This window comes from Nostoc paludosum FACHB-159, assembly GCF_014698835.1.
Taxonomy (GTDB): Bacteria; Cyanobacteriota; Cyanobacteriia; order Cyanobacteriales; family Nostocaceae; genus Nostoc; species Nostoc paludosum.
In genome coordinates, this window is record NZ_JACJTU010000014.1 from 57,672 (window position 1) to 115,342 (window position 57,671).

General features: G+C 41.1%; 55 protein-coding genes and 2 pseudogenes (1 of these 57 only partly in view). 24 read left to right on the plus strand and 33 right to left on the minus strand.

Annotated features, from left to right (window positions below; all coding sequences use genetic code 11):
• Nucleotides 1-29 precede the first annotated feature (29 nt).
• Nucleotides 30-752, plus strand: coding sequence for a class I SAM-dependent methyltransferase (locus H6H03_RS16160; protein ID WP_190956099.1), 723 nt, complete (start codon nt 30-32; stop codon nt 750-752).
• Between the two features lie 83 nt (nt 753-835).
• On the opposite strand, the gene H6H03_RS16165 is transcribed toward H6H03_RS16160, so the two are convergent.
• The 3 genes from H6H03_RS16165 to H6H03_RS16175 all read right to left on the minus strand — a co-directional run bounded on the left by H6H03_RS16165 (nt 836) and on the right by H6H03_RS16175 (nt 3,082).
• Nucleotides 836-1,264 carry a YidH family protein gene (locus tag H6H03_RS16165; protein ID WP_190956100.1) on the minus strand — a complete coding sequence of 143 codons (429 nt, stop codon included), beginning with the start codon at nt 1,262-1,264 and terminating at the stop codon, nt 836-838.
• 408 nt (nt 1,265-1,672) lie between these two features.
• Nucleotides 1,673-2,329, minus strand: a complete 657-nt coding sequence (locus H6H03_RS16170; RefSeq protein WP_190956101.1) for a hypothetical protein — start codon at nt 2,327-2,329, stop codon at nt 1,673-1,675.
• 54 nt (nt 2,330-2,383) lie between these two features.
• On the minus strand, nt 2,384-3,082 hold the full coding sequence (locus H6H03_RS16175) for a cadmium resistance transporter (protein ID WP_190956102.1): 699 nt from the start codon (nt 3,080-3,082) through the stop codon (nt 2,384-2,386).
• A 292-nt stretch (nt 3,083-3,374) separates the two neighbouring features.
• On the opposite strand from H6H03_RS16175, the gene H6H03_RS16180 reads away from it, so the two are divergent.
• The 4 genes from H6H03_RS16180 to H6H03_RS16195 all read left to right on the plus strand — a co-directional run bounded on the left by H6H03_RS16180 (nt 3,375) and on the right by H6H03_RS16195 (nt 8,534).
• The gene (locus H6H03_RS16180; protein ID WP_190956103.1) at nt 3,375-4,382 is read left to right on the plus strand and encodes a LysR substrate-binding domain-containing protein; all 1,008 of its coding nucleotides are present in this window, start codon (nt 3,375-3,377) and stop codon (nt 4,380-4,382) included.
• A 276-nt stretch (nt 4,383-4,658) separates the two neighbouring features.
• Entirely contained in the window at nt 4,659-5,969 is a 1,311-nt protein-coding gene (locus H6H03_RS16185) for an efflux RND transporter periplasmic adaptor subunit (protein ID WP_190956104.1), read from the plus strand.
• 352 nt (nt 5,970-6,321) lie between these two features.
• Complete coding sequence (locus H6H03_RS16190) at nt 6,322-7,056, plus strand: rubrerythrin family protein (protein WP_190956105.1); 735 nt, start codon at nt 6,322-6,324, stop codon at nt 7,054-7,056.
• Between the two features lie 284 nt (nt 7,057-7,340).
• Nucleotides 7,341-8,534 carry an MFS transporter gene (locus H6H03_RS16195; RefSeq protein WP_190956106.1) on the plus strand — a complete coding sequence of 398 codons (1,194 nt, stop codon included), beginning with the start codon at nt 7,341-7,343 and terminating at the stop codon, nt 8,532-8,534.
• 351 nt (nt 8,535-8,885) lie between these two features.
• Here H6H03_RS16195 and H6H03_RS16200 read toward each other — a convergent pair whose 3' ends face one another.
• The 3 genes from H6H03_RS16200 to H6H03_RS16210 form a co-directional block, all read right to left on the minus strand.
• On the minus strand, nt 8,886-9,461 hold the full coding sequence (locus tag H6H03_RS16200; protein ID WP_190956107.1) for a TMEM175 family protein: 576 nt from the start codon (nt 9,459-9,461) through the stop codon (nt 8,886-8,888).
• Between the two features lie 19 nt (nt 9,462-9,480).
• Nucleotides 9,481-9,663 (minus strand): hypothetical protein, encoded by a 183-nt coding sequence (locus tag H6H03_RS16205; protein ID WP_190956108.1) that lies wholly within the window; start codon nt 9,661-9,663, stop codon nt 9,481-9,483.
• 126 nt (nt 9,664-9,789) lie between these two features.
• The gene (locus tag H6H03_RS16210; protein WP_190956109.1) at nt 9,790-10,008 is read right to left on the minus strand and encodes a hypothetical protein; all 219 of its coding nucleotides are present in this window, start codon (nt 10,006-10,008) and stop codon (nt 9,790-9,792) included.
• Between the two features lie 84 nt (nt 10,009-10,092).
• Between H6H03_RS16210 and H6H03_RS16215 the strand changes: the two genes are divergently transcribed.
• Nucleotides 10,093-10,257 carry a hypothetical protein gene (locus tag H6H03_RS16215; protein ID WP_190956110.1) on the plus strand — a complete coding sequence of 55 codons (165 nt, stop codon included), beginning with the start codon at nt 10,093-10,095 and terminating at the stop codon, nt 10,255-10,257.
• On the opposite strand, the pseudogene nrdJ reads toward H6H03_RS16215, so the two are convergent.
• From nrdJ to H6H03_RS16240, 5 genes and pseudogenes are all read right to left on the minus strand, one after another.
• Nucleotides 10,239-11,312: pseudogene (gene nrdJ, locus H6H03_RS16220) on the minus strand (ribonucleoside-triphosphate reductase, adenosylcobalamin-dependent); the annotation flags it as partial. The gene H6H03_RS16215 and the pseudogene nrdJ overlap by 19 nt on opposite strands.
• Before the next feature lie 281 nt (nt 11,313-11,593).
• Complete coding sequence (locus H6H03_RS16225) at nt 11,594-14,047, minus strand: LAGLIDADG family homing endonuclease (protein ID WP_242057861.1); 2,454 nt, start codon at nt 14,045-14,047, stop codon at nt 11,594-11,596.
• A gap of 291 nt (nt 14,048-14,338) precedes the next feature.
• Nucleotides 14,339-14,512 (minus strand): hypothetical protein, encoded by a 174-nt coding sequence (locus tag H6H03_RS16230; RefSeq protein WP_190956111.1) that lies wholly within the window; start codon nt 14,510-14,512, stop codon nt 14,339-14,341.
• A gap of 168 nt (nt 14,513-14,680) precedes the next feature.
• On the minus strand, nt 14,681-19,108 hold the full coding sequence (locus tag H6H03_RS16235; RefSeq protein ID WP_190956112.1) for a tetratricopeptide repeat protein: 4,428 nt from the start codon (nt 19,106-19,108) through the stop codon (nt 14,681-14,683).
• A gap of 1 nt (nt 19,109) precedes the next feature.
• On the minus strand, nt 19,110-19,436 hold the full coding sequence (locus tag H6H03_RS16240; protein ID WP_190956113.1) for a hypothetical protein: 327 nt from the start codon (nt 19,434-19,436) through the stop codon (nt 19,110-19,112).
• Between the two features lie 195 nt (nt 19,437-19,631).
• Here H6H03_RS16240 and H6H03_RS16245 point away from each other — a divergent pair, with 195 nt between their 5' ends.
• The gene (locus tag H6H03_RS16245; RefSeq protein ID WP_190956114.1) at nt 19,632-20,216 is read left to right on the plus strand and encodes an Npun_F5749 family FMN-dependent PPOX-type flavoprotein; all 585 of its coding nucleotides are present in this window, start codon (nt 19,632-19,634) and stop codon (nt 20,214-20,216) included.
• 11 nt (nt 20,217-20,227) lie between these two features.
• Here the strand turns inward: H6H03_RS16245 and H6H03_RS40355 are convergent.
• From H6H03_RS40355 to H6H03_RS16260, 4 genes and pseudogenes are all read right to left on the minus strand, one after another.
• Nucleotides 20,228-20,323: pseudogene (locus H6H03_RS40355) on the minus strand (L,D-transpeptidase family protein); the annotation flags it as partial.
• Nucleotides 20,324-20,459: 136 nt separating this feature from the next.
• The gene (cysE, locus tag H6H03_RS16250) at nt 20,460-21,227 is read right to left on the minus strand and encodes a serine O-acetyltransferase (protein WP_190956115.1); all 768 of its coding nucleotides are present in this window, start codon (nt 21,225-21,227) and stop codon (nt 20,460-20,462) included.
• Nucleotides 21,228-21,401: 174 nt separating this feature from the next.
• Nucleotides 21,402-21,893 carry a hypothetical protein gene (locus H6H03_RS16255; protein ID WP_190956116.1) on the minus strand — a complete coding sequence of 164 codons (492 nt, stop codon included), beginning with the start codon at nt 21,891-21,893 and terminating at the stop codon, nt 21,402-21,404.
• A gap of 243 nt (nt 21,894-22,136) precedes the next feature.
• Nucleotides 22,137-23,825: a DUF3352 domain-containing protein gene (locus H6H03_RS16260; protein WP_190956117.1), complete on the minus strand. Its 1,689-nt coding sequence runs from the start codon at nt 23,823-23,825 to the stop codon at nt 22,137-22,139.
• A 291-nt stretch (nt 23,826-24,116) separates the two neighbouring features.
• Here H6H03_RS16260 and H6H03_RS16265 point away from each other — a divergent pair, with 291 nt between their 5' ends.
• The 5 genes from H6H03_RS16265 to psbQ all read left to right on the plus strand — a co-directional run bounded on the left by H6H03_RS16265 (nt 24,117) and on the right by psbQ (nt 29,097).
• On the plus strand, nt 24,117-24,476 hold the full coding sequence (locus H6H03_RS16265; RefSeq protein WP_190956118.1) for a rhodanese-like domain-containing protein: 360 nt from the start codon (nt 24,117-24,119) through the stop codon (nt 24,474-24,476).
• A 446-nt stretch (nt 24,477-24,922) separates the two neighbouring features.
• Complete coding sequence (hrcA, locus tag H6H03_RS16270) at nt 24,923-26,062, plus strand: heat-inducible transcriptional repressor HrcA (RefSeq protein WP_190956119.1); 1,140 nt, start codon at nt 24,923-24,925, stop codon at nt 26,060-26,062.
• A gap of 12 nt (nt 26,063-26,074) precedes the next feature.
• A complete protein-coding gene (locus tag H6H03_RS16275; RefSeq protein WP_190956120.1) occupies nt 26,075-26,773 on the plus strand; it encodes a DUF2834 domain-containing protein in 699 nt (232 codons plus the stop codon).
• Nucleotides 26,774-27,362: 589 nt separating this feature from the next.
• Complete coding sequence (gene psbA / locus H6H03_RS16280; RefSeq protein WP_096535943.1) at nt 27,363-28,445, plus strand: photosystem II q(b) protein; 1,083 nt, start codon at nt 27,363-27,365, stop codon at nt 28,443-28,445.
• A 196-nt stretch (nt 28,446-28,641) separates the two neighbouring features.
• Complete coding sequence (gene psbQ / locus H6H03_RS16285) at nt 28,642-29,097, plus strand: photosystem II protein PsbQ (protein WP_190956121.1); 456 nt, start codon at nt 28,642-28,644, stop codon at nt 29,095-29,097.
• 7 nt (nt 29,098-29,104) lie between these two features.
• On the opposite strand, the gene H6H03_RS41320 is transcribed toward psbQ, so the two are convergent.
• A complete protein-coding gene (locus H6H03_RS41320) occupies nt 29,105-29,227 on the minus strand; it encodes a hypothetical protein (RefSeq protein WP_277926154.1) in 123 nt (40 codons plus the stop codon).
• Here H6H03_RS41320 and H6H03_RS16290 point away from each other — a divergent pair.
• From H6H03_RS16290 to hemJ, 3 genes are all read left to right on the plus strand, one after another.
• Nucleotides 29,219-30,340 carry an NAD(P)/FAD-dependent oxidoreductase gene (locus H6H03_RS16290; RefSeq protein WP_190956122.1) on the plus strand — a complete coding sequence of 374 codons (1,122 nt, stop codon included), beginning with the start codon at nt 29,219-29,221 and terminating at the stop codon, nt 30,338-30,340. The genes H6H03_RS41320 and H6H03_RS16290 overlap by 9 nt on opposite strands.
• Before the next feature lie 119 nt (nt 30,341-30,459).
• The gene (locus H6H03_RS16295) at nt 30,460-31,311 is read left to right on the plus strand and encodes an alpha/beta fold hydrolase (protein WP_190956123.1); all 852 of its coding nucleotides are present in this window, start codon (nt 30,460-30,462) and stop codon (nt 31,309-31,311) included.
• 252 nt (nt 31,312-31,563) lie between these two features.
• Nucleotides 31,564-32,148, plus strand: coding sequence for a protoporphyrinogen oxidase HemJ (gene hemJ / locus H6H03_RS16300; protein WP_190956124.1), 585 nt, complete (start codon nt 31,564-31,566; stop codon nt 32,146-32,148).
• Nucleotides 32,149-32,337: 189 nt separating this feature from the next.
• Here hemJ and H6H03_RS16305 read toward each other — a convergent pair whose 3' ends face one another.
• Nucleotides 32,338-33,231, minus strand: coding sequence for a peptidoglycan-binding domain-containing protein (locus tag H6H03_RS16305; protein ID WP_190956125.1), 894 nt, complete (start codon nt 33,229-33,231; stop codon nt 32,338-32,340).
• Nucleotides 33,232-33,598: 367 nt separating this feature from the next.
• Here H6H03_RS16305 and H6H03_RS16310 point away from each other — a divergent pair, with 367 nt between their 5' ends.
• Nucleotides 33,599-34,225: a hypothetical protein gene (locus H6H03_RS16310; protein ID WP_190956126.1), complete on the plus strand. Its 627-nt coding sequence runs from the start codon at nt 33,599-33,601 to the stop codon at nt 34,223-34,225.
• Between the two features lie 138 nt (nt 34,226-34,363).
• Here the strand turns inward: H6H03_RS16310 and H6H03_RS16315 are convergent, their stop codons facing one another.
• The 4 genes from H6H03_RS16315 to H6H03_RS16330 form a co-directional block, all read right to left on the minus strand.
• On the minus strand, nt 34,364-36,103 hold the full coding sequence (locus tag H6H03_RS16315; RefSeq protein WP_190956127.1) for an NAD+ synthase: 1,740 nt from the start codon (nt 36,101-36,103) through the stop codon (nt 34,364-34,366).
• Between the two features lie 95 nt (nt 36,104-36,198).
• The gene (locus tag H6H03_RS16320) at nt 36,199-36,945 is read right to left on the minus strand and encodes an NUDIX hydrolase (protein ID WP_190956128.1); all 747 of its coding nucleotides are present in this window, start codon (nt 36,943-36,945) and stop codon (nt 36,199-36,201) included.
• Complete coding sequence (locus H6H03_RS16325) at nt 36,906-37,505, minus strand: nicotinate-nucleotide adenylyltransferase (RefSeq protein WP_190956129.1); 600 nt, start codon at nt 37,503-37,505, stop codon at nt 36,906-36,908. The genes H6H03_RS16320 and H6H03_RS16325 overlap by 40 nt, the downstream gene beginning before the upstream one ends.
• 102 nt (nt 37,506-37,607) lie before the next feature.
• Complete coding sequence (locus tag H6H03_RS16330) at nt 37,608-39,032, minus strand: nicotinate phosphoribosyltransferase (RefSeq protein ID WP_190956130.1); 1,425 nt, start codon at nt 39,030-39,032, stop codon at nt 37,608-37,610.
• A gap of 460 nt (nt 39,033-39,492) precedes the next feature.
• On the opposite strand from H6H03_RS16330, the gene H6H03_RS16335 reads away from it, so the two are divergent.
• Nucleotides 39,493-39,654 (plus strand): hypothetical protein, encoded by a 162-nt coding sequence (locus H6H03_RS16335; RefSeq protein ID WP_190956131.1) that lies wholly within the window; start codon nt 39,493-39,495, stop codon nt 39,652-39,654.
• A 507-nt stretch (nt 39,655-40,161) separates the two neighbouring features.
• On the opposite strand, the gene H6H03_RS16340 is transcribed toward H6H03_RS16335, so the two are convergent.
• Nucleotides 40,162-40,779 (minus strand): TetR/AcrR family transcriptional regulator, encoded by a 618-nt coding sequence (locus H6H03_RS16340; protein ID WP_190956132.1) that lies wholly within the window; start codon nt 40,777-40,779, stop codon nt 40,162-40,164.
• A 376-nt stretch (nt 40,780-41,155) separates the two neighbouring features.
• Here H6H03_RS16340 and H6H03_RS16345 point away from each other — a divergent pair, with 376 nt between their 5' ends.
• On the plus strand, nt 41,156-42,463 hold the full coding sequence (locus H6H03_RS16345) for a biotin/lipoyl-binding protein (RefSeq protein WP_190956133.1): 1,308 nt from the start codon (nt 41,156-41,158) through the stop codon (nt 42,461-42,463).
• On the opposite strand, the gene H6H03_RS16350 is transcribed toward H6H03_RS16345, so the two are convergent.
• Nucleotides 42,441-42,641, minus strand: coding sequence for a hypothetical protein (locus H6H03_RS16350; protein WP_190956134.1), 201 nt, complete (start codon nt 42,639-42,641; stop codon nt 42,441-42,443). The genes H6H03_RS16345 and H6H03_RS16350 overlap by 23 nt on opposite strands.
• A gap of 39 nt (nt 42,642-42,680) precedes the next feature.
• Here H6H03_RS16350 and devC point away from each other — a divergent pair, with 39 nt between their 5' ends.
• Both devC and H6H03_RS16360 read left to right on the plus strand, forming a co-directional pair.
• Entirely contained in the window at nt 42,681-43,853 is a 1,173-nt protein-coding gene (devC, locus tag H6H03_RS16355; RefSeq protein WP_199338965.1) for an ABC transporter permease DevC, read from the plus strand.
• Nucleotides 43,854-44,001: 148 nt separating this feature from the next.
• Complete coding sequence (locus tag H6H03_RS16360; protein WP_190956135.1) at nt 44,002-44,700, plus strand: DevA family ABC transporter ATP-binding protein; 699 nt, start codon at nt 44,002-44,004, stop codon at nt 44,698-44,700.
• Between the two features lie 95 nt (nt 44,701-44,795).
• Here H6H03_RS16360 and H6H03_RS16365 read toward each other — a convergent pair whose 3' ends face one another.
• Nucleotides 44,796-46,640 carry a bifunctional serine/threonine-protein kinase/formylglycine-generating enzyme family protein gene (locus H6H03_RS16365; RefSeq protein WP_190956136.1) on the minus strand — a complete coding sequence of 615 codons (1,845 nt, stop codon included), beginning with the start codon at nt 46,638-46,640 and terminating at the stop codon, nt 44,796-44,798.
• A gap of 428 nt (nt 46,641-47,068) precedes the next feature.
• Nucleotides 47,069-47,875, minus strand: a complete 807-nt coding sequence (locus tag H6H03_RS16370) for an ABC transporter permease (RefSeq protein WP_190956137.1) — start codon at nt 47,873-47,875, stop codon at nt 47,069-47,071.
• 866 nt (nt 47,876-48,741) lie between these two features.
• Here H6H03_RS16370 and H6H03_RS16375 point away from each other — a divergent pair.
• Nucleotides 48,742-49,827, plus strand: a complete 1,086-nt coding sequence (locus tag H6H03_RS16375; protein ID WP_190956138.1) for a glycosyltransferase family 4 protein — start codon at nt 48,742-48,744, stop codon at nt 49,825-49,827.
• A 78-nt stretch (nt 49,828-49,905) separates the two neighbouring features.
• Here the strand turns inward: H6H03_RS16375 and H6H03_RS16380 are convergent, their stop codons facing one another.
• The 8 genes from H6H03_RS16380 to H6H03_RS16415 form a co-directional block, all read right to left on the minus strand.
• Nucleotides 49,906-50,523, minus strand: a complete 618-nt coding sequence (locus H6H03_RS16380; RefSeq protein ID WP_190956139.1) for a 2OG-Fe(II) oxygenase — start codon at nt 50,521-50,523, stop codon at nt 49,906-49,908.
• 242 nt (nt 50,524-50,765) lie between these two features.
• Nucleotides 50,766-51,014 (minus strand): DUF433 domain-containing protein, encoded by a 249-nt coding sequence (locus H6H03_RS16385; protein WP_190956140.1) that lies wholly within the window; start codon nt 51,012-51,014, stop codon nt 50,766-50,768.
• 34 nt (nt 51,015-51,048) lie between these two features.
• Nucleotides 51,049-51,912 (minus strand): fructosamine kinase family protein, encoded by an 864-nt coding sequence (locus tag H6H03_RS16390; RefSeq protein WP_190956141.1) that lies wholly within the window; start codon nt 51,910-51,912, stop codon nt 51,049-51,051.
• A 78-nt stretch (nt 51,913-51,990) separates the two neighbouring features.
• Nucleotides 51,991-52,359 (minus strand): pentapeptide repeat-containing protein, encoded by a 369-nt coding sequence (locus tag H6H03_RS16395; RefSeq protein WP_190956142.1) that lies wholly within the window; start codon nt 52,357-52,359, stop codon nt 51,991-51,993.
• The gene (locus H6H03_RS16400) at nt 52,349-52,663 is read right to left on the minus strand and encodes a hypothetical protein (protein ID WP_190956198.1); all 315 of its coding nucleotides are present in this window, start codon (nt 52,661-52,663) and stop codon (nt 52,349-52,351) included. Before H6H03_RS16400 ends, H6H03_RS16395 begins: the two co-directional genes overlap by 11 nt.
• Before the next feature lie 202 nt (nt 52,664-52,865).
• Nucleotides 52,866-53,402 carry a hypothetical protein gene (locus tag H6H03_RS16405; RefSeq protein WP_190956143.1) on the minus strand — a complete coding sequence of 179 codons (537 nt, stop codon included), beginning with the start codon at nt 53,400-53,402 and terminating at the stop codon, nt 52,866-52,868.
• Between the two features lie 263 nt (nt 53,403-53,665).
• Nucleotides 53,666-54,232 (minus strand): hypothetical protein, encoded by a 567-nt coding sequence (locus H6H03_RS16410; protein WP_190956144.1) that lies wholly within the window; start codon nt 54,230-54,232, stop codon nt 53,666-53,668.
• A 201-nt stretch (nt 54,233-54,433) separates the two neighbouring features.
• Nucleotides 54,434-55,786: a helix-hairpin-helix domain-containing protein gene (locus H6H03_RS16415; protein ID WP_190956145.1), complete on the minus strand. Its 1,353-nt coding sequence runs from the start codon at nt 55,784-55,786 to the stop codon at nt 54,434-54,436.
• Nucleotides 55,787-56,692: 906 nt separating this feature from the next.
• On the opposite strand from H6H03_RS16415, the gene H6H03_RS40360 reads away from it, so the two are divergent.
• The 3 genes from H6H03_RS40360 to gntT form a co-directional block, all read left to right on the plus strand.
• Complete coding sequence (locus tag H6H03_RS40360) at nt 56,693-56,830, plus strand: AMP-binding enzyme (RefSeq protein ID WP_313931858.1); 138 nt, start codon at nt 56,693-56,695, stop codon at nt 56,828-56,830.
• Between the two features lie 63 nt (nt 56,831-56,893).
• Nucleotides 56,894-57,478 (plus strand): hypothetical protein, encoded by a 585-nt coding sequence (locus H6H03_RS16425; RefSeq protein ID WP_190956146.1) that lies wholly within the window; start codon nt 56,894-56,896, stop codon nt 57,476-57,478.
• A gap of 71 nt (nt 57,479-57,549) precedes the next feature.
• On the plus strand, nt 57,550-57,671 hold the 5' end (the start) of the coding sequence (gene gntT / locus H6H03_RS16430) for a guanitoxin biosynthesis MATE family efflux transporter GntT (RefSeq protein WP_242057864.1). Its footprint extends 1,261 nt past the window's final position; 122 of the gene's 1,383 nt are visible here — the first part of the coding sequence; its start codon is at nt 57,550-57,552; its stop codon lies beyond the right edge, outside the window.

Below are 57,671 nucleotides of genomic sequence, written 5' to 3' on the forward strand. Positions count from 1 at the left end.
CAATCCTTAGAAAGAGTAGCAAAAATCTCATGTCCAAAAAGCCCGATTCGCAGTTACAAAATCTCTTCGCCACCCACAAATCAACCAACTGGCAAGAAAGATTAACACAAATAGCCTACCGCTTCAACCGAGAATACCAAGGTCAAGCTGTTGAACTCCCAGCAGAAGTCCAAGCAATGCCAATCTTCCGAGAGTGGGCTAGCGGTAATTTTTCCGGGAGAATTGCTTCTCCTTTTTGGGAAGTTGCCAAACCGCAAAAGAACCAGCACTGTCTAGATATCGGCTGCGGTGTCAGCTTGTTAATTTATCCTTGGCGAGATTGGCAAGCATTTTTTTATGGGCAAGAAATCAGTAACGTGGCGCGAGATATTCTCAATTCTCGCGGGCCGCAGTTGAATTCCAAGCTATTCAAAGGTGTTGAATTAGGAGCAGCTCACGATTTAAACTATTCACCAGGTCAATTTGATTTAGCGATCGCCACAGGATTTAGCTGCTATTTTCCACTTGAATACTGGAAAATTGTCCTGACAGAAGTTAAACGAGTTTTAAAACCAGGCGGACATTTTGTATTTGACATCCTCAACCCCCAACAGCCTTTAGCAGAAGATTGGGCAGTTCTGGAAACTTATCTCGGTGCTGAGGTATTTTTAGAACCTCTCGCTGAATGGGAAAAAACGATTAAAGCTGCTGGTGGTAAAGTCATAACTCAAAAATCAGGTGAATTATTCGAGTTATACAAAGTGCGTTTTTAAAAGAAGAATTCAGGAGTCAGAATTCAGAAGTCATGAGTCACTATCTAAATGACAAATGACTAATGACTAATGACTAATGATAATCATTCAGCAATAACTGGACTCGTTGGATCTAAAGAAGTTGTAAACACAAAATAGATGACTCCAGCGCCGAGAATCATTATAGCCAAACTAAACAGCAACACCCAGCGGTCTGTTGGTTCATAAGTATCTTCTTCGATATCACGACGGACTGCAAAATAGTGTCCCGTTGACAGCCACACTGTAATCAAACCTACCAGCGAGAAGACTAAACCTAACTTCCAGCCGTTACCAGGACGGGGTACTAAAGGTATTTGGAAAGCACGTAGACGCACGATGACCACACCAAAACCCAAAAGAGCAATCCCTGTCCGCATCCAAGCCAGGTATGTACGCTCATTTGCTAAGTGGTCTCGTATGCGAGACGGATTTAATCGTCCTGGTTTCTTTTGCTCTTTAACTTCTTCTGTGGATTTCGATTTTAGCTGCATCAATAATACCTTTATTCCGAAAGAAGTACCTCTCCAAAAAACGCGAAAGTAGTAGCAAATTTCCTTCCAGATTATTTGCATCCAACGCGCTAATTGTGCTAATGAAATATATTTATTGTGATTGTACATTTTTTTGCTAAGTTTATTTTAACTAAAATTTAGTATTCTTCTCAAGTAGCGTGCAGTTAAGAGCGATGTCTCCCCTACGCAATACCAAAACCACGATTTTCGTTAAACCTAAGTAGTAATTACCTATAGAAAACAGCCAACACCAGAGAGATTTTTTACCAGTCCTTGTCCTGTTTTGTCTCTGATTTTGGCTGTGAACCTGTTAAATTTCAAAACATTTCGTTGAGAAACAGATTCCAGTAACTAGCGTTCACTAGTAACTGTCTACTATTCGCTGATTTAAGACTTCTCAATAGGGGCATTGGGAACTCGTGTATCTATTAAAGCCTGTGATACATTCGGAATAAACCAATTGACTTCATTAGCTTTGACAATTTCAGCATTAGGAATGTTGATTTCAATTGCAGCATTCTCTGGATTGGTTTTAATCGTTAACTTGCTGCCATCAGGTATTTTGATAGCTACTGGTTCTGTAAATTCTTGAATTTCTCCGTTTGGAGTTAAGGCTGCAAGTTGAGCATCATTTGGCAAATAGAATCCATCACAATCCCAATTATTTTGAGTTGACTGGCCATCAGCTAGAAAATACAGACCATTCTCGTATGCAGCATCATCATCTTCTTCCTCATTTGCTGCTTTGCCGTAGACTGCAATAGTATTACCTGTTTGGTTCTCGCATTGACCCCAGTTAATTCCCGTCTCTAAAGCATATTTTTGGAATTCTAGCTCATCGATTTTCTTTTGAATTTCTTCTGGTGTCACACCTGCGATTTGAGTTTTGGCTTTTTTTGCCTGAGTGAGTTGCTTAAGTGCTTTGGTAACCTCTACATAATCAGGGTTTTTGCTAAATTTTGGTCTATCAGCAAAAGAAGGTTGGGCAAAGGCGAGATTAAGAAAAATCATCAAAACAATTAGCAGAGATTTCCAGATTTTCATGATTGAACTCCTGTTGATATTTAATTTATTTTAAAGAGAAGTTAGAATTATGATTCACTCTTGAATTCTGACTCCCGAATTCTGAGTTCGGCTCAAAATGAAGGAAAATAAATAACTAGAAACTACAGATAACAGAGTCCAAGTAACATTTTCCGAGACGATAAACACACCCAATCCAATCAAGATACAAGGGACAAAAGTATTGCCATTATCAGTTAAAAATTGAGCGATCGCAGGTAAGTAAGTAAACTTATAAGCGGCATAACACCAGACACCCACTAGAGAAAAGAATACGCTCACAATCACCAACAGACTTTCTAATTCTGAATTGGCAAATAGAGGTACGTAAACACTGATATTGTCACTACCGTTAGCAAAGGCGATCGCAGCTACATTACATGTTTGCGGAGATAAAAAGCTGGCAATTACAGAGGGATAAGAACGCTCAGTTTCTTCTGACACTTCCTCTGGTGAATCTTCTTCGCGTTTTAGTAAACTACTCATACCAATAATAATTGGCATAAAACCAAGTAGCCTAATCCATGACTGCGGTATAATTAGCCCACCTAAAAAACCTGGAAGACTAGCAGCGATCAGTGCCGCAAAACCGAGATATTGACCAGCAATAATGTGACGGCTGCGGAAGCTTTTATTTATTTGTGAAAAAAGCAACGTCAAAATCACAATATCGTCAATATTTGTGGCACTGAAGGCTGTAATTCCTGTGGTAATTGCAGTGACTAAACCGCTCATTTGTGAAAGTCCTTATTTTGATGCTTGCTAATTGGGTATGTAGCATTGGGGAGGCAGTGCGTTGGACGGGTTTCCCGGCTTGTACTCCTTCGGAGAACCCGCAGGGTAGCAACTGCCGTCATGGGGCATCATTCCATTTACAAATGATGAATGACCAATTACCAATGACTACGTAGTAAGCTTTGATTTATACTTTAGGCAAATTAAACGATAGAATCAAATGCTTTTTTTTGTCAAAATGATAAATGAAAGTGATGAAAACTTGGGCACCAACTTTTAGGACGTACCATCAATGGCAGGAATGACCCTTGAACAGCTAAAAATATTTATGGCTGTGGCGCAGCACTTACACTTTACTAGGGCAGCAGAAGAACTTTATATTACACAACCTGCGGTCAGTGCAGCGATCCAAAATTTAGAGCAAGAATACGGAGTCAAGTTATTCCATCGAATTGGTCGTCATATCGAGATTGCCGAGGCTGGTAAGTTACTGCAAGTGGAGGCGCAAAAAATTCTCGATCAAGTCTCCTTGACTGAAAGGGGATTGCGAGAATTGAATAATCTGCAACGGGGTGAATTGAAATTAGGCTCAAGTCTGACAATCGGTAATTATTGGCTACCAAGCAAGATTAGTGAGTTTAAGAGCCGATATCCTGGTATCCAAATTGACTGTACCCTTGCCAACGCTGAAACCATTTGTGTAGGAACAGCAATGGGACAATTTGATTTGGGTTTAGTGGAAGGAGATGTGAAGCCAGCACTTCAAAATACTCTAGAGTACGAAATTGTGGGAAGCGATCGCTTGCAAATTGTGGTAGGTGAAAAACATCCTTGGTTTGAGCTTGGAGAAATTGAGTTAACCCAACTGACTCAAACGCCTTGGGTGATGCGAGTACCGGAATCTGGAACCCAGCAAAGATTTGAGGAAGCCTTGCTCAATTGGGGAATTAACCTCAGCGAACTGAATGTAATTTTAGTGTTCGCCAGTGGTGAGATGGCAAAAGCAGCCATTGAAAACGGCGTAGGTGCAACTGGAATTTCTGAGTTGATGGTAAAAAAAGAAATTCAGCTTGGAACTTTACGGCCAATTAAAGTTATTGATAACAGAGAAAAAGAGAGTGCGATGCCTACGACAGGCTACGCCAATGCTGAAATAGTTCGACCTTTTTTCAAACTCAAACACCGTCAGCGTTTCCAAACTGCTCTTTCCAAAGCCTTTGAACAAATGTTGTTATCTTCTATCTTAAATAGTTCACACCAACAACCAACAAAAAAAGAAAAAGGAAAAATTAAAAGTTAATAGTCATTAGTCATTTGTCATTGGTCATTTGTTTTTCTCCGCGTCCCCGCGTCCCCGCGTCTCATCCCCTCATCTCCCCATACCCCATACCGATAAACAATTTTTCAAAATATATCATTCACCTTTAGGTAGATTTAGATGCAAATATCAAAACAGTATATTTTAAATGGGTAAATATATAATTTACCGCAATAGCTCATGCCAAATCAGGAATTTCAATAGATAAAATCTTGATTGAGTGGTAATTTATTATGTTCATTAAATTCCTTATCAGCCATGACATCCCCAGAGCCTCAAACTGATTTTGGAGAAAATTCTTCGCAAACCTCATTTGAGCCACCTCCAAAAAAACGGCGGTGGCTTTGGTTATTTTTAGCTGCACTACTATTGGTAGGAGGCGGAGTAACTCTAGTTTGGCGTTTGCTGACTCCAAAAAATTCAGCACCTTCAACTGCTAATGTTCAACCTCAAGGGGTAAGAGTCAGAATATCCACAGTACAAAGTGGCATCATTGAGGAAAGTTCAGATTTTATTGCTAGCCTGGAGTCCCAGCGCTCAATTAGCCTCAAACCAGCGATTCAGGGTCAAGTTTCCCAAATACTTGTCAAACCTGGAGATTCAGTAGCACAAGGGGCAGCAATCATCCAAGTAGACTCTAGACCGCAACAACAAGGAGTCAATAGAATCAATGCTCCGTCTGAAGCATTTTTAGGGCAACTAGAAAACGCCCGCGCTACACTCAAATCTTTAGAGGCGGAACGTCCGTCTTACCTTGCCAATGTGCAACTCAGCCAACAGGAATACGAAAAATATTTCAACTTAGCTCAGCAAGGTGCAGTATCTCGACAGGCTAGCAATTTGTACGCTAATAGGCTAGCTGCCGCCAAGACTAGTCTAAATGCAATTGATTCTAGGATTCAAGCCCAACGAGCCAATATCTTAGAAGCTGAAAAATCTATACAACAAGCCAATGTAAATGTAAAACAGCAACCGCAGTATCAGAAAATTACTGCTCCCTTTGCTGGTACAGTTGGCGAAATCTCAGTGAAAGCAGGTGATTTGGTTAATACTTCTACACCGTTAGTTACCCTGTTGCAAAATCGGCCTTTAGAAGTTAAAGTCTCTGTGCCTCCAGAGCGAAAACCTCTATTGCGTGAGGGAATGCCGATGGAGATTATGAATACACAGGGTCAGAAGTTAGGTAGAACTAGAGTATTTTTCATTGCACCCAATGGCAGCGATCGAACACAAGGGATACTAATTAAAGCACTCTTTAATAATCCTAATGGTCAGGTACGTGCAAATCAATTGGCTAGGGCCAGAGTCATTTGGAATGAGCGCCCTGGAATTTTAATTCCAACAACAGCAGTGACTCGTGTAGGTGGAGAAACTTTTGTCTATGTAGTTGAAACCCAAAAATCTCCCCAAGGTGCATCGATGCAAGTGGCTCGGCAAAAGCGAGTGAAGCTTGGTCAAATTAAAGGTAGTAATTATCAAGTGATTGAAGGATTACAGCCAGAAGATAAGATTATTATCTCAGGACTGCTTAATCTTACCGATGGTGTAGCGATCGCTCCAGAATTTTAGCATCAGAGAATGGGAAGACGAGGGTTTTCTGTTTCTTTGCAATTACCCTTGTCTCCACGTTCTCTTCGCTGACACCATAGGATACGCTGATTAGCAATTTTTAGACTTTAAACAACTTGAATTTAAGAGCCAGAATTCTCAATTGAGAATTATTTGTCGCTCATTTGTAGGCTGTAAAACTTTTCAGTCTTATAATTGTCCAGGTAGGATAGCACACTTGTGCTACTTTACCCAATTTGGGCTGAAAAAGTTTGTATAAATCAGTTCTAATTTATACGAATAACGGCTCATTTATTTGGTTGTAAATTTTCTGTTTTCGTACTAAACATTACTTTGCAGGCATCCCTAAATTATGGATTTATCCAACCTTACTACTCTTCAAAACTTAGAAGCTGCCTTCGGTGGTGAGTCGATGGCCAATCGTAAGTATTTGTTTTTTGCTGAGGTAGCACGTAAACTTGGATTTACAGACTTAGCAAAGCTTTTTAAAGAAACAGCAGAACAAGAAACCGAACATGCTTTTGCACATTTTGAACTGCTGCATCCAGAACTTGTGGTAGAAGATCCTGCGAATTTAACTGATGAACAAAAGCGGGAAATAGTGTCTCGTTGCTTATCATTAGCAATTGAAGGCGAGACTTATGAATATACCACAATGTATCCAGAATTTGCCGCAGATGCTCAACGCGATGCCTACGGCGGGCAGAGCCAACGCGACAATTCTGCTGCTGAAGAATTCCTCAAACAAGCTAAAGAATCCACCGACCATGCCAACACATTTCGAGAAGCCGCACACCGTTTTGGCTTGTTAAAATTCATCGAAAATTACCACGCAGATCGCTACGCTGAAGCTTTAGAAGTATTAAATGGAGGACAACCAGCAAATAGAGTTGTAGATGAAAATCCTCAAACTCGTAAATGGATTTGTAGACAATGCAGTATGATTTACGATCCTGTAGTTGGCGATCCTGATTCAGGAATTGCACCTGGCACACCTTTTGAAGAAATTCCTGATGATTGGGAATGCCCTATTTGTGGTGCCAGCAAAAAAACTTTTAAACCACTTGAGGAAAAAGTTGCAGCTTAATCCGACAATAAATTACAGCTAAAAATTCCGCACTCAAGAGTCACAAGTCAGAATTTCTCCCTCTTCTGACTCTTGAATTCTTATCGGGAAAGGCAGAGGGCAGGAGCCAGAAGGCAGAAGGGAATTATAGTTCCTGCCCTGTGCCCGTGACGCCTTGGGAACAAGGGTTTAAGACCCCCACTGAACTGTTGTTCAGTGGCTCCAAGTCAGGAGGGGTCACCAATCCCTTTCTGACTTGTTCCTTCTGCCTTCTGCCTTCTTCAATTTACACACAGGGGAATCTGATGAGTTCACCAAAAGATAACGGTCAATTTGAACGCCGAAAGCCGGTTTATCTAGAGCTAAATTTTCACATAGTTTGTGCAGTTTCTCTAATAGCTGTTATCGGAGTTTCCAGCGTGACTCCAGCTTTTCCAAAGTTAGTCCAAGAGTTAAATATAAATCCCAAAGATTTGGGTTTATTGATTACAGTATTTACATTACCAGCTTTGATTTTGGGGCCAGTTATCGGCATCCTTGCTGATAGATGGGGTAGAAAGAGAATTATCGTTCCTGCATTGTTTTTATTTGGCATTGCTGGTACAGCTTGCGCCTTTGTTCGCGATTTTAATTTACTGCTATACTTGCGTTTACTACAAGGAATTGGCGCTGCTCCTTTGCTTTCTTTGAGTATCACTTTAATCGGTGATTTATATACAGGAGATAGACGTACTGAGGCAATGGGCTACAGTGCAAGTATTAACAGCGTTGGCACTGCAACTTATCCAATAATTGGTGGTGCATTGGCGACAATGGGTTGGTATTATCCTTTTATGTTACCGATATTAGCAATTCCTCTGGGATTGATTGTATTGTTTAGATTGAAGAACCCAGAACCACAAGGCGATCGCAATTTCAAAGACTATTTAAGAAATGCACTAAAAGTTCTCAAAAATCGTAGATTATTCGGACTTTTTATTGCCAGTGCAGCCAACTTTGTTTTCCTTTATGGTGCTTATGTCACCTATTTACCACAACTAATTAACGATATCTTCAAAGCACCACCTACCGTCATTGGGTTGTTACTTTCTAGCGTTTCAATATCAATTACGATCGCAGCTAGCCAGTTAGGCAAATTAACCAGAAAATTTCGCCCTGCTAATTTAATTAGTGCGTCTTATATTTTCTATGGATTAGCTATGCTAATAATTCCTTTTGTGCCCAATCTCTGGTTACTATTAATTCCCAGCATAATTTTTGGTATTGGCCTTGGTATTGGTTTTCCTAGTATCCAAACATTGTTAGCAGATTTAGCACCAAAAGAATATTTGGCGACAATCATATCAGTCAACGGCACATTTTTTGGTTTAGGGCAAACATTAGGGCCGCTATTGATGGGCTATGTCTTTGGTTTTGGTGGAATTACTAGTGTGTATTATGCAGCAGCGGGTTTTGCAGTTCTGATGTTTTTTGTGTTTAGGTATTGCACTTGTATCTAATACGAATTTACACATTTTATACCGTTTCACTCTCACGAAGCTTTCACAAATGATCTAAGGCTGCAATATATCCTAAGTCTACGGAATTTGATTGCAGGGCGATGCAATCGTATTGTATGTCAATGCAATGGCATTGCAGGGCGATGCAATCGTATTGCAGGGCGATGTTATACCAATTCTCCGTGAAGATGCACTTTATTTTTAAAACGTAGACGCGCAGCGGCTTGCCGCAGGCTACCGCCTTCGCGTTGGCGAAGCCTCTCGTAGAGAAGCGTCTCGTAGAGAAGTACGCCAAGTAAAGAGCAAGAAGAAAGATTAAATTATTTAGTGCAAGTTTATAGAGAATTGGTATTAAGAAGTTAGAGTTTTTTCAATGCGGCGGTCGGGGATAAGCCACATAACTGCGACCAGAGTGTATAATGCACAAGCAAGCCACGAATTTAGAAACGCAAGTGGAATTGCCACAGCATAAATAACCACGGATACTTTTCCTTTAAAATCTTTACCGACTGCGATCGCCAGAGTAGAATCACTACCATGATGAGAAATTAAAGTACGGGTGAGGATGAAGTAAGCCATCGCATTTAACATTAAAACCGTACCATAAAGGGCAGCTGGTATACTGGCAAATTGATTCTCGCCCATCCAGCCAGTGACGAAGGGGATTAGCGACAACCAAAACAGCAAATGCAGATTCGCCCAAAGAATACGTCCATTAACATGACGAATTGACTGTAACAAGTGATGATGGTTGTTCCAATAGATGCCAAGATAAATAAAACTCAGCACATAGCTAAGAAATATTGGTATCAGCGGACGCAGTGCAGCTAAATCAGTTCCATGAGGCACTTTGATTTCTAATACCATAATCGTAATAATGATGGCAATCACCCCATCACTGAATGCTTCTAACCTCCCCTTCCCCATTTACGCATCCCTTTTCTATTTATTTCAAAAATCGCTCGACTGAGCGTAGCCGTCCGTGGAAGCAAGCTACGCGTAGCGTTCCACAGGAAAGTCTAAAATCGAAAATTGTCTGACTTATGTAGTTTACCCTAGCAAGTAGTCGCCGTTGATGAAAATTGTCTGCGCGATAATCCTTAATATCTTCAGCAAAAATATTAATCATCAATATTTCTCACCCCATACAGTCCTTAATTTGTCTTTAGGTAAAGACACAAAGGGAGAGTGACAGATGGGGTAAGACGCGCCGGCCGATCAAATTGATGAACTAGATTTGGGATTCATCAAGAATTTAGTCAATAGAAATCCGCTGAGGGCCACTGGCTTTGCCATTATTTGCCTCAGTTGTATTAGAAGTGGAACTATTTGAGTGCTTCTGTTGATCTAGCCAGCTTTTAACGGGATCGTCTGCAAGATTGAGTCGAAGCACACCAGAAAATAATCCACCGAGAAACGAGACTGGGTGCTGGGTAAGTTCTCGGAATATAGGTGACAATTCATCAATGAACATTAAAGTCTCCTGGCTTTGCCGTAAAAAATTGTTACTTTTTAATTAATCGTAACGTGTTAGGGCATTGGGGATGGGGCATTGGGGATGGGGCATGGGGCATTGAGAAGTGTCGGAGGTGTGGGAGGATGGGGAAGAAATCTTTCTCCCCACACTCCCCACACTTCCCTATCTCCCCATCCCCTCTGCCTCCCCTGCTCCCCTGCTCCCCATCTCCCTACTCCCCACTTCCCTTATGAACTTGGTTGCTGATCGGGAAACATACACTTATCGGAGTCACAACCACTAGGGCCAGCTTCTGACATTTCGCCTAAATCGTAGCGGCTTAGCGCTGCACAGAAATCATCTGTTTTGCGCCGTGCTTTGACTTCTTGAATTAAGCGATCGCAAGTTGCTTTATCTATTGGTTCAAACGGCAAACGTGGGAAGGATTGCAAATCGTCAAATCTTGCTAAAAGCGCTGCGGAAATATATCCTTCATCATTTTGGATACTTTCATAAATGCGCTGTCCCAGGCTTTCGACTTCATCAGAACGAAGTTCTAAAGTTGCTGATGTGTTGTGACTAACATACCAGCGCTGAACTTGTAAGACAAAATCAAATTGGGCTAAAACAGAAAACTTAGAAACATCTATTTCATCAGCCCCAGGTAAATCAGCCCAAGATACAGCAACGGGGATTTCTACTAACCATTCGCTGACGCGTGGATCGAAAGGATCGTTGAGTAAATTACCGTGTTCATCTTTGTCTGATTGTGAGGGAATGACATTGTAACCATAGTCAATGCACGCTAAAGCTACAGGGTCATTTTTTCCAAAGGTAATGCGGCGGATAAATCGTTGGGCTTTGGGAGGATGCCATCCAGAACTAGCATTAGTTAATAAAGCTTTAGTACCGCTAGGTTGGACTGTAGTGCAGCGATTTGGACGTTTGAGATTATGGCGATCGCAATAATCCCAAACAACTCTATGCACAGTATCTTTCCAAAAGCTTAAATATTTCTCTTCCTCATGCTTAAAAGCTAATCCTTGTGGAGTTGCAGGTCTTCCTGCTTCCCACCAGCGTAGCCAATCAACACCAAAAGCATGAACAAAGAAATCAAATAAACCTGTAAAAGAAACTCCCACAATTGGGTCTAGTTCACGGCTGTATTGATAGCGTGGCTCTTGGAATTTGTGATTTAAAAGTGCTACTACAGATAACGCCCCAGCAGTGAAAGCCTCCTCTTGTTCTTTATAGTTAAATGGGTCAATTTGATTGAGGTGAACCTCAGACAAATTACAGTGAAAATTAGAGCCGATGATTTCCTTTCTTTGTTATCCTAGAGGCTTTTTATCCTCTAGTTCTACTGCTTGATGATTTGCAGTAGCTCCGCGTACATTTTGCAGATGTTTTAGATAATAAAAGTACTTTTGTACATCTGCCCCCGCACTCTTGGAGAGATTATATTCTAGATGCCTATTTTAGGTGTAATCTAGTTTCACTCTCTACGCTGTACGGTGTCAAAGGCTTTTTACTTCCTTTGATTACCACGGGATTAGCATCTCAGCTTTCCCCGTTTTTGCGAGGTTTTTAACGTGAGGCAAAATCAATTACCACACGGATTTAGCCCATAGCGAGCCAAACGATGTTCTAGCTCTTTAGGATCGAGTTGAGGATAGCGTTCTTGCAACCATTGTTTTGCTGTGCCTTGGTTATAAGCATTCAAAAAATCAACTTTTAAAGCTTGGGTTGGCAATAAATCTATATTCGCTCTAGCTACAGCTTCACCAGCCCATTGAATCGCGCCTTCGCCACTGTAATATTGTTTGCGAACAGCACTAATACATTCTTCCAATGTCGGCTTGCGGTGAAAAACTCTGGTATGGTTGGCCATTCTCAAAGCATCACGCTCAGGATCGATTCGCCAGTTACCCTCTGCATCTTGTTGCCATAAATTATCTTTGGCTGTTGCTCCCAGGCTGTCGTCAGCACTAAATTGACGCATCCCTGCACTGTTATGTGTGAGATAGCCGTCGCAGTAGAAACAATGAGCTTCATCGACTTCTATATCATAAGTCTGAACATGATCGTAACTGCCCAATCCTTTAACAGTGACGGGAATATCTAAGGAAATATCCGCCTCAGCAATGTAGCGTTCGTAATTAGCATCTACAATGCGGGAACCTTGGAACCCCATCTCGCGCATTTCGCTGTAGGTGTAAGCTTCCCGCATAATTCCACCAGGAACGGTAAAACCATACATCTTTAGCCCTTGACGTAGTTCACCTTTAGCTGAGTGAGGCGCAATCAGGGCATTGTAACGCTCCTTCAGTGCTGGAATTGTCAAGTTGTACTTGAGTTGCCAACTTGAATTTTGCGGATAAGTTGTAGTAAGCCTCCCAGCAATACCCAAGCTCGATAAAACTACACTAACTTGTCTGATAAACGATCGATAAACTGAGGTAATTAGGTGAGGAGGGTGGTTATTAACAGCGCCATCACTATCCATTAAGCCTGCTAGATATGCAGCCCGGATATCTATTGAACCCTGCAAAATAAAATTAGGAACTGCTAGGGCAACATTCGGCTGCTTGATGTAACGATAAAAATACTCAGCTAGACGAATTGATGAACAGATGGACTTGGCTGTGTTTTCACCTTTGGTAATGCAATGAACAGCACTCAAGCCAAATAAAGCTAAGGCAGCATCTATTTTGGCTTGGATTCTAGTTGTAACTTCAGCATCGAGACTGTTCATTGACCACTCAACACGACCATAGGGTTTATCGTGTTTATTGCGACCAAGAGCTACATAACCATCACCGTGGGTAAACCCAATGAGCCAAGCTATTTCCGCAGTTAGTTCTGGAACAACAAAAGATTTGGCTGTGCGACTTTGGCAAGGACGAAATTCCGTAAAATCGGGGGGTAGATGGGTAACCGTGCCAGGTAGAACTTGCTTGTTGTGCAGTAAGCGATCGCCTGCCTCTAGACTAGCAATATGTTTCCAGACAATGCTGCCCTTAGCATCTGCCAACACTGCTTGTCTATGGTTTAGAGTTGCTCTGGGGTAAGTAGCATTAGTTTCAATTTCATAGACATCTTGAAACCCTTGGTCGAATTTATCAACAACTCGCCGGAATCCCAAAGGAGTCTGTACCAAGTCACCTACTTGTACATCACGGATAGGAACTAGACCTTTAGCAGTATGTACTAAAGCATCTTCAGGCAGACAACGCCGGATATTGCCTGCAACAATTGTCACAGCAGCTTCATCAATTAATAGACAACATTCAACTGAAGTTAATTGTCGCCCTTTAGCTTTATTCAGGATAGATGCACAACGCTGATAAAGTCCGGGTAATTTCACAGGATTCGCAACTCCTCCAAAGCCGTTGAGAGTTTCTCCTGCTTTGCGAACATCGCTGATATCAACTAATACTTCAACGTCTCCCGAAAAACGTTCGTTAGTCGAGAGTTCTAATAGGGTTTGATATGATTCAACCCAACCTTCACGGCTATCTCCAACGTAAATAGTAACCTTGTTGCCTTCTATATGTGTTTGTGTATATTCACGACGCTGAATTTTTACAGTACTACCAATTTCACCTTGTACAGTGATGTTCAAGTGGTTACGGATGGGGGGCAACTGGTTAATATATTGTGGTTCTAATACGGCTCCAGTACCACAGCCCATCATTGCCAAATCCATCATTAATCCGAAAGCACTCCAGTCTTCTAGATTGGTGGAAGTGCAATTATAAGCCCCGGAAAAATTCTTTGGCTTCCTAATCCAGTCGGTACCGCCAACCCATAACCAGCGTCCACTGGGCATGGCTTTGAGGTTGCGCTGCATCCGATCTAATATGGCAACTTCTTCTCTTGCGAGTTTTCCCAACTCGATTAAGCCTTGTAAAGTGCGATCGCATACCTCATCCCATGTTTCCCTCAACCCTGCCTTAGTACGGCGGCTATAGGTTCTAAAAAATACAGGATTAGCAGCAGGGGCAGTCTCTGGGAACCCTCCGCTCTGGCGTTTTCTTTCAAGCTTCTGAACCATAAATCAAGTCTTGTTGCGTGCGAACAGATTATGACTATACGCCAAGTAGATTCAGGATTAAAGATTGTCAAATTGTCCACTTTACGCTAGCGCTAGTTCGTACTAATTGCAACAGAACTTCATGATATATAATATTCACCACTTCTAAGTAGAGTTTGCCTACTAAGTTTGAATTATCACAAATACTTTACAAGTACATTTTCTCCCTATCTTGAAGCTGACTTTTAATTATAAAAGCTTGCGATCGCTCGGCATAGATCCTGATTCTCTCACCTGAATTGCTGTCAACACTCATTCACTAATATCAAAGACTCGCCGACGAATATCAAAGATTCTCGCGCCAATATCAAAGACTCGCCGACGAATATCAAAGATTCTCGCGTGAATATCAAAGACTCTCGCGCGAATATCAAAGATTCTCACGCGAATATCAAAGACTCTCGCGCAAATATCAAAGATTCTCACGCGAATATCAAAGACTCTCGCGCGAATATCAAAAACTCTCGCGCGAATATCAAAAACTCATTCATGAGTATCCAAGACTCATTACAGCAGTTTTCATTTACCTAAATCACACTCATACCTTCTTCTTGCGCCTTTGCGCCTCTGCATGAGACAAAAATCTTTCATTAATTACGAATTACGCATTACCCTATCAAGACTTGCACTTACACTTTCAGCGTGTGGTGACTTCAATCGCTGCAAAATCTCTAAAGCTGGTTGCAAATAGGATATCGCTTTAGTGTATTCACCCTGCTGTTCTGCCAAATTTCCTAACCACCACAGAGTCATTGCTTTGCCTTGGACATTACCAATGCGTTCATTTATTTCCAAAGACTGATTGAAAAGTGCGATCGCTTGATCCACATCCCCTTTGTTGGCGTAGAGAATTGCCAGTTGGTGAAACGTCGCCGCTTTGCCTTGGACATTTCCAATGCGTTCATCAATTTCAACTACTTGATTGAAAAGTGCGATCGCTTCATCCACATGCCCTTTGTTGGCGTACATACCGGCCAGTTCGTGCAACGTTGCCGCTTTGCCTTGGACATTTCCAATGCGTTCATCAATTTCAAGGACTTGCTTGTAGAGTGCGATCGCTTCATCCACATGCCCTCTATTGGCGTAGATCATTCCCAGTTGGTGTAACGTTGTCGCTTTGGTTTTGACATCACCAATGCGTTCAGTTATCTCCAAAGACTGATTGTAGAGTGCGATCGCTTCATCCACTTCCCCTCTATTGGCGTAGATTATTCCCAGATTGTTTAACGTCGCCGCTTGGGTTTGGACATCACCGATGCGTTCAGTTATTTCTAAAGACTGATTGTAGAGTGCGATCGCTTCATCCACTTCCTTTTTGTTGGTGTAGATAATTCCCAGTTGGTGCAACGTCGCTGCTTTGGTTTTGACATCACCAATGCATTCAGTTATTTCTAAAGACTGATTGTAGAGTGCGATTGCTTGCTCGACATCCCCTTTGTTGGCGTAGATACTTGCTAGGCTGTTCAACGTCGTCGCTTTGCCTTGCACATTACCAATACGTTCAAATATTTCCAAAGACTGATTGTAGATTGCGATCGCTTGCTCCACTTCCCCTTTGTTGGCGTAGATATATCCCAGTTGGTGCAACGTTGCCGATTTGCCTTGAAGATTATCAATGCGTTCATTTATTTCCAAAGACTGATTGTAGAGTGCAATTGCTTGCTCCACTTCCCCTCTATTGGCATAGATTATTCCCAGATTGTTTAACGTTGCCGCTTTGGTTTGGACATTACCAATGCGTTCATTTATTTCCAAAGACTGATTGTAGAGTGCAATTGCTTGCTCCACATCCCCTTTGTTGGCGTAGATATATCCCAGTTGGTGCAATGTCACCGCTTTGCCTTGGACATCTCCAATGCGTTCTTTTATTTCCAAAGACTGATTCCAAAGTGCGATCGCTTCATTCACTTCCCCTTTGTTGGCGTAGATACCTGCCAGTTGGTGCAACGTTGCCGATTTGCCTTGGACATTTCCAATGCGTTCATTTATTTCCAGAGATTGATTGTACAATGCGATTGCTTGCTCTACATCCCCTTTATTGGTGTAGATATCTGCCAGATTGTTTAATGTTGTCGCTTTGGTTTTGACATTACCAATGCGTTCATTTATTTCCAAAGACTGATTGTACAGTGCGATCGCTTGCTCCACTTCTCCTTTGTTGGCGTAGATATATCCCAGATTGTTCAACGTCACCGCTTTGCCTTGGACATCTCCAATACGTTCTTTTATTTCCAAAGACTGATTATAGAGTGTGATCGCTTCATTCACTTTCCCTTTGTTGGCGTAGATACCTGCCAGTTGGTGCAAAGTCGCCGCTTTGCCTCGGACATTGCCAATGTGTTCTTCTATTTCCAAAGACTGATTGTAGAGTGCGATCGCTTCATCCACTTCTCCTTTGTTGGCGTAGATATCTGCCAGATTGCTTAATGTCGCCGCTTTGGTTTTGACATCACTAATGCGTTCTTTTATTTCCAAAGACTGATTGTAGAATGCGATCGCTTGCTCCACTTCTCCTTTATCAGCTTTCAGCATCCCAAAATGATGATAAATTGATGCTAATTCTTGTTGATCTTCTGCGGGACAAAGATTTAAAGCTTGTTGGTAATAGTTTAATGCTTCATCAACCTCACCCATTTGGTGTTCACAATAAGCAATTTTTCTAAGAACACTATGGTTTTTAGTAATTTCTAAGGTTGATTTGCACAGATGTATTGCTTCCCGAAATCGACTTTGATTCTGCAAGTGTCCCGCCAATGAACTAGCTATTTTCACCGCAATTTCTTCATCCTTCCCCAGCAACGCCAAGCGATGAATTTCTAAATCTTGTGCTTCCTTAGCAGTTTCCTCTTCCCACCACAGGCGATACAAAATTTGTGCAGCTTGTTTATACAACTCTTCACCCTTGGGGTTTTCTGGAAACTCTAGCAACGGTGACAAAATCCGGGGAACACGATACAACCTCTCTGTGTTGTTGGTAAGCGTAACTTCCAACAAACCCAAAATTTCAGCGCGTTGCTTATGACTTTCCCAACTTGAGATATCCTCACAAATCGGGGAAATTGCAGCTAGAGGAACAGGTAACTCATACACCAACAACTTCCCCAGCATTTGACGCAAAGCTGGAGTTTGCTGCTTCAGCAATTCCTGTGCCAAAATATCCTCACGAAATTCCTTTTCCTTATCTGCCATCTTTTGCAGAATCATCTCAACTCCCCTCTCCGCTTCCGGCGACTTCGGGGAATTTTGCAAAATCTTATCTAACCATTCCAACAGCCGAGGATTTCCATCTGCTGCTTTTTTGGCACGTTCGGGCAAATCTGGCTGAAATTGCCAACTGCCATTAAACGAATCCAGACGATTATACTTTTTAATTAAATCTGCCCCACCCAAAGCACCCAAAGGTTCGCGGTACAGACGATGATTCAGTTCCGACAATGTGAAATTGTAGCGACAGGTAATAATTACCTTGTGGGGAAGTTGGGAATTTTGCATCGCCTTCAGCAACGCCAGCAGTACATCTACAACTTGTGGTTGCAAGACATAAACCCCATTTCGTAATTCCAAATTAGCCTCAAAGTCATCCAGCACAAAGGCAAAGCGCTGTTCTTTGGTATTCAGTCCTTCAGTGAAAAACTTGGTGAGGCGCTGCATCAAGGGTAACTTGCCATTGAGAATTTCATGCCCCCGTTCCGAGGTACATTGTTCAGCCAGGGTTTTGAGCAGTTTGTCCTCATCCAGTTGCCGAAAGTTCACCAGCCTGTGATAGCCAACCATCCTTTCCAGAAGTCGCGCCGTCACAGTACTCTTACCCACACCCCCCAGTCCGTGAATTAGTACCCCTAATGAAGTGCGAATAGCTTTGAGACAACGTTGCAAATTTCGCCGTCTGCCAACAAACTCAGAGGGTTTCGCCACCCGCACCAGTTGGGTATCGGGATCTAAAAACTGTTGGTATGCAGGTTCCGGCGCAGAGGGTGGCAGATCTCCCAACACATCCACCAACGCACCCGGACATTCTCCCTGGACATATAACCGCAACAAATGCCAGTCACGCACATTCTGTTTAAACAACTGCTGGTAAGTGCTAGCGAGTGCTTGGGCTAATTGATATCCGGCTGCCAATTTCCCGTAGAGGTGCGCTGCTGCGGCTGTAGCTGTCCGATCTTCCACAGGCCGCCCCCAACTTAAAACAGCGATCGCCCCTTGTTCAATAAGTGCCTCAGCCATTGAAGGGACAGCCCCTTTATCTGCGGCTTGTCCAGTCCGACACCCAGATAAAAACACCAACTTGGGAAAGCGAAACCGAAAGACTTCTGCCAGTTCTGCGGCTGTGGTTTCGTGGCGTTCTCCAATTTCCGTCTCAGTGATAAAGTAAGGGGTGTAAGGTGCTTCATCTTTAATTGAGGCGTGTCCTGTGAGATGAAACACATCAAAATCATCAAGATAGCGACTCCACACCTTACCCAACTCGCTAACGCAACCGCTTTCTTCCACCCGCAAATCTACAGCAAAATCTCGCGTATCAGCCAGAATTCTCGCCTCTTCCTGTTCAAACTCTAACTTTGGTTCCACATCTTCCGGGTCGGTTGCCATAAACAATACTCGCAATTGTCGTGCTTCCACAGAAAACGCTTCCGTTTCTTTCTCAATCCAGCGCAGAGGTAACACCACTGGATTAACCCGCTTGACCAAAAAATCCTCACCATCATGCAGCACTTCCCAAGGTAAATGTGCCAATTTTTTATCGGTATCAATGGCAATTACCAACCCCTCACCGCGACAGTTAGCAATTCCCCGACTCAACCAGCGTCCATCTCCATCCAACCAAAAAAATAACTGCTTCCCGATTCCTGGTAAATTGGGCAGCAGTTTATAGTAATCTCGTTCACTTTGCTTGAGGAAATCAGCGATTTCTGCCAATTTCAGACGACGTGATTCATAGTGCTTTTGTTGAGGTAGCCAATACCTGAGTTCAACTGTTTCCTGCGTACATTCCCGAAGTTGAATGCGGATAGTTTGCACTTTATTTGCTGAGAGATTTGAGGATTTCAGTGATTTCCTCTATGGTAGCTTCTTCGAGTAAAATCCTGTTTCCAGTATCAGGGTCAAGAATTACCACATCAAATTGCTTACCTGGATGGGATTTCTGCCATTCTTGATACCATTTGCGGATTTGTTCAGCTAAAGCCGCAACACCGCCGACAATGCCAATAATAGTAGCAATGGCGGCGAGAGTTCCCTCTCTTTGGGTCGGAACTTCGTAGCTTCCCGATATTCCGGGAATTTCTAGCAAAGCCTCGGCTGCTGCTGGTGCGCTTTCACCTTCAATTCCGACTTGAATTTCTGCCATTAAATCACCTGTGAATTTATACAGTATTTTTATCTCACGCAAAGGCGCAAAGGCGCAAAGAAAAAAGCATTTCTAAATTATTTACTTAGTGTTGTACCAATTGTCTAAAATAAGACAACAGACCCAAACCTGGAAACCCAGATTAAATCTGACTTTCAAAAATTACGAATTACGAATTACGAATTACGAATTAATATGTCTCTTGCTCCTTGGCGAAGTGCGATCGCTCACGCCCTCCATCGCAACCGCAGTCTTGTTTACGCGCGTTACCTACAATTAGCAACGATACAAGCAAGCGATCGCCCCGCTAATCGGACTTTAGTCTTTCGCGGCTTCTTAGAAGAAACGAACCAGCTAAAATTTATCACCGACAGCCGTAGCGCCAAGGCTGACCAAATACAGCAACAACCTTGGGCGGAAGCTTGCTGGTACTTTCCCAACACACGAGAACAATTCCGTCTATCTGGGTGTTTGACTTTGGTAGGTAATAATGATTCCCACGAAGATTTACAGCAAGCACGCATTTCTACTTGGCAAGAACTGAGTGATGCAGCGCGTTTACAGTTTGCTTGGCCTCATCCCGGTAAACCTAGAGTCAAAGAAGCACAAGCTTTTGAGCCACCAGCACCCGGTATTGTGGAACCAGTACCTAATTTTTGTCTACTCCTACTCGACCCAGTGCAAGTAGACCATTTAGAATTGCGGGGCGAACCACAGAATAGAATAATTTATCACCGCGATGAAAATCAACAATGGTTTTGTGAAGAAGTTAATCCTTAAACAGTTCTAAATTAAGGAAGAATTTCAACAACTGTACCTTTGTGCACCCATTGATAAATTTCATCGACATCTTTGTTTTTTAAAGAAGGACAACCCAAAGTCCAAGATTAAAGAGCCACTTACCAGCACTAGAAAAACAACTACTATCTTCTGACGAAGAAAATGAATTTTGCTAGGTGGCTCTTTTTTCATTGGAATAAATTTTTTCCAGCTACACAGAGATACACAGTGCTGATTATTTTTTTAAATACCCGCACCATCTAGAAACTGCTGTATTGCTTTATCTCTTAGGCTACACACAGGAGCTTTTTCTAATAGTTCGGCTTCCTGACAAGCTACAGAACCTGCCAATACAGGAGTTTTTGTATTTGAAGAATGAATACCCTGAAGATTTTGTATTTGTTCTTCGAGCAACTCAATTCGATTTACTAAAGCGCGAATTACTTCAGCTTCGGAGTCTGGCAGGTTATTGTGTTCTAATGGGGCAACTCTAACTCCAGAACGATACACAATACGACCAGGTACTCCTACCACAGTGCAGTCAGATGGGACATCCCTGAGGACAACTGAACCCGCGCCAATGCGGACATTATTGCCAATTTGGATATTTCCCAGAACTTTTGCTCCCGCGCCGACTACAACATTTTCACCCAATGTAGGATGCCGCTTACCACATTGTTTACCAGTTCCCCCAAGGGTGACACCTTGATAAATTAGCGCATAGTCTCCCACGATCGCAGTTTCACCAATTACTACACCCATGCCGTGGTCGATGAATACACCATACCCAATTGTTGCACCTGGGTGAATTTCAATTCCAGTCAAAAACCGAGCCAAGTGAGAAATCAGGCGTGGGATAAAGGGAAGACCAACATGATGAAGCCAGTGAGCCAGCCTATGCAATAATAGGGCTTGCAAACCAGGGTAACAAAATAAAACTTCTAACCAGTTACGGGCAGCCGGGTCACGTTCAAATATGATACGAAAGTCAGCACTCAGAGTAGATAGCACGAGATAGTACCCTCGGAAAGCACAACAAGCTACTATCCCATATTATCGTCTCCGGTGTTGCACAAAAATAGGGCATGGGGCATAGGGCATCGGAAAGATGTGAGGTGTAGGAGTATGGGGAAGAAATCTTTGCTCCCCATTCCCCAATCCCTAGTCACCAGTCCTCAGTCCCCATCACTGCTGCTCCACTGTTAGAGTATAATCACGCTTCATCCCAGGATTGAATGTGCCTACCCAAATTCTATAAATGCCTTTTTTCCAATTGCGATCGCTAATGCTAGCATCTTTACTTTTGCCAGTGTCATCACCACAGCGGATTGTGGCTTTATCTGGCCCTTGGATAAGTAAAGTCGTATCGTTGTTGTTGCTCTCAATCTGTACTGTCAACTGGGAAAAGTCATTTTCCAAATTCATAATGTGATCTGGATTCGGATCGGCAAAACCGATACAGGCTTTCTGTTCGCGATCGCGGTTACTAATAGCAGACAATGAGTAAGAACCACCTGTAAATCCCTGCACTTTTCCTTGTGCTGGATTGAAGTTTGTTGACAGCGCAAAAGTACCAAAGTTTGCTGTTTCTGCTATTACTGGGGTAGCTGCTAAGGCAGTAACTATAGCTAACAGCCAGCCGCCACAATACTGAGGTCGGGGGCAACGGTATTTCATAGTAGCCCTCCAACAGGCTTGGAAAATAGTAGTTATATATACATATTGTAGTTAATAAATTACAGTAAATTTTCTGTTAGATGTGCCACATTCAAATGTGCCACAATTGATGTCTTTAAACGCACGCGGGTAATTGCTAGTTTGTATCTTGTTCTAAACAGTACTTACACTTTTTAAAATGAAAGAAAGTGCAGAAAATAAAAGAATTTTTAACCTTCTGCACTTTGAGTTTGTGTGAAGATTTCAGGAATTATTTAGTTGAAAAAACACACTGCCTTTGAGCGCTCCTGTGTTAGTTCCGTAACTACTAACTGTGAGCGATCGTAGATGATTAAAAAACGGTTTTCCTAAAACTTCCACTAATTTGAGAATTGGAATTTCACGCTCTAAAAAATCCTGACTTTTTGTCCAATCAAGATAGATATAGCCTTCGTTAGGTTGAGGAATCGCAGCAATACTATCTTGAAAGTTAGGATTTTTAATTAATGAATTTTCTTTGGTTGTGAAAATCTCATCCATTGTCTCAAGATCGGAGGTAAAAATTTCATAATTGCCTACAGTTGTATGCGCTCCCCGGACTTTTGCCTCAATGGTGAATGATGCTCGGTTTTTGTCATTGGTTTTTTTACTAGCTGTAGTTAACTCTGTCCAAGCATAAATTTTTTGGTTGTCTATAGTCACAGGACTGATGGTGAGTCCATTAGATGAAGCGATGACATCTAAACGCCCTACGCCTTGTTCTACATCTTCCGATTTCTCCGCTACAAGAATCCAATGAGGGGTTGTTTGCTCTTGAGGTAACAATGCTATGGCATATTCTCCCTGTACCCAACTGAAAATATCCTTTGGCAAATTTATTCCCCAGCGTTTTTGAGCATCGTCCAAAGGTTTTAGCAACCGAGAAACCACATCTTCTTGAGAACCATATATAGTTGCTGTTGCTTGTTTCCAAAGTTTGGCCACATTGCTATTACCCAAATTACTCAAATTTGAGCCGGAAACTGCTAAACCTGCTGATGATGGAATATATTGCAATGCTCCTACAGGTTTAGTTAGTGGCGGCGATGGGGAAACAATTTCTGATAAAGTCACAAAGGCGGTTTCTGCTAGCAATCCTTTGGGCTTAAATAATAGAGAAATGATTTCGCTGTTATATGTTTGTTCTGCTAATTCTAACCCTTGCCATTTTGCCACGATGGGAAGATTTAAGAAAGCTACAGCTATGCTACCTTTAGCTAATTCTTTAGTAGCTTTTTGGTATTCAGAGGAGCTAGTCAAATTCAAATCGGGAGCTTGGACGTTATTGATAGCCTCTCGCAGCACTTTGGGATCGTTAGCAAACAACACAAAACCTTGACCAACTACGGCACCAGCTAAATTATTTTGGATTTTGGATTGTGGATTTTGGATTTTATTTTCTGCGATCGCTTGCTGAGTGTCAGAAATTAGCTTTATGCCTTTGTATTCTTCAACATTTAAGTTTGCCCCAGCTAAGGCTCGTTTGGAAAATAACAACTCGACAAACTCGCGGGTTTTTTCCGGTTCCTTGGTTGCAAGTGCCAAAAGATACCCTGGCTGCTGTCCATTTTCTGGGTCGCGATCGATATCTAGGGTAGTGACAGCCAGTGTAATTTCGTTACCTAGCCAGGGTTTAATATCTTGTTGATAATCGATGTCACTCTTCGCCAAGAAACTATTTTTGAGTTTAGATAGTTCCCCTTCACGCTCAAACGCTTGCAAACTCTCAGGATTTGTCAGTAATGAAACTATCACAGGGGAAAGTTTCGATACGAATATTGTTGCACCAGGCTGGGAAGTAGGGGCAATGAGGCTAGCCGGATTTTTAGGAAAAAACCAGTAGAAGCCAGCGATCGCTAAGACTGCGATCGCACCAGCTACAATAAAACCGATAAATGGGCGTTGTCTATTCACATTAAGCCTATTAAAAAAGATAGTTCACAGCCATTTAAGCAGAAACCCTAGCCCATTGATGAAGACGACGCAAAGAGGGGTTAAACGGGACGCCCAGGAACATAAATCAGCAAAAACGCTAAGAATGCAAATTTCTCTATCTGCCCATACCTCATATTGCAATATTCGTGCATTCTTTGATCGCCGCGTCAGAGCGTCTTCCTTCCCCGTGTCCTCTTGAGAATCAATGCTCATGCCAAGGCAGAGATTTTCTGTCAACATAAGTAAATTACAATTGTCCACAACAATCTCATGACAGAGAACTCTTTTAGTCAGCCCATTGTTCACATTAGTGTAGAGGAACTGGCACAACGTCTGGCTTCAGGCGATCCGAGCATACAGCTAGTAGATGTACGGGAACCCCAAGAATTGGCGATCGCTAAAATTGAGGGCTTTGTTAATTTACCTCTAAGTGAATTTCCTGAATGGGGAGATCAAGTACCCACTCTCTTCAATCCCCAAGCTGAAACCCTTGTGCTGTGTCACCACGGTATCCGTTCTGCCCAGATGTGTCAGTGGTTAATTGCTCAAGGATTCACCAATGTGCAAAATATTTCCGGCGGTATTGATGCCTACTCTAAATTAGTAGACTCTTCAATTCCCCAGTATTAACTTTTGAACTTATGGATTACTTCAGATGGGACTTACTCTTCCATCTGGCTTTTGCTATTGTAAAATCAGTTGTCAATTAATTTGGGGGTTTTCTGGGGAAGCTTAGGACTTTATATTGAGTAGATATTTGTCGAGTTTTTAAGTCCTATTATATCAGGTTCGCCATAAAAATACGTATTTGATAATACTGTTCACAATATATAGTTGTGCAAAAATACGGTTATAAAGCTATGAACTTGTAGATTAAGATAGTCGCTCTTTATAGCAAAAAATAAAACTATGTTTGCAGGATTTCAACCGTATTGTACGCAGATTTCAAAATTGTTTATCACAATATGATTGTATAATCTATTAAATTAATTAATTATTAATAATCTTTTTTTAGGATCGAATCCTCAAATTTTTTCCAAGTTTGATTAAAATTTGCACTCAGCAAAGCATACCCTATGGAAGTCCAGTTGACAAATCGACAACAGCATATACTTTGGGCGACGGTACGTCACTACATTGCCACGGCAGAGCCTGTTGGTTCAAAGACTTTGGTCGAGGAGTACGATTTGGGTGTTAGCTCAGCAACAATTCGCAATATCATGGGTGTTTTAGAAAAGTCTGGGTTTCTTTACCAACCTCACACTTCTGCCGGACGAGTACCTTCAGACTCAGGATATCGCATTTATGTTGACCAGCTAATTCAACCTTCTCTACGTTCGCGCAGCGTGTCGCAGACAGACGCTCTTGCTAGCTTGCTTCCACGAAGTGGTACGGAAAGTTTAGCAAAAGAAGTAGAGTTGGCACTGCAAAAACGCCTACATTGGGAAGATTGGAGTTTAGAAACTTTACTCCAAGGAGCTGCACAAATTTTAGCAACCTTGAGTGGCTGCATTAGCTTGATTACCATGCCTCAAACCACTACAGCGCTAGTGCGACATCTACAATTAGTGCAAATTGAAGCCGGAAAAATCATGCTGATTGTAGTGACTGATGGTTATGAAACGCATTCCAAGTTGATGGATTTGTCGCCAGCATCAGAGGAAACGCAACCCGAACCAGAAGTAATAGATCGTGAATTGCAAATTGTTTCTAACTTTTTGAATAGTCACTTACGAGGGCGGAGTCTGTTGGAATTAGCCTCTCTCGACTGGAGTCAATTAGATCGAGAATTCCAACGTTACGGCGAATTTCTCAAAACTTCAGTTGCGGAATTAACTCGCCGCACTCTTGCGCCGACTGCAACACAAATTATGGTAAGAGGAGTTGCAGAAGTTTTGCGTCAGCCAGAATTTTCGCAGTTACAGCAAGTGCAAACAATTATCCACCTGCTGGAAGAAGAACAAGACCAGCTATGGCGATTAATATTTGAGGAACCAGAGCCAGAAGATTTAGGTAAATCAAAGGTAACGGTTCGCATTGGTGCAGAAAATCCCCTAGAACCGATACGCACTTGTAGCTTGATTTCTTCCACCTATCGCCGAGGCTCAGTACCAGTAGGAAGTGTAGGAGTTTTGGGGCCGACGCGACTAGATTATGAAAGTGCGATCGCTGTTGTAGCTGCTGCTGCTGATTACCTTTCAGAAGCTTTCAGTTAAATTACACAGATTATGGTCAGAAAACTTGCCTTTGGGCTACTCTGGTTGGGATTGATTGTTTATGGATTTTTTCTCTCTCCTCCTCAACAACCCGGCACATTCGAGCTGATTAAAAACCTTTCTCTTGCTCAATGGCAAGGTATTAATCCATTAATAATAGCCCTATTCAACCTCATGGGCGTTTGGCCCATCATTTACAGCGCAGTATTGTTTATTGATGGTAGAGGGCAAAAAATACCTGCTTGGCTATTTGCGATCGCTTCTTTTGCGGTTGGTGCTTTTGCCATATTGCCCTATTTAGCTCTTAGGGAACCAAATCAGAAGTTTGTTGGTAAAAAGAATACTTTCCTCAAGCTGCTAGATTCTCGTGTAACTGCTTTTGTTCTCACCGTAGCTGCCGTTATTCTAGTTGGCTATGGTTTTACAGGAGCAGACTGGACAAATTTTATCCAACAGTGGCAAACTAACCGCTTCATCCACGTAATGAGCCTAGATTTCTGTCTACTTTGCCTATTATTTCCCACATTAGTAACGGATGATATGGCGCGTCGTGGTTGGGAAAATCGCCAAATACTTTGGGTAACAGCGTTAGTACCCTTATTCGGCCCATTGATTTACCTAAGTATGCGTCCCTCTCTACCAGAAGTTGGCGCACAGACCATACCCACTAAGCAACTAACGCCGAATGAAACAACCGATAACACAATTTAAGGGTTTCTATTATCTAAATATTGCTTAATATTAATGAGAGTGTATAATCTTATTCTTCCTAAGCCTTATTACTGATAAATTCTCAATAACAACCAAATTTTAGCAACAATCCTCAGATTTGAATTATCAAGTACTTCTGGCAATTCAGGGTTCAAGATACCTACAAAACAAGCTTGACGACAAATGCCATTGTCCTGTGTAACCATAGCTTGTGCCTTTTCGGCTGCCGTTTATGCCAATTGTTTCAAATCTGGTAACACGTCAGTTTCTGTGTCTTCTGTATCCGTGCGTCAGAGTGTAATCATCATCTAGCTATTTATTAAGCGGCTATTATTATAAATTTAGCATTTAGGTTAGGACGTAAGCTAATCGTCAAACCCTTATACCAACAGAACTTAAAGCCTGTTGGCTGTTACACATAGTACTTGCGCGAAGCTTGCAATTTTTCAGTACGGTGGAGGTGCGTGAATTCTAAGAAAAAATTTTTTCTCAAAATACTTTACAAAACTCAATATTAGATTTAAGATATGTAACAAGGTAGTCAAATCTACCTGATTCATTCGGTAAAAACAACCGCACTTATAAAACCATGACAGCAACCATTCAACGTCGCGAAAGCGCCAACGTATGGGAGCGGTTTGCAAACTGGATCACCAGCACCAACAACCGCCTCTACATCGGCTGGTTCGGCGTATTAATGATCCCCACCTTGCTAGCCGCCACCGCCTGCTTCGTAATCGCCTTCATCGCAGCACCTCCAGTAGACATCGATGGTATCCGTGAGCCAGTAGCAGGTTCCTTACTCTACGGAAACAACATCATCTCAGGTGCAGTAGTACCTTCCTCCAACGCCATTGGTTTACACTTCTACCCAATTTGGGAAGCAGCATCTCTTGATGAGTGGCTGTACAACGGTGGTCCTTACCAATTGGTAATTTTCCACTTCCTGATTGGCGTATTCTGCTACTTAGGTCGTGAGTGGGAACTATCCTACCGCTTGGGAATGCGTCCTTGGATCTGCCTAGCCTTCTCTGCACCAGTAGCAGCAGCAACCGCAGTATTCTTGATCTACCCCATCGGACAAGGTTCCTTCTCTGATGGTATGCCCTTGGGTATTTCTGGAACCTTCAACTTCATGATCGTGTTCCAAGCAGAACACAACATCTTGATGCACCCCTTCCACATGTTAGGTGTAGCTGGTGTATTCGGTGGTAGCTTGTTCAGTGCAATGCACGGTTCTCTAGTAACTTCTTCCTTGGTTCGTGAAACAACCGAAAGCGAATCTCAAAACTACGGTTACAAGTTCGGTCAAGAAGAAGAAACCTACAACATCGTTGCTGCTCACGGTTACTTCGGTCGCTTGATTTTCCAATACGCATCTTTCAACAACAGCCGTTCCTTGCACTTCTTCTTAGCTGCATGGCCTGTAATCGGCATCTGGTTCACCGCCTTGGGTGTAAGCACAATGGCGTTCAACCTCAACGGTTTCAACTTCAACCAGTCCATCATTGACTCTCAAGGTCGTGTAATCAATACCTGGGCTGACATCATCAACCGCGCTAACTTGGGTATGGAAGTAATGCACGAGCGTAACGCTCACAACTTCCCCTTAGACTTGGCTGCTTCTGATGTTGCTCCTGTTGCTTTAACCGCTCCTGCTATCAACGGTTAATCATCAAGTCTAGTTAAATCAAAAACGCTCTCTGGAAACAGAGGGCGTTTTTGTTGATTTTGTTAATTTAAAAAGTTTCTTTTGCAAAAACTCCAACACCATTTTGGATTTTAGATTTCTAGAGTGAAGATAAAGTGCGCTAGCGATCTAAAATTACACTGTGAATCGGCAAACAAGAAGCAAATAAGTTCCGTGTATGAAGCGTCAAAGCTCTATTTTTTCATTGATTTTAGTATTATTGGCCACATTTCTCATAAGTTGTGGCGGGCCTGGTGTCGCAGTTGCACCTCCAACGTACACTGCAACCCAAATTGGGGAAATTAAGGAATACGTTCCTGAAATTCAAGCTGTACGCGATCGCTCACAAGAGTTGAAATCCTTGATCCAAAAACAAGATTGGATCAATGTGAGCAACTTTATACACGGCCCGATAACAGAAGCAAGGTTGAACTTGACTTATGTCACTCCCCACCTTCTACCCAAAGACCAAAACACAGCACGTCAAATAACGCGAGATTTATTTAACCACTTGGTTAAAGTTAATCAAGCCGCCTCCTCTAGTAACGCTCAACTTGCATTGAGTAACTCCGAAGCTGCTTTTGCAGATATTGACAAATTTCTCCAGCTGCTTCCTGAGGAAAGCACTCAATAGAAGCAAGTTAAGGTGGGTATAAGGGGATGGGAAGATGGGGAGATAGGGAGAGAATTTTACCCCACCACCCTACCACCCCACCACCCCATCCTTCATCTCCCCATTTCATCTCAAACAAGCAATGAGTCATATAGTCATCATCGGTTGTGGTGTAGTTGGGGCTGCGATCGCTTATGAACTCAGTCAAGTAAAAGGGCTGAAAATCACAGTTTTCGACCGACAACCACCAGCACAAGCTTCTACGGGTGCTGCACTTGGTGTTTTGATGGGCGCAATTAGTCAAAAAATCAAGGGTAAAGCTTGGCAAATGCGACAAACAAGCATCCAACGCTATGAAACTTTGATTCCAGAATTAGAGGCTTTAACAAATCGTAAAATCCCTTTTAACAGCCAAGGAATTCTCATGCTGTTGTCCGATCCCACCGAGGAAATTTCAGTGTGGGAAAAGTTAGCAGAAACTCGCCACTCTCAAGGCTGGCAATTAGAGATTTGGGATACTGCTCAACTCAAGAATATCTGTCCTCAGGTGGATTGCGAAAAAATTACTGGCGCGATTTATTCTCCCCAAGACCGTCAACTCGATCCAACTGCACTGACATTAGCTTTAGTTGAGGCTGCTGGGCATAATGGTGTAACTTTCAAATTTGGCGTCGCTGTTTTGGATAGTCAAACCTCAACATCTGAATCTTCGCTCAAATGTTGCGATTGCCTTGAAACTACAGAAGGAAAAATAGCGGCTGATTGGTTTGTAGTTGCAGCAGGATTAGGTTCAACACCACTCACGGCAAAATTAAACCAGCAGATTGATATCCGCCCAGTGTTAGGACAGGCGTTACAAGTACGTGTAGGACACCCGTTAGGTAATCCCGACTTCCAACCAGCGATTACAGGTAATGATGTTCATATTGTTCCTGTGGGGCGTGGAGATTATTGGCTGGGCGCAACAGTGGAATTTCCCACCAATGGCGATGAGATACCACCGAATCAACAACTGCTGGAATCTGTAAGAGAACAAGCGATCGCATTTTGCCCAGAACTAGCTACAGCAAGTATTCTCCGCACTTGGTCTGGGTTACGCCCTCGTCCTGAAGGACGCCCAGCCCCAGTCATTGGTAAGTTGCCAGGATTTAGTAACGTCCTGTTAGCTACAGGACACTATCGCAACGGCGTTTTATTAGCTCCTGCCACAGCATATGCAATTCGTGAGATGATTATTCCTCAGGAAGCGGGGAATGGGGCATGAGGGAGATGGGGGAGATGGGGAGAGAATTTACCTGACCACCTCATCACTCCTAACTCCTCAGTCAACAGTCTCAATGCCCAATGCCCCATGCCCTATGCCCAATCTATAAGAAAAATAGCGTGTCAATAACAGAACATAAGATAACTGTAAATTCACTCGAATGGTTTTATCGTGAATCTTTACCAATTGGCAGAACTGACTTAACACCAGTATTGTTGCTACACGGCTTAGTTTCACAAAGTTACAGTTGGCGTCATATTATACCTGCTTTAGCGAATCAAGGTACGAGAGCGATCGCCCCAGATTGGATTGGTTATGGCTTTTCTGCAAAACCAGAAAAACGAGATTTTGCTTACACTCCTAATGCTTTTATTACAGCTTTAGAAGGATTTATCAAAGCACTAGAACTCGAACATTTTTCTTTAGTTGTACAAGGCTTTTTAGGTTCTGTAGGATTACAATATGCTTTGCGCCACCCAGAACAAATTGCTAATTTAGCTATCTTAAATACACCAATTTCAAGGACTGCAAAATTACCTTGGAAAATTAAACAAATGGGTTTACCTTTGGCTGGTGAAGTCATGACCCAAGACCCACTGTTAGTTGACCGGACACTAGAAGGTGGTAGCCGTTATCGCATTGAAGATCGCGATTTAGATGTCTATCGAAAACCATTTTTAACAACTTCTGCTTCTGGCCGAAGTTTGTTAGCAAGTATCCGCAATTTACAACTTGATTTAGCAATGACAGAAATCGAATCTGGGTTTAAAGAATGGCAACAGCCAATTCTCATCCAATGGGGTACTATTGACCCTTGGTTATCTGTAGAGATTGCAGAAAATTTTGCCAATTCCGTATCCAATGCAGAATTAATAAAACTTAATAACGTCGGACATTATCCTCAAGAACATTACCATGAGACTATTTTAGAAGACCTTTTACCCTTTCTGCGTCGTAAAGAGGCTCATTGAGAATATACCTCAGGCAAAAATCGATAATATAAAAATGAATGTCAAAATTCAGAACTCAGAAGCCAGAATTCAAAATCAATTAGTGGAAAATTCCATATGACCACTAATTGTACTTCACTCAATAGAAGATTGAGTGGCAAAACTTGTCCATCCTTTCCAAGAGGAGTATTCTGAATTCTGAATTCTGAATTATGGCTCCTTTTTATGACCACTAAAAATGCATTACAACCACACTGATGGAGATTAGAATTCATGGCTTATTCATGGTTTAAAGCATTTCATATTGTCGGGTTTGTAGTTTGGTTTGCTGGTTTGTTCTACCTGGTACGTCTTTTTATTTATCACGTTGAAGCGAACCAAGAACCTGAACCAGCGCGAACCATACTGAAAAATCAGTATCAAATTATGGAAAAGCGCCTCTACCATATCATCACTAACCCAGGCATGTTTGTGACGATCGCAATGGCCATTGGTTTAATAAGCACTGAACCAGAAGTGTTAAAGGAAGGCTGGTTGCATATAAAACTGCTGTTTGTAGCCATTTTAATAGGCTATCATCATTACTGCGCTCGTCTGATCAAGAAGTTAGCAGCAGATCAATGTGCCTGGAGTAGTCAGCAATTACGGGCATTAAATGAAGCACCGACAGTTATGTTGGTAGCGATCGTATTACTGGCTATATTTAAAAATAATCTACCAACAGATATAGCTGCCTGGGGTATTTTTGGCATGATTATTTTGATGGCAGTTACTATTCAACTTTATGCCAAAAAACGTAGGCAGGATAAAGAGAAGTTGACGGCACCAATAGGACAAATTCCACAAGAACAAAGTTAAAGAGCAATTTAATAATTCGTAATTCGTATACGAATTACGAATTAACGTCTGATGTGAATTATCCAAATCAACGAAATATCAATAATTATGCGTCCTGTAAAGACGTTGCGTTGCAACGTCTTTACTTTACAAGGATAAATCAACGGTTTTAGCGTCTAATCGACATAATGCGTAATTATTAATTACGAATTATTTTAATAAATCATCCCCTGGGATGATTGTAGTGTAAAAGACATAATTTTTATTAGCTACATAGCGACGGTCTTGTTTAATTATCGACATAAACTCTCGATGTCCCTCACGCCTACGTCCTACTAAACAACCTGCACTCGCATTCTTGATATCATTTACAGGAGCATCATATCCGTAGTGTTGATTTACCAAGAAAAGACCTGTATCTAGTTTGTCACCAGTCCGTTGAAAATCTTTATTAAAATCTCGGTGAACGGTGATAGGTGCAACTTGGATTAATGCTTCGTGAGGTTCTGAATTGCCGTGTATGCCAACAGACCAAGCTTTGTATTGCCCAAATTTAATTCTGGCTGCACCTCCGGGATTCATCGGGTTATAAGTATAGCGGCTGCCTGGTTCTGTAGTGGCTTGCCAGTGATTTACAATTTTAGGAACACCGTCTACTACTTCAATCACAATACGGCGATCGTTAAATTGGTTTGGTGTATCGCTGTTGAGAGTCCAGTCTTCATTGACTCCTTCTAAATAAACAATGTTGTATTCTTTGGCATTAGTAGATACCTGATAATTTTTTGCCTGCATGTATTTGATAATCTTGCTAGCAACGTCATTACCAAGTTTTAAGGCGGGTTTAGGAAGTTCCTCTGGCTTAGTTTCAATTAGTTCTTTGGCGGTGACTGGGCCTAAATAGTCAGTTTCCCCAATTTTCATTAATTCTTGAAATTTTTTCAGGGCTGCGGCAGATACTGGCCCAAATTTATCGTCGGCTGGAGGGTCGAGTAAACCCAAGCCTATTAATAGTATTTGAATCTGACGAGTTAATTCTGGATCTTTGGCGATCGCCTCGAATCCCCATTTTTCATCTTTTCCTAAAAAATCTTGTAGTTTCATTATGCACCTGCATTCATTGACTTACTTCTAAGTATAAACATCATTTTCAGGATTGGTCTTGTTTGAAACTATACTTTTGTAATTAATATAAAGTTAAATTTTTTACTATTAATTTATGATTTACGCACAAAAATTTATATAATTTTACTTAAATCAAAATTGTATAGTGTTTAAAGATTTATACTTAATCATCATTGACTTTACAAAAAGATAGAAATAAACTTCAGACTAGTTTGCCAAGCATAAAATATCAAAAAGTTTTGTATTAAAAAATAATTTTTCGTATAAAAAGTTGCCACTTAATATATAAGTAAGGTAACTTTGTCATAACTAAAAAAGTCAAAGTTATTTTTAGGTATTTAATAATATGGCAAATAAAATACTACTTAGTCTGCTAGATTTAAAACCAGAATATCAGAGGCTTTGGGATAGCTGCGAAATTAGACCAGATAAACTCAGCAGCACTCAAAACTTAGTTGCGAAAATCAGTGCAAATCGTCCCCGTTACGAAGGATTACAACAAAAAATCAATGTACCTTGGTACTTTGTTGCAGTCATCCATAATATGGAATCTTCCCTGAACTTTAACAAACATCTGCATAACGGCGATTCGCTCAAAAAACGCACCGTCAACGAACCATCGGGCAGACCTCTAGCCGACCCCATTAAAGGCTGGCAGGTAGGATACACCTGGGAAGAAAGCGCCATCGATGCTTTGACAATGAAAGAATTCGACCGAGTAAAAGATTGGAGTTTGCCAGCCCAGCTTTGGCAACTAGAAAGATACAACGGTGTTGGTTATAGAAAATACCACCCAGAAGTTCTCACACCTTATTTGTGGTCAGGGACTAACCACTATAGCAAAGGTAAGTATGTAGCTGATGGCAAATGGGATGCGAATGCAGTTTCTGAGCAAATTGGTATAGCAGCTTTGCTAAAAGTTTTAGTAAAAGAAGCAAATATTAACATTCAAGAAGACGTAGCGATCGGGTGAGGGGGATGGGGAGATGGGGAGACGCAAAGAGTGAAGTGTCCCCGGTTCCTCATTAGACATCTCCAGAAATTAAATATGCATTATCCAAAACCCTTGTAGAAACGTAGCAATGCTACGTCTCTACATTATTTTTCATGTCTATTTATTAGGTATCTTGTCCGTCCCAGCAACTAAGGTAGGTGTGGGTATGGTTTTAGTCTGGTAGGCGTTTTTGATCGCAACCCAGTTACTCGCAATTGGCATTCGCCAGCCAGTTCCAAAGGCGCGGTCGGTGATTTTTAAGCCTGGGGGTGCTTGTCGGCGTTTAAATTCTGCACGCGCCACCATTTGAATTACTCGGTTGACAATTACACAATCGTGACCAGCTGCGACAATTTGGGCTGCTGATTGGTGGTCGTGAATCAGGCGTTGTAAGATATCGTCTAAGATTTCATAGGGCGGTAGAGAGTCTTGATCTACTTGACCTGGTTTGAGTTCGGCGCTTGGTGGTTTAGTCAAGACGTTTTGGGGGATAATTTGGCGATCGCGATTTAACCAGTGGCAAAGTGAATAAACGCGGGTTTTGGGAACATCTGCGATTACTGCTAAACCGCCATTCATATCGCCGTAGAGAGTACAGTAACCAACTGCCATTTCTGACTTGTTACCGGTAGACAAGAGAAGATAACCAAACTTGTTAGCGATCGCCATTAATAAATTACCCCGAATCCGGGATTGGATATTCTCTTCTGCTAGTCCAAATTCTGTACCTACAAATAAATCGGCTAAGGTGCGATCGAAGCCTTGCATTAACTGTTCTATTGGTAAAATATCAGTTTTAATTCCTAGATTTGCGGCTAATGCCAAAGCATCGCTAATAGAATGTTCGGAACTATAAGGCGAAGGCATGAGAACACCCAGCACATTTTCTTCACCTAGTGCAGCACTGGCGATCGCTGCTACTAATGCTGAATCAATGCCGCCACTCAGACCCAAAACTACTTTAGAAAAGCGGCACTTACGGGCATAATCTCTGACTCCCAAAACCAAAGCTTGCCATATTTCTTCATCTTCTGACTCATAGGCAGATGCCACAGAACTTAATTGCAAATCTCGCAGTGACTCGTCAAATTCAACCGCCAATAAATCAGCTTCAAAACCACTGGCACGACAGACGATTTCACCTTGGCGATTCAAAGCAAAACTGCGACCATCAAAAATTAAATCATCATTTCCCCCAACCTGGTTAGCATAAATTATTGGTTGTTGAAAACGCACTGCGCTATGCCGGAGCATTGTCTCACGAAACTGTTGCTTGCCCGCAGTATAAGGAGAAGCAGACAAATTAACGATTAAATCTACACCTATAATTGCTAAATCAGCAATGGGATTCACTGTATAACTACGTTTACCCCAGAATTCTTCATCATTCCATAAATCTTCACAAATAGTGACGCCAATATCGAGATTATCTAAAGTGAAATAATTAGCTTGTAAGCCTGGTTCAAAATAGCGACGTTCGTCAAATACATCATAAGTAGGTAAAAGTCGCTTGTGAAAAACTTGCTTGACTTCGCCATTTTCTAACAAAGCAATGCTGTTAAATAAACTTTTCCCACCAGTAATATGTGCTGTCAGATTTTGTTCAACAGTTCCTACTAACACAGCTAAATTTGCTGGTAAATCCTGGGCTAGGTTTTGTAAAGTTATATTCATCGCTTCCACAAAACTAGGATTTAGTAATAAATCTCGTGGTGGATAGCCACATAAAGAAAGTTCTGGTGTTAGTAACAAACGCGCACCAACTGATGCAGCGCGTTGTGCCGCTTCTAGGATTTGTTGGGCATTTCCTACTAAATCACCAATTGTCGGATTAATTTGAGCGATCGCAATTTTCATATTAGTTATTAATTATTGGGCATTGGGCATGGGGCATTGGGCATTGGGCATGGAAATATGAGAAAGAATAATAACTCTTCACTCCTCACTCCTCATTAAATAAACACCAAAGGTTTATCTTTTAATGGGGCAAAAGCTTCGGCATCAAACTTATACAAACTAGCTGGACGACCAGCACCACGGGAGACTTTAATTCCGGTATCGGATAAAAAACCTAACTTTAGTAAACGTGCCCGAAAATTAGAATAATCCGAAAAATTGTCACCTAAAACTGTGGTGTATAACTGATATAAATCATTTAAAGTGAACATTTCTGGTAAGACTTCAAAAGCCACTGGACTGTACTCCAATTTATTTCGCAAGCGCCTATGTCCATAGGTCAAAATTTCATTGTGATCGAAAGCTAATTGTGGGACTTGTTTAACGGGATACCAAGCTATGCCCGCGACGCGATCGGCAATTAATTCAGCTTCTTCAAATCGCACAAGGGCAAAATAACTAACTGATAGATAACGCACACCATAGCTATCAGTTGCTTCCCGTGGGTCGCGATTCGGGCCTCCAAAGGTATAAAGTTGTTCCAAATAAAGGTTGTTGACCTTGATTTTCTCTGCCATAATGCGATAGGCGGCATCTTCTAAAGACTCTCCCGGACGCACTAAAGTACCGGGAAGACTCCAATGATTTAAAAATGGTTCTTGCTGCCGCATTACTAACAGAACTAACAGCCGATTTTGTGCAGTATCTACAGAAAAAATTACATTATCAACACCAACCTTGAAATCGGCCAAAGGTTGTTGATTTACCGAAGTTGAAATCTTTTTTTGCTGGCGTCCTGGCATTTGTATAAATGCTCTCGATTAATATAAGCAACTACAGGGGCAGTCAGGGCTTGAGAATCTCCATGTTCGCGGTAGGCTGTTGAGGAAATATCTAGACCAGTTAGACTAGCGATCGCAATTTTGCCTCCCAAGTTTTGCACTATTTCTAAACTAGACTCATCTATTGCATACCTGGGTCGCGGCACAATCAATAGTTGCACTTCCTGTAACAAATCTTCAATGCGATACCAACGTGGTAACTGAGTGAGTAAATCTGAACCAATAACTAATGTTAATTCAACGTTTTCACCCCAACGCAATTTTGCTTTTTCCAGTGTTTCCAGGGTTCTGAAGCTACTCAAGTCTTGTTCCAAAGCAATATTCTGCCGTGGCGCATCGATATCCGCAATCAACAATTGCAGCATTGCCGCCCGATGTTCTAAAGGTGTTTGATGAGACTTAAATGGATTATCCGCCGCCCAAACTGCTACCCAATCATAAATCTCAGACAACCAACTCAAAACTTTCTGATGTCCAGCAGTTGGCGGATCGGCACTCGTTCCAAACAAAGCAATTCTCATAATCTTGTACGATTTTGGATTTTGGATTTTAGATTTTGGATTATGGAAGAGTCACTAAATAAGTTTTTTGGCGATCCATCCATCTATGGCAATCATTTGTTATTACTTTGCGTCCTTTGCGGTAGCCTGCGGCAAGCCGCTGGCGCGTCTACGTTTCTTAGTTTCTTCAGTCAACACCCGTAAACCTTCAGAAATTTCCACTTCTACCGCCACAGGACGATCCAAGCGCCGTGTCTGTTCTGGCAAACTAGCTACTGAGGCAGCAGTACGCTGACGAATTGTTTCCAAAGTCTCTAACGGTTGCACTGGTTGACCCTGCTGGACTACCAACTGCAATAATGGTTGTTCTTCCCAGGAACTTTCACCCAAAAGCCCCAACCTGTCTGCTTTTACCTTACCTCCTGTCAACGAACGAAAAATCTGCTTGCGTCCTGGATAAGTTACCTTACCACTCGATTGTTTCATTACTGGGATGCCATCAATCTCTACCAGTTTGTAAACTCCATTTACAGGAGAACCCGTAACCAATCGCGTCCCCAGTCCGTAACCATCAATTTCTGCCCCAGCGGCTTTGAGTCTGGCAATTTCGTATTCATCCAAGTCACCACTAGCAAAAATTGGTACGCGAGGAAGTAGCGATCGCACCTGTTCTGATAAGGTAACTAAATCTCCTGAGTCCAATCTCACGCCTGTTAGTTGCATTTCCCCGGAATTGACTTTTGCAGCTAAGCCTTCGGCAGCGGCAATGGTATCGTAAGTGTCAATCAACAATGGCGCACCCGGAAAATATCGATGAAATGCACTAAAGGCTTGTTCTTCAGTGCCTTCTATTGCTGACAACGCCATCACCAGGGCGTGTGCCATAGTACCACTCGGCTTTTGTCCCAGTTGTAGTGCTGCTAACACATTGGAAGTAGAATCTAAGCCACCTGCCAAGGCCGCCCGTGCTGCCCACAAAGACGCTTGGGGACTAAAGGCGCGTCTTGTGCCAAATTCTAAAAGTGTCGCTGACTCTCCAGCTATATCCCGCAACCGTGCGGCTTTTGTAGCAATCAAGGTCTGGTAATTAATAGTATTTAAAAGATAAGTTTCCACCAATTGTGCTTGCCAAAGAGGTGCTTCCACCCGTATAAGTGGCTGATTGGCAAACACAGCCGTACCTTCTGGTACTGCCCAAACATCCCCGGTAAACTTGCCTTCGGCTAACAACGACCAAAAGCGATCGCTTACCCCAGCAAAAATTTCCGTCGCCTGTAATGCTGCAATTTGCGATGGACTAAAGCGTAATTTTGCTAAATATTCCAACGCCTGCGCCAAACCCATTGCAATTAAATAACCAAAATTTTCTGGCAAACGTCTGACAGACAACTCAAAACTTGCCCATCGTTGTTCTATACCTTCGCCTGTGTAACAAGCCGCCATTGTCAATTGGTAAAGGTCAGTCAGCAAGCTGTAGTCATCCGCACGCAGGTTTAGTTCCTGGGTTTGCTGTTTATGTACATAGTCCAAATCTGGGAAAGTTGTCATACCAGAGCTGCCTTATCAGAACGCCTCTTTGATTTATGGTAATATTTACCATAAATATTGTCAACTCGTAGCAAATATATTTCCGAAACCGCTGAAAAACCTTGAAATACAAGGCTTATTAATAATAATTTTATCAAAAATTTAACGTTTTTTAATAGTAATAGCTATTAATAGCGCTAATTAGCTGCTGACAAAATTTTTTAGGTTCCAACCCAATCGCCAGTCTCCAGCCTCTATAAAAGCAAGGTTCTTTCCCAGACTGGAGTTGAATAAATAGCTATGTTACAATTAGAATTAAGGAAAAAATTTTGACTTTTTGAAAAGCTAAAGTATTGCAAACTTATCTGAATAAACATTGCATAGATTCTCAATATATTGAGAATTGCCGCTAGTTAACAAAATCAGGATTAAAGTATAGGTATCACAACTAAGTGACTCAGAAATTAGGAGTCCAAATAATATGACTATTTCCAAGATTTCCCAAATGCTTGCTGATGTAACCCAATATATTTATGAAGCTGCAATGCGGATTTTTGGGCCTAATGATGATGCTTATCCTACTATTGGCGTACAACCTTTTACAGGTGAGCCTTATAAGAAAGGTACAGCTGATACTTGGTAGTTACTCATAAGTAGGTAGGTGGAAATTAATGAAAGTTTGTAGTTAGGACTTGAATTTTGCTCATCTGGAATCTAATGAAGAATCGGTTACTACGAACTACGATTTATTTAGTGTTTAAGGATGCCTATCTACTTACATCAAGTTCGGATGAATACTAAATAATAAAATCTAGCTTTTTACCTTAATCGGCCATCAATATCACGTCTCATAGCAATTCGCGAAAATCTTGAGAAATATAGATTTTCCATAGGGGCGCACAGCTAGCTGTGCGCCCCTATCAGTGTAAAGATACAGCCAAGTACTTTTCAAACAACCTCTAAGTTTCATCAGGACTTACGCACAGGTCACGGAAAACGGTAGACGCAAAGCGGCTTGCCGCAGGCTACCACAGAGAACGCAGAGAACACAGAGAAAGGAGGAATAGAGAGACTTTTCGCGTCAGTTTTGGAACATTTTTTTATTTGGAAGTCCGTAAGAGTTAGAGAGGTTTTTTGCGTAAGTCCTATTTCATTTACCGCATTGATTAATCAGGTAGGTTAAAGAATTAATTAGGCGATCGCTTTCCATTGGTAAAATATCCTTGCCATGCATAATCTCTTGAGCAATCACTAAGTGTACTATTGACCCCATTAATACCCATACCATTGCGTCTGGGTCGGGAATATTCAGTTCTGAGTGAGAAGCCAAATATTGACTGATAATTTCACTTCCTGGTTTAGCAATGTAGCGAAAGAGAATCTGAGCTAACTCAGGAAAACGAGCAGATTCCCCAATTAATACTCGCTGAAATGCTTGAAATTCTTTGTCTTCGAGCATCTGCGTCAATGCTTTAGCTAATAACTGCGGTAGTACGATATTGGGTTCCCCTTCTAAGGGTTGTGCGCCAAAAATTAACTCAAACCGCTTTCTTGCTAACTGCTCTATCAGCCCTTTAAAAAGACCCTCTTTATCTTGAAAATGGCTGTAAATTGTGGCTTTAGATACACCTGCTGCTAGTGCAACTCTATCCATACTTGCACCAGCGTAACCATGTGCTAAGAACTCTTGCTTTGACCCTTGTAAAATTTTTTCGATTTTATCACTTGAACTATATCGCTCAATTTCACTAGCTTTTGTACGTGCCATTTTCTAATTATCCTGTATTGTTAATTAATCTGAAAAATAATTCCAAATAAAATTTAAAGTATTGTTTTTTTTCAAAGAATTTGGCAAAACATGAAGGATTAAATAAAACAAACTACAGCGGTGTAAATATTCGTTGTTAAGATTGGGCTGAATTTACCAGGTAGAAAGCATACGTGAAGGAGATTTTAGTTTAATTTATTTTTGTTTACTTAATTTAGTTTTATTGTGCCAACTTACTAAATATTTTTATAAAGCTTTTAGTTTAAGACAAATTGATGGAAGTTTAGATCCGTAATATTGACTAAACTATACGGTTTAGTTTAATATCTTAGAACTAGACGGTTTAGTTTTATTGACCGCTGGTAGAGGGGGCGGTATGGAGCCAAATTTCAAGCTAGAAGAATCACGGTCTTCCCAGAATATTTTTCGCTTGCCTGTGCTGTTAGCAATAATTTCATCTTTGTTGACAGTGGGACTAGGCTTTTATATGGCGCAAAGGTCTCAAAGTACTGTAAATAATCAGGAAGTAACACCAGCAGGCAGGAATCCAGGGATCAAAACAGTCACGGCATTGGGGCGGTTAGAACCAAAGGGAGAGGTAATAAAACTGTCTGCACCTACTTCTAATGAAGGAAATCGTGTTGACAAACTGTTGGTTAACGAAGGGGATAGGGTAAGATTTGGGCAAGTAATTGCAATTATGGATAGTCGCGATCGCTTACAAGCAAGTTTGCGTGAAGCACAAAAACAAGTCGTGGTAGCCAGATATCGTCTTGCCCAAGTCAAAGCAGGAGCAAAACAGGGAGAAATCGGGGCGCGGCAGGCTAGTGTCAGCCGTCTGCAAGCGGAATTAGAAGGAAATATTAGAACTCAGCAAGCGACAATTAATCGCCTAGAGGCTGAACTAAAGGGGCGAAAGCAGGAGTTACAAGCAACAGTAACTCGCTTAGCAGCCGAAAAAAGTAATGCTGAAGCTGATGCCCAACGCTATGAGACGTTATACAAACAGGGGGCAATTTCCAGTCAAGAAGTTGACAGCAGACGCTTGAGTGCAGCAACTACTACTCAGCAGTTAATTGAAAGCCAAGCTACCCAGGCAACAACCATCGCTACCTTAGAACAGCAAATTAACGAAGCCAAAGCCAACCGAGACACAACCATTGCTACCCTAGAACAGCAAATTAAGGAAGCAAAAGCCACCCTCAACCAAACTGCTGAAGTGCGTCCAACAGATGTAGCCATCGCCCAAGCAGAAGTAGACAGCGCTCAAGCCACAGTGGAAAAAATTAGAGTGCAACTAGCACAGGCATACGTTCGAGTTCCTAAATCCGGTCAAATTTTAGAGATTAATACGCGATCGGGAGAAACTGTTGGTGATGATGGGATTGTAGATTTCGGTGAAACTGACCAAATGTATGTAGTAGCAGAAGTCTACCAAAGTGATATCCACAAAGTGCAACCAGGACAGCAGGTGCGGGTAACCAGCGATTCCCTTCCCCAAGAATTAGTAGGAAAAGTAGATTGGATTGGAATGCAGATAAAGCGGCAGAACATCATCAACGCCGATCCTTCTAGCAATATCGATGCCAGAGTAGTAGAAGTCTATGTGCAACTAAATCGAATATCCAGTATTAAAGCTTCTAGCTTCACTAATCTGCAAGTCAAGGCAGTAATTGAATTGTAAAGGGCATTGGGCATTGGGCATTGGGCATTGGGCATTGGGCATGGGTAAGAGGTGTGTCCGGTGTGTCCGGTGTGGGAGGATGGGGAAGAAATCTTTTCCCCCCACACTCCCCATCTCCCCATGCCCCATGCCCCATGCCCCATGCCCCATGCCCCATGCCCCATGCCCCATGCCCCATGCCCCATTCCCCATTCCCCACCTTCCTACTTCAGTAATTATGGGATTGATGAAACAACTGCGTCGGCGAACGCCTTTAGGATGGTTGCAACTGAGTCACGAGAAAGGGCGTTTTTTAGTAGCATTGTCAGGCATTGCCTTTGCTGATATTTTGATGTTCATGCAGCTAGGATTTCAAAATGCTCTGTTTGACAGTAACACTAGGTTACATGGCAGTATGCAGGGAGACATTATGTTAGTCAGTCCCCAGGCACGTAACCTAGCTAATATGTCTACCTTTCCTCGGCGGCGACTTTACCAAACAATGGATATACCGGGGGTAAAGTCAGCAGAAGCAATGTATCTCAACTTTATTGATTGGAAGAATCCCCAAACACGTCAGGAAACAGCAGTATTGGTGATAGGGTTCAATCCCGATCGCCAAATGCTTGATTTACCGGAAGTTAACCGCAACCTAGAGGCGATTAAGCTACCGGATACTGTGTTGTTCGACAGTGCTTCTAGAGGAGATTATACAGAGGCGATCGCCCAAATTGAACAAGGTAAACCAGTCACAACCGAAATAGAGCGGCGAACAATTACTATTAGTGGCTTATTCAAAGTCGGGGCTTCTTTTATTGCTGATGGTAGTCTAATTACTAGCGATCAGAACTTTTTGCGACTATTTCCCAGGCAACAGGCAGGCAGTGTAAGTCTCGGCTTGATTCAACTACAACCAGGCTATGAGCCAGAACAAGTAGCAAAGAACTTAAAATCATACTTAGGGGAAGATGTCAAAGTCCTTACTAAGGAAGAATTTATTGCCTTTGAGAAAGACTATTGGCAGCAAAACACTCCCATCGGTTTTATTTTTAGCTTGGGTGCAATGATGGGGTTTTTGGTAGGCGTAATTATCGTCTATCAAGTTCTCTCTACTGATGTGAACGCCCATACAAAAGAATATGCCACATTCAAAGCAATGGGCTATCGGAATTTTTACTTACTAGGTGTGGTGTTTGAAGAGGCAATAATTCTGGCAGTATTAGGTTTTATCCCAGGTGCCATCGTGCCCTTGGGACTTTACCAACTAACTCGAAATGCTACAAATTTACCTGTATATATGACCTTAGCACGAGCCTTAACGGTACTGGTGCTGACTATGATTATGTGTATGATATCTGGTGCGATCGCCACTCGCAAATTACAGTCCGCCGACCCCGCAGATATGTTTTGAAAATGGGCATGGGGGATTGGGCATTGGGCATAGGAAGAGACAACGAGAATTGGGGACAAGGGGAAAGACTTGTTGCAAATTCTCACCTCTTGTCACCTTCTCGCCATCTGGCCATACCCCATGCCCCAGTCCCTAATCTAAAATTCTTATGCTTCCCGCCATCTGTATTAAAAATCTCGACCATTATTTTGGTCGCGGTCAGCTTCGCAAACAAGTTCTGTTTGATATCAACTTAGAAATTAATGCTGGCGAAATTATTATTATGACAGGGCCATCTGGTTCTGGTAAAACTACCCTGCTGACGTTAGTGGGTGGGTTGCGTTCTGCTCAATCTGGTAGTTTGCAGGTTTTAGGACAAGAACTTTGTGGCGCTAAAGCAGGACAGCTTACCCAAGCGCGACGCAGCAACGGTTATATTTTTCAAGCGCACAATCTCCACGGTAGTTTGACAGCACTGCAAAACGTGAGAATGGGACTGGAACTACACAAGGATATTTCGCCCTCAGAAATGAAAACTCGGTCAGCCCAAATGTTAGGAGAAGTAGGATTAGAGCATCGCCTCAATTATTATCCTGATGATTTATCGGGGGGACAAAAACAAAGAGTAGCGATCGCTCGTGCTTTGGTGAGTCGTCCTAAAATTGTTTTAGCAGATGAACCTACCGCCGCACTTGATAGTAAATCAGGACGAGACGTAGTTAATCTGATGCAAAAATTGGCAAAAGAACAAGGTTGTACAATTCTTTTAGTTACTCATGACAACCGGATTTTAGATATTGGCGATCGCATTATTCACATGGAAGATGGTAAGTTAGTAAGCGATCGTGCTGTTGTGTCAGTCACTTAAGTAACCATCATCAACTGAGTACAGCAGCACGCAAAAATCTACAAAACTGTAAGTAGATTTGCTAAAATTTGTTGAAAATAAGAAGTTTTCAAGTTCTAAACTTGAGATTTCGGTATTGCTTCGCTGGAAAATACCACCCGAAAGCCACAAATCCTTAACCCACCATCTGACTCATTCCAACTACGGCTGGCGCTGCGACAAAGTTCTGCACTGAAATTCCAAGAACCACCGCGTAGTACCCGGCGATGGATATCACCGCCTATTTCCCAAACTCTTGCATCTGAAGGTGCATCATGATAATTGTTATGCCACGGATCGGCGCACCATTCCCAAACTAACCCGTGCATATCGTACAATCCAAAAGCATTGGCTACTTCAAAGCTGCCGACGTTTGTTGTTTCTTTACGGAATTTGCTTTTTGGTTCGTCACCACAGCAAACTAAATCAGTGGTAATGGTTTCGCCAAAGTGAAAGGATGTCTTAGTTCCAGCACGACAAGCATATTCCCATTCCGCTTCACTCGGTAAACGATAGTCGCGTCCAGTTTTTTCTGATAGCCTCAGACAAAATTCTACAGCTTCATGCCAAGATACATTTTCTACTGGTCTATCTAAACCTTTGAATTTCGATGGATTTGGATTTAAGGTTTGGTTAACTTTCGGTAATGCTGCAACTACTCTCCACTGTGCTTGAGTTACAGGAAATTTTCCCATCAAAAATGGTTCTACAATCACTTGGCGTTGAGGACGTTCGTCAGCGTCTCCTTCAAACTCCAGTGAACCCATCATATACGTACCGCCAGGAATTGATACCATTTCCAGCGTGACAGACTTACCCAATTCTTCAGCAAAGAAGTTTGCACTGCGAGTCATGCGACTAACTTCTCTACCTGCTGTGTCTACTGTCACTACATCAAATTCAAAAGTTTTTAAAGGCGGTAATGGTACTATTACTTTTGGTGGCGGTAACACGGGTTGGGGAATGGAAACCATTTTTAGGGCAACAGGTTCAAGATTTGATTTAATAAATTCCAAATCTTTGAGAACTTCTGTTGCTGTTTGATACCTTTGGGTTGGTAAATGTTTGAGTAATTTATCTAAAATTTTTCCTAATTCTTCGCTGATAGTAATACCTTTTTCTTCTAATCGTTCGCGCCACAGCCACTTAGCGTTCATGGCATCATAAATAGGATCTTTAACTTGTCCAGAAACATCCTGTAAAGGTAAACATTGAGTTAGAAGACGCACACAAGTTACGCCCAAAGCATATAAATCACTGGCGTGACAAGCAAAGCCAGCCATTTGTTCAGTCGGTGCATAACCAAGTGTATAAATTACTGTAGCTTGCCTTCCTATACTTGTTTGTGTTAGTTGTTTGGCACCACCAAAATCAATTAAGACGGGTTTTCCATCGCTTGTACGGCGAATAATATTTTCTGGTTTGATATCGCGGTGAATAATGTTACTGCCATGAATAAATTCCAGAACTGGCAATAAATCAGCTAAAAGTTGCCAAATTTGTTCTTCGTCATAGATTTTTTCTTGGACTTCTTGTAAAAGAGTTTTTCCTTGAATAAATTCTTGCACGAGGTACAAACTCGTACCTTGTTCAAAATAAGCAAGTAATCTAGGAATTTGGGTATGATTTTCTCCGAGTTCATACAGCCGAAAAGCTTCTTCTTTGAAAAATTGGGCGGCTTTGGTGCGTTGTCCAGTTCCTTGAAATTGTGGGAAAAATTGCTTGATGACGCAAGGCGCATTGAGTCTATCTGCATCTTCTGTAGCATAAGTTCTGCTAAACCCACCTTCACCTAAGAGTCCCAATACGCGGTAACGGTTTCTCAGAAGTTTGCCAAAGTTGCTTTGTCCGCAACTGACGCAAAATTTATTGCTATCAGAGTTGAATGGATTTGAGCAATTGGGATTTTGGCAGATTTGCATAATGAAGTGAAAATAGCATCTTCTCCAAAGTTAGCCCCAATATCATCTTATTGAAAACAGTTATGTAGAGAAGCGAACACGGAATTTTTTATATGTGTTTAAAAATATCAGAATTCAGAATTCAGGAGTCAGAATTCAGAATTATTCTTTAAGATAGCTGTTGTTTTTAGATAAAAAAGTTCACTAATAACTATAGCAGTTCTGAATCAGAAATTTGTAGGGGTGCATAGCTATGCGCCCCTACCATGTACTTCACTAGAACGGGAAATGCTATAAATAATAAATAATTTTAATCAAAACAGCAATATTGGCGTCAGTCGCGAAAATTTTCTTGCTTGTATTCTGTTAGACTAGCAGATGATTGATTGTAACTTCTGAATTCTGAATTCTGAATTCTGAATTCTGAATTCTGAATTCTGAATTCTAACTTATAATTCTAAACTTTTATTTTCTCCAGAAATACGAAGCAACTCAGCAAGAAAAGCAACGATCGCTGATACGGTAATCAACATCACACTCAAAGCGTTAATATCAGGCTTGACTCCTGTTCTAATACGACTAAAAATTTCCATTGGCAGAGTGTTAGAACCACTACCAGCAGTAAAACTGGCAATCAAAAAATCATCTAAACTCAGGACAAAAGCTAACAAACAACCAGCAATAATACCAGGCATTAATTGAGGTAATAATACTTTGATAAATGCTTGGGTTGGTGTCGCGCCTAAATCTAATGCTGCTTCTTCTAAATGAGGATCTAAATTTGTCAGTCTAGAAGAAACCACAAGCCCCACGTAAGCAAGACAAAATACTACGTGTGCTGCAACTATCGTCCACAAACTCAAAGGTATTGCAAATGCGGCTAAACACACTAAGGTAGCCACTGCCATCGCAATATCGGGAATAATTAATGGTAGGTAGGCGATACCGCGATACAAATTCTTCAGCGGAAATTGGTAACGCGCCAAACCTACAGCCATCAAGGTTCCCAGCACTGCTGAAATTCCAACTGCACAACCAGCAACTATCAAACTATTTTGCAAAGCTGATAAGATGCGATCGTCGCTAAACAACTTTAAATACCAATCTAAGGTAAATCCTTGCCAAGTTGCACTGTAAGGGGATTGATTAAAGCTATAAAAGCCAAGTACCAGTATCGGCAGGTACATAAACACAAATATCAGCAGCGAGAAAACCGCCTGCCATGATACACGCTTAGAATCCTTTAGTAACAACATTTCTAGCTCCTAGCATTACTTTAATGCTCAAATAATTCTCAAAATTTCTAAAACCAGTAGCTTAAGCCTGTTTCCTAGCATCATCTTATACACAATGTTATGCTCAATTAATGCTCAAAATTGGATGCTCAATATTTTAAATATCGAGAATATAAGCATTATAGAAAATAAACCGCCGGCACATCCACACGCGGTTTTTTGATATTTGATATGTAGAGAAATATTTACGTTTATATTTGATTTTTCTTAGTGAAAATATAAAGTATCATATTTAATGTAAAAAGTCAATAATTTTGGTATTGATGTGATGCTTACTTTTTGGTGTTCCCACCCTTGAGGCAGAAGTTAACTGTTGGGTAATCTAATTGGTGAGTAAAGACCTTGCAACTTAACATCTCTACATCTATGTGATAATTTCAAACTACTTACTTAGGAAAATATATCTTTGGGCACAACTGATAATCCTTTTAAGTGAAAATAGAGGGTCTTTAGGTATCTAAAGCCTCGATTTTTTAATTAATATCTGGAAACCAATTAATTAACGCCAATAATTTCATATTTTTAGTCTAATATTATCTATATACAAAGATTTTAGCGATTTGCTAAAATTATATTTAGTCTAAATAATCTAGAGCAAAATCTTACTCACATCTCATAAATTAAAATAAATTTACCTCTTAGGGAAAGGTTAATTTATCTACTAAGGTAGACAAAAAATCTCCAAGTCAGAGCATAAGATTTTGATGCAATTGTGAATAAGCTTCGTAATTTAAGTTACTTGTTAGTGCAGACTGAATCAAGTATAAGCACTACGCAAACAGAAAAAAATACTTGTTATTCAAGTTTTATTTTTTAGGAGGTTTGTAATGCGAATTGCTCAAGTAGCCCCATTATTGGAGAGAGTACCGCCTCCCGCTTATGGTGGCATAGAGTTAGTAGTAGGATTGCTGACTGATGAACTGGTGCGACGCGGACATGAAGTGACGTTATTCGCATCGGGGGATTCTGTTACTTTGGCAAAATTAGTGTCAGTTCATCCCCATGCCCTGAGACTCGATCGCACCGTCAAAGATTACAGCATTTACGAAATGCTGGAACTAGCTTCAGTGTATCAACGAGCAGCAGAGTTTGATATTATTCATTCTCATATGGGGTATGCGGCATTACCCTACGCAAATCTGGTCGCAACTCCTACAGTTCATACGTTGCATGGTGTTTTTACCCCTGATAACGAAAAGATGTTTAGTTTTGGTAAAAAACAACCATACGTTAGCATTTCTAATGCACAAAGAGAACCAAAGTTAGGGTTAAATTATGTAGCAACCGTCTACAACGGAATTGATATCAACAAGTATGAGTTTTATTCTAAACCAGAAAATCCCCCCTACCTGGCATTTTTGGGCCGAATGTCCCCAGAAAAGGGAGTTCACTTAGCCATAGAAATTGCCAAACAAGCTGGTTGGACTTTGAAAATGGCAGGTAAGGTAGATGTTGTTGATGTGGAATATTTTGAGACACAAATCAAACCACAGATTGATGGCGAACAAATTCAATATTTAGGTGAAGCTAACCATACTCAAAAAAATGCCTTGATGGGAGGTGCAGTAGCAACTTTATTTCCAATCACTTGGCGAGAACCGTTTGGGTTAGTGATGGTTGAATCAATGGCTTCGGGTACGCCTGTGATTGCGATGAACTTAGGATCTACTCAAGAAGTAATTTCCCACGGTAAAACAGGTTTTCTTGGCGATCGCATTCAAGAGTGTATCAGTGCTATTGAGAAAATAACACAGTTAGATCGGTATGCTTGTCGCCAACATGTAGAAAACCGTTTCAGTGTCGAACAAATGGTTGATGGCTATGAAGCAGTTTATCAAAAAATCATTGGAGAAAAATTTTCTCTCAATGGGCGCTTTCGGAGTTTGCTTAGTTTAGGTAGTAATAGGCAATAGGCAATAAGCAATAGGCATTGGCGGGCTGTTGCTATTATATAAAGGTGAATTTCCTATTAATCGCCTATTGCCCATTGCTTAGTTTGACTTTCTCTTTTTACTTGCAGACTGAGTTTTTCTTGACTCTATAGTAAACTGGGGAATTTCTTGGAGTTCGGCTTCACTTAAAGAATACTGTTCGCAAACCAAGCTAAGGCGATCGCCAGGGGTTTTGACTGCGTTAACAGAATGGGTTAAATCTCCCTGAAAGTAAAGTAAAGTATTAATTTGCGGCTTAATTTGTCCAAGTTGACGCTTGTGCGATCGCAGTACTAATTCTCCCCCTTCCATATCAGCAGGGACTCGGACATAAAGCACACTCACAAGTATAGGTGGTTCAATGTTTTTGGAGTAAGAACGTAACGAGCGATCGATATGCGGATCGACACGAGAGCCTTCTTTTAACTGTAAAGGATTTAGATAAAAAGCATTACAATTTGGCTGGAGAGCTAAATCTAGATAAGGCTTGAAGTAGGGAAAATGCTGTTCTACTGTTGCTAATCCAGAACGCTGAAATACTACTGAAAATCCTTTAGTAGCAACAAAATCGCGGTTGAGGTTATTGATAGCAAAATAAGGACAAGCTTGGATTTCTCCCCATAAATTATTTAGATAATCGTTAGGAAATGCGTTAGGTTGTTGTTGATAGTATTTCACGGTACATTTTGGGAAAATAATACTTATAAATAGTTTTTAAGTGGACATAATAAAAATCAAGTTTCGTTACTCGTAAATCGAGCCATATAGCAGTGTGTCATACTAAACCTGTAACGCAACTTATTTTTGCAGTAAAAAAATAAATTCTGGAAGGAAAAGGGTAGGCATTTTGCTTGCCAAACGCAATAAACTTACAACACGAATATTGATATTTTCATGAAGCTTTAATTTCACGAATTTGCTTACTTTTTTTCAGTTAAAGGAATCTCTACAAATACATCTCGTGCCATTTCAGTGCCATAAGCAATACAAGCAAGCACATCCTCTCTTTCTATACTAGGATATGCTTCTAGAATCTCTTCAATAGTCGTTCCACTAGCTAAATAATCCAGAATTAGCGATACCCAAATACGATGCCCGCGAATACAAGGTTTACCAAAGCAAATATTTGGGTCTATAGAAATTCGAGAAAGCAAATTATTTGTACTCATTATGTATTTACCTGTAATAGCCCCCAAGTTTTATTCATCGCAAAATTTGGTCAATCATGCGGTTGGCTTGGGAAGCATAACCACCACCAAATAAATTGAAGTGATTCAAAATGTGATAAAGATTATAAAGTGTTTTTCTTTGCTCATAACCGTCATCTAAAGGGAAGACTTCGTTATAACCTTTGTAAAACGCTGCGGGGAAACCACCAAACAATTCTGTCATGGCAATATCGACTTCGCGATCGCCAAAATAAGTTGCTGGATCGAATATCACCGGTTCTCCTGACACAGTACACCCAGCATTTCCACCCCATAAATCGCCATGTACCAACGAAGGTTGCACTTGATGATTTGCCAACAATTGAGGAATCGCCGCTAATAACCGATCTTGTTGAGGAAAATTACCCCCGCGCCGCCTTGCTAATTGAAATTGATAACCCAAACGATGTTTTGCATAAAATTCCACCCAGTCTGGTGTCCAAGTGTTAATTTGGGGTGTCGAACCAATAGTATTGTTAATTTTCCAACCAAAACCTTCACTACTGCTAGCTTTATGCATCACCGCCAATTGGCGTCCCATCTCTTCCCATGATTTGGAATTACCGCTTTCCAATTCCAACCATTCAAGGACAATGTAAGCAGAATTAGCAGCCACACCCCAACAAACAGGTTTGGGAACCCGAATACTAGCGCTTACTAGTATTTCCTCTAACCCTAGCGCCTCAGCCTCAAACATTGCAACTTGAGATGCTTGGTTGAGCTTGACAAAGTACGTGATTTTATCATTACAGACAGCATAACCTTGGTTGATGCATCCGCCACCAACAGATCGCCGTTGTTGACTTTGAAATTGTTCGCCGGTTATTTGGCTAATATGCGCGTCGATTTGAGTCCACATAGTTTATGGGGAATAAGGGCAAGGGGCAAATAACAATTTATCAGTCCCCAGTCACCAGTCACCAGTCCCCAGCTTCCTTCACATCTTCCGCATATTTTGGCTGATGGGGTCAAAACCTTTAGAAAAACGGGTGGTTTCATCATAGTAAGCACCAGTCAGATTTGCTCCATACAACTTGGCATATTTGAGTTTGGCACCTCGGAGATTCGCTTCATTGAGTTTGACACCACTCAAATTCGCCCTAGTCAAATTCGCTTTGGCTAAGTTAGTTCTACTCAAATCTGCTCCCCAAAGCTTGGCTTTAGCTAAATTAGCTCCACTCAAGTCAGATCCCCATAAATTAATTCCAGGTAAGTAGGCTCCAATAAACTTGTACCTACTCAAGTTGAGAGCGGGAAAATATCTCTCCCCTGCGGCATAACGCCTTTTCAATTCCTCAGCATCCATGCATCACATTGACCTTTTTCAGCAATATAGAAGTTATTTGTTCCCATTCTTGGCTTAAATCTCCTGCAAACTCTTGCTGCCCACTGCGTCGATACCAGTAACGCGCATTATTCAAATCACCCTCTTTTCGGTGCAGGTAAGCATGAACCCAAGCACTATCAGTATCGCTGGCATCTTGAACTATTTCATGAGCTTTGCTCCAATCACCTTTCTTTTCGTACCACATTGCTTGCAGCGCTTTTGGCAATGTCTGAGGACACGGGCGCTGTTTTTCCATCAATCGCAAGAATTCCTCGGTATTCACGATCGCCACCCAACAAAATCGAACTTCTATCTTTAAGATACTCCTCTGCGGGGCAGAAGGGGCAGAGGGAGATGGGGAGCAGGGGAGGCAGAGGGGATGGGGAGATAGGGAAGTGTGGGGAGTGTGGGGAGAAAGATTTCTTCCCCATCCTCCCACACCTCCCACACTTCTCAATGCCCCATGCCCAATGCCCAATGCCCTTTTATATTCGCTTGACTGGAATAACTTCAAACTCGAAAGTATTAATTAAACGGTCATCAATGTAGACTTCTATTTTATATTTACCAATTGGATCGCCAGGAGCGATCGTCCAAAAATTCTCAATCACGCCATCAGCGGCAGACTGTGTGCGCCGCGTTATAGATGTGGTGCCGTCTGCGGAAATTGAGAAGTTTTCACCGTTATCTGTACCCCAAGTTTCTGGAGGTTTTGGTAAACGCAAGACTTCGCGCCATTTGACTTCACCTTGGTAATTTTTGAGTTTAATTCGCCATCCGTAGGCGTTTCCTTCCTGAAGTGGCACTGTTTTTGTCTCAAAAATGGTAACGTTACCTTTGGCGTCAACTCTCTTCAACCCAAACTCGGCGTTAGTAACAGTAATCTTTTTCAGGCTTGTTGGTGTAGGAAATTGTGCGGCATTTTGTACTACAACATAAGTAGCGCTGATTGGCTTAGAAGCTATGATGTCAAATAATAGCCAAGAAGAAGCTAGCACAGCAGTAGTAGCCCAAATTCTCATTTTTTTTGGTTTTCCTGTCAGACGTTTGGTACTTATTCCAGTAATCTGACATATTTTCCGGGCCAAAGATACTGAGGATTGAACAAGGATAAAATTATTTTTACTAGTTGGTTGTATTGAATACTAGTGTTAGCGATCGCAATTTAAAACTTAGACCCCTGAATTCTTTTACAAGTCAGGGGTCTCAACACTGGGAATATGAAATCAAATATGATTGCCATAGAGCAAACTTATATTGATGAAGAATGAATTTTGAGTTGAAATTAATAATGTTTGCTTACTTCAATACCTTTTTCAACAGTATGATAATTTCTTCGCCATTTTTCCAAATGGTCTATAGATATTGATTTCGATATGACATTCACACCATTTCCTCGCCAAGCAACTTCTGGATCTGTTGTGAAAACTCCGCATTCTAATTGGTCTAGTCTAATATTCCAATATTCGCTAAATCGACCTTTTAAAGTAATCACTTGCTCAAATACTTTATTTCTGTGTTTATTTCTTCTTTTTCTTTCTGTTGCTCCTGTTGCTTCTGTATCAATAAACTTGGTTTCAATTAAAAACAGGCTGCCTTTAAAAGTCAGGTAAACAAAATCACATTTACCTAAATCTGTATAATCTGATATTGGTGATTTTTCAAACAACAGCAATTCAGCGCATGAGGGAAACAAGTCTTTAATATTCAAAAATAAATAAGCCTGCAACAAGAGTTCCTTATCATAGGGAAATAACAGCACCCCTTCAAAAAATTTTTGAATGTCTTCCTGAGTTTGGGGTTGAATTCTTTTACAGTATGAGACAAATTTATGCAGGTCGTTGACGATCATCAAGTTATAACTCCTTCCCCCAGTCGCAGCCTCAAGGTCATGGCATAAAAAGATACCACTTTCTTAAGAGAAATTTCATCCGCATAAGTAACGAAAAAAACTATAAAAATCCTAAATACTTAAGGCAATATACTGTTGACAGTTAAGTAAAACTGTTAACTTAATGTACTTTCAGTACTGGTGGACTTTTTACTTTTAAAATCAGCTACCAGTCAGCGATTTGATATGAGCAGGAAATCTAGCGTTTTGTAAAGCTTGAACGGTGATTCTAGAATCTTGTACGGAAAATTGCCAACCCAAGCGAACAAGTTTACGCGAATTTTCAGTTTGTATAACTCCAATTACTGGCATTTTTGCCTTTTCTTTGTCTGGTGAATGCTCTTGCAAAATTGTTTTCAATCGATGTAGTTCTTCAATATTAACTGCTTGCTGGGGATTTAATTCCACCATTACCATTTGTACTGTTTCTACTGGTTCTGCATCTTCAAGGATAAATTGAGTTTGCTCGTCACGTCGATCTACTTTTCCCCAAATAATCAATCTGGTATCAACTTGGAGTAGGGAACTAATGCGTTCATAAGTTTTGGGAAAAACTACAGCTTCTACTTGTGTAGTTAGGTCTTCTATTTGCAAAATTGCCATTTGATCGCCTTTTTTGGTAACAACTTTTTTGACATTATTCAACATGACAACTGCACAAAGTCTTGTATCTTCCCTTTGTTCTCCAAGCTGTGAAAGATTAATCGGAGTCAAAAGTGGTACTATTTGCCGTAAAGATTTTAGTGGATGATCTGATACATAAAAACCTAATAATTCTTTCTCCATTTGTAGCTTTTTTTGTGGAGGGAAATCCGCCACAGGTTTAGCTTTAGGAACAGTTTCAAAGGCATTATTTACTCTTTTATTTTGAGTCTGAGAAAATCCATCGCCTAATAAGTCAAAGAGATTCCCTTGACCGCTGGCTCTATCTTTAGCACGAGATTGTGCCCAATCATATACTAATTCTAGGTCATGAATTAACTGTTGACGGTTAGGTTCAATTTTATCAAAAGCTCCACAGTATATGAGTGACTCCAAAGTACGGCGGTTAACTGCACGTAAATCCACGCGATCGCAAAAATCAGCTAGAGATTTAAACTCTCCTGTCTCATTTCTGGCTGACAAAATACTAGCGATCGCATTTTGTCCCACGTTACGCACGGCTGAAAATCCAAACAAAATCTTTCCTGCCGCCGGCGTAAAATCAACACCAGAACGATTAATATCTGGCGGATCTATGGGAATACCCATATTTGTACAGTTAGTAATGTATTTTTGTACCTTATCTGTATCACCACTGTTCGCCGTCAACAGTGCCGCCATATATTCCAATGGATAATTAGCTTTTAAATATGCTGTTTGATAAGTTACATAACCGTAGGCAGTTGAATGGGATTTATTGAAGCAATTAGAAGCTATTAAACCGCTTTTAATCGCAAAATTATGGTCGCGTTCAACCCCAATATCATAGACATTTTGCCTGCCTATATATTTGCGTGTTAGTATTTTTACCATCCTACCCCCTCTCAAAACAAATTTTGCAAACAAAATTAATTAATTGATAAAATGATGAAAATTGTATAGTGAGTATTACTAATAATACAACTCTCCAACACTAAAAAACATTGCTATACTCTTACACAAAATTAATCACAATATATCAAAAGTTAAATAAACGAATAAATACACAGTTAATAAGCAGATAATTGGTGTTTTAAAAGCTTATTAAACACATTTAAATAGATATTAATCCGCTTAGTAAGGTATTTGGGCATAGGGCACGGGGGAGATGAAAAATTCAGTAGACGGAAAAGTTTTGCGATGCCTGCGGCGGGCGTAGCCATCGCTAAAAAATAGTAGCCTGTGATACCGTTTTTGGAAAAAAGTGCAAAAGCTGAATGCTTTGGGTAAATGATAAGTTTAGCTTATTAATAAGCCTCAAAACTGGGTTAAAACTAGGCTGTTGACTTTGTGGCTTTTTTGCCAGGTGGTTCATGCAGTTTTTGTGTTGGACTCCACTAAGGCTGAAACCTTGTACTGGCTTGGCTTTTAACTAGAACAAAAGCTCATAATATATTTTTACTAAAAACCAACAAAGTCAACAGCCAAGGTTGAAACCATTCTGTGACATGGCTTTGTTTGTAAAATTTGTACCTCATCTATAGGAGTCCGATTTGATTTTTGAAAAATCTAAGTATATCTAGTGGCGTGTTAGACGGAAGTCTAACGCACCATCTCAAGGCTTTGATGCTGTACCCTTAGCAATAACACACCTTACGTGTATTTCAAAAATCAAATATGAATCCTATACATACAATCTGTTGTAAATTAGCAAATGGAGTTCGCAATATGCTGCAAGGAGAAATAGTCAAGGCTCACATTTGTCTTCAACCCGGTCAATTAGTTACATAAGAAGATATTATTCAGTTCTGTTCTGAGAGAATGGCAACTTATAAAGTTCCTCGGAAAATTCAATTTGTAGAATCAATTCCTAAAAATCCCACAGGTAAAATCCTCAAAAAAGCTTTACGCCAACAGGATTCAGTCAATATATCTTGAACATGTTGAAAAAACAAGCCAGTGCTGGAGTTATTAAAACAATAAAGTTATGCAGAAAACACTATGATTAATAAATTAGATGGTATGACCAATAATCTAGATGGAAAAGTTGATATTCCTCATGAGCATAGAAATATAACTGATTATGATGTGCCACAAGATTATGTAATCAAATTAGTAGAACATGATTTTATTAAAACAAAATGGGTAGAAATTGAAATTTTGATGAAAAAGGCATTCCGCTATTCTAAATTTAATGAAGAATATAAACAAGAAGAACTTCCCCTAGAATACACATGGTCATCTGTAAATAACCCTTCTAGGCAAGGATTAAAACATCTAGTAGCGATGAATATGGAAGGTAAAATCTTAGGAGTCATCTTTGGTGTACCAACATATAGATATGAAGATGAAATAAGTTGTGAGATTGGATGGTTTTTTACATCTGATGAATTAATTCCGAAAGCCAGGATAAAAATTGCTGATGAACTCTTCAAAAGAGTCCATGAGGAAGTGAGAAATGCTGGCTTTAAAGAAGTGGTAACTGACATCGGAACTCAGGCAGGCGCAAAATATTTGAGTAGAAAACATGGTTATTTACATAGACCGTTGGAAAATAATACAAATAGATGGGTGAGATATTTATAATTTACATTTTTATAGCTGCGGAGAAATTTTGACGGCAATACCGCTCCTCCATCACTCTGGCAAAAAAATTCATGCTATATATGTTTAATTACATAAAAACGAACCAAGCCCTTATACGTCGTTTTTATCGGCTGGCTGCTGTCAATGTTTTGTCCAATCTGACAGAGCCTTTGGCTGGCTTAGTCTGTGTTGC

Coding starts and splice junctions, on each gene's coding strand:
- H6H03_RS16160 (WP_190956099.1), top strand. CDS start 30: ATGTCCAAAAAGCCCGATTCGCAGTTACAAAATCTCTTCGCCACCCAC.
- H6H03_RS16165 (WP_190956100.1), bottom strand. CDS start 1,264: ATGCAGCTAAAATCGAAATCCACAGAAGAAGTTAAAGAGCAAAAGAAA.
- H6H03_RS16170 (WP_190956101.1), bottom strand. CDS start 2,329: ATGAAAATCTGGAAATCTCTGCTAATTGTTTTGATGATTTTTCTTAAT.
- H6H03_RS16175 (WP_190956102.1), bottom strand. CDS start 3,082: ATGAGCGGTTTAGTCACTGCAATTACCACAGGAATTACAGCCTTCAGT.
- H6H03_RS16180 (WP_190956103.1), top strand. CDS start 3,375: ATGGCAGGAATGACCCTTGAACAGCTAAAAATATTTATGGCTGTGGCG.
- H6H03_RS16185 (WP_190956104.1), top strand. CDS start 4,659: ATGACATCCCCAGAGCCTCAAACTGATTTTGGAGAAAATTCTTCGCAA.
- H6H03_RS16190 (WP_190956105.1), top strand. CDS start 6,322: ATGGATTTATCCAACCTTACTACTCTTCAAAACTTAGAAGCTGCCTTC.
- H6H03_RS16195 (WP_190956106.1), top strand. CDS start 7,341: ATGAGTTCACCAAAAGATAACGGTCAATTTGAACGCCGAAAGCCGGTT.
- H6H03_RS16200 (WP_190956107.1), bottom strand. CDS start 9,461: ATGGGGAAGGGGAGGTTAGAAGCATTCAGTGATGGGGTGATTGCCATC.
- H6H03_RS16205 (WP_190956108.1), bottom strand. CDS start 9,663: ATGATTAATATTTTTGCTGAAGATATTAAGGATTATCGCGCAGACAAT.
- H6H03_RS16210 (WP_190956109.1), bottom strand. CDS start 10,008: ATGTTCATTGATGAATTGTCACCTATATTCCGAGAACTTACCCAGCAC.
- H6H03_RS16215 (WP_190956110.1), top strand. CDS start 10,093: ATGGGGCATGGGGCATTGAGAAGTGTCGGAGGTGTGGGAGGATGGGGA.
- H6H03_RS16225 (WP_242057861.1), bottom strand. CDS start 14,047: ATGGTTCAGAAGCTTGAAAGAAAACGCCAGAGCGGAGGGTTCCCAGAG.
- H6H03_RS16240 (WP_190956113.1), bottom strand. CDS start 19,436: ATGGCAGAAATTCAAGTCGGAATTGAAGGTGAAAGCGCACCAGCAGCA.
- H6H03_RS16245 (WP_190956114.1), top strand. CDS start 19,632: ATGTCTCTTGCTCCTTGGCGAAGTGCGATCGCTCACGCCCTCCATCGC.
- H6H03_RS16255 (WP_190956116.1), bottom strand. CDS start 21,893: ATGAAATACCGTTGCCCCCGACCTCAGTATTGTGGCGGCTGGCTGTTA.
- H6H03_RS16265 (WP_190956118.1), top strand. CDS start 24,117: ATGACAGAGAACTCTTTTAGTCAGCCCATTGTTCACATTAGTGTAGAG.
- hrcA (WP_190956119.1), top strand. CDS start 24,923: ATGGAAGTCCAGTTGACAAATCGACAACAGCATATACTTTGGGCGACG.
- H6H03_RS16275 (WP_190956120.1), top strand. CDS start 26,075: ATGGTCAGAAAACTTGCCTTTGGGCTACTCTGGTTGGGATTGATTGTT.
- psbA (WP_096535943.1), top strand. CDS start 27,363: ATGACAGCAACCATTCAACGTCGCGAAAGCGCCAACGTATGGGAGCGG.
- psbQ (WP_190956121.1), top strand. CDS start 28,642: ATGAAGCGTCAAAGCTCTATTTTTTCATTGATTTTAGTATTATTGGCC.
- H6H03_RS16290 (WP_190956122.1), top strand. CDS start 29,219: ATGAGTCATATAGTCATCATCGGTTGTGGTGTAGTTGGGGCTGCGATC.
- H6H03_RS41320 (WP_277926154.1), bottom strand. CDS start 29,227: ATGACTCATTGCTTGTTTGAGATGAAATGGGGAGATGAAGGATGGGGT.
- hemJ (WP_190956124.1), top strand. CDS start 31,564: ATGGCTTATTCATGGTTTAAAGCATTTCATATTGTCGGGTTTGTAGTT.
- H6H03_RS16305 (WP_190956125.1), bottom strand. CDS start 33,231: ATGAAACTACAAGATTTTTTAGGAAAAGATGAAAAATGGGGATTCGAG.
- H6H03_RS16310 (WP_190956126.1), top strand. CDS start 33,599: ATGGCAAATAAAATACTACTTAGTCTGCTAGATTTAAAACCAGAATAT.
- H6H03_RS16315 (WP_190956127.1), bottom strand. CDS start 36,103: ATGAAAATTGCGATCGCTCAAATTAATCCGACAATTGGTGATTTAGTA.
- H6H03_RS16320 (WP_190956128.1), bottom strand. CDS start 36,945: ATGCCAGGACGCCAGCAAAAAAAGATTTCAACTTCGGTAAATCAACAA.
- H6H03_RS16325 (WP_190956129.1), bottom strand. CDS start 37,505: ATGAGAATTGCTTTGTTTGGAACGAGTGCCGATCCGCCAACTGCTGGA.
- H6H03_RS16330 (WP_190956130.1), bottom strand. CDS start 39,032: ATGACAACTTTCCCAGATTTGGACTATGTACATAAACAGCAAACCCAG.
- H6H03_RS16335 (WP_190956131.1), top strand. CDS start 39,493: ATGACTATTTCCAAGATTTCCCAAATGCTTGCTGATGTAACCCAATAT.
- H6H03_RS16340 (WP_190956132.1), bottom strand. CDS start 40,779: ATGGCACGTACAAAAGCTAGTGAAATTGAGCGATATAGTTCAAGTGAT.
- H6H03_RS16345 (WP_190956133.1), top strand. CDS start 41,156: ATGGAGCCAAATTTCAAGCTAGAAGAATCACGGTCTTCCCAGAATATT.
- H6H03_RS16350 (WP_190956134.1), bottom strand. CDS start 42,641: ATGGGGCATGGGGCATGGGGCATGGGGCATGGGGCATGGGGCATGGGG.
- devC (WP_199338965.1), top strand. CDS start 42,681: ATGGGATTGATGAAACAACTGCGTCGGCGAACGCCTTTAGGATGGTTG.
- H6H03_RS16360 (WP_190956135.1), top strand. CDS start 44,002: ATGCTTCCCGCCATCTGTATTAAAAATCTCGACCATTATTTTGGTCGC.
- H6H03_RS16365 (WP_190956136.1), bottom strand. CDS start 46,640: ATGCAAATCTGCCAAAATCCCAATTGCTCAAATCCATTCAACTCTGAT.
- H6H03_RS16370 (WP_190956137.1), bottom strand. CDS start 47,875: ATGTTGTTACTAAAGGATTCTAAGCGTGTATCATGGCAGGCGGTTTTC.
- H6H03_RS16375 (WP_190956138.1), top strand. CDS start 48,742: ATGCGAATTGCTCAAGTAGCCCCATTATTGGAGAGAGTACCGCCTCCC.
- H6H03_RS16385 (WP_190956140.1), bottom strand. CDS start 51,014: ATGAGTACAAATAATTTGCTTTCTCGAATTTCTATAGACCCAAATATT.
- H6H03_RS16390 (WP_190956141.1), bottom strand. CDS start 51,912: ATGTGGACTCAAATCGACGCGCATATTAGCCAAATAACCGGCGAACAA.
- H6H03_RS16395 (WP_190956142.1), bottom strand. CDS start 52,359: ATGGATGCTGAGGAATTGAAAAGGCGTTATGCCGCAGGGGAGAGATAT.
- H6H03_RS16405 (WP_190956143.1), bottom strand. CDS start 53,402: ATGAGAATTTGGGCTACTACTGCTGTGCTAGCTTCTTCTTGGCTATTA.
- H6H03_RS16410 (WP_190956144.1), bottom strand. CDS start 54,232: ATGATCGTCAACGACCTGCATAAATTTGTCTCATACTGTAAAAGAATT.
- H6H03_RS16415 (WP_190956145.1), bottom strand. CDS start 55,786: ATGGTAAAAATACTAACACGCAAATATATAGGCAGGCAAAATGTCTAT.
- H6H03_RS16425 (WP_190956146.1), top strand. CDS start 56,894: ATGATTAATAAATTAGATGGTATGACCAATAATCTAGATGGAAAAGTT.